We start from the raw sequence: 48,507 nt of genomic DNA on the forward strand, positions 1-48,507 counted from the left end.
GCCTCGATTTCCAGGGCCTTGTGTTTCATGTCCATTGGTCTGCGTCGTAGTGGCGACGCAGGCAGTGTAGTTGGCGAATATGACAATGTTGTTACACGCGGTCTTGCGATTGACTTTTAAGCATCGTTAAAGGCTGAGCGCGTATAACGTTCTCATCGTCATCATAACAAGAGGAGGGATGCGAGATGAAAGCGTTCGTGCGCGCCAACAAGGGTTTCCTGCTGTTCATGCTTTTGTTCGGCGTCTTCCGCACCGCGGTGGCCGACTGGAACCCGATTCCCTCCGGATCCATGCGGCCCAACCTGCTGGAAGGCGACGTCGTGTTCGTCAACCGCCTGGCCTATCACGTCAAGGTGCCGCTGACCGATGTCGTGATCGCGCGCACCGGCGAGCCCCAACGCGGCGACGTCGTCACCTTCTCGTCGCCGATGGACGGCACCCGCCTGATCAAGCGCGTGCTGGCGCTGCCGGGCGACCGGGTCGAAATGCGCAATGAGCGCCTGGTCATCAACGGCGTCGAGTCGCAGTATTCGGTCGAGGAAGTGGTTCAGGAGGCGACCGCCGAGGGAAGCATGGAAGCGCTCAGGATGGATGAAGTCGTCGATGGCCGCCGCCACCGCATCCAGGTCCTGCCGCAGCGCCTGATCGCGCGCGATTTCGGCCTGGTATCGGTGCCGCAGGATGCCTACCTGATGCTGGGCGACAACCGCGATAACAGCGCCGACTCGCGCGCCATCGGCTTCGTGCCGCGCCACCTCCTGATCGGGCGCGCCGAACGCATCCTGGTCTCGGCCGACTACCAGGGCAACTGGATGCCGCGCACCGAGCGTTTCGGACAGTCGCTGCGCTGAACGGCGGGCCGCCGGACGGTCTCCCGCTGTCGAGGGGCCGTCAGAATTGTTTCACAGAAACCAGTACAATTGCGTCCCCCCGGACGCTCGCCATTCGCAGTGCCGGTATTTTTTCACCAGGCACTGCCATGCAACGACTCCTCACCACCATCCTCGCCTGCCTCGGCATGATCGGGGCCCTCGCGATCGACACGTACTTGCCCTCGATGCCGGCCATCGGCACCGAATTCGGGGTCGGGCCGGTCGCGGTCCAGCAGACCCTGAGCGTCTTCTTGTTTACGTTCGCGCTGATGATGCTGTTCTACGGGACGCTGTCGGACTCCTTCGGGCGCCGCCCGGTGATCCTGGGGGCGCTCGCGGTGTACACGCTGGCCTCGGTGGGCGCCGCTCTTGCTCCGACCTTCGGCTGGCTGCTGGTGTTCCGGGCGCTGCAGGGCCTGTCGGCCGGCGCCGGTTCGGTCATCGGCCAGGCCATCGTGCAGGACCGCTTCTCCGGCGCCCAGGCGCAGAAGATGATGTCGCACATCATGATGGTGTTCGGCCTGGCGCCGGCCATCGCGCCGGTGCTGGGCGGTTGGCTGCACGTGACCTTCGGCTGGCGCTCGACCTTCATCTTCCTGGCGATCTTCGGCGCCGCCATGATCCTGCTGGTGACGCGCTTGCTGCCGGAAAGCCTGCCGGTTGAAAAGCGTCAGGTCTTCCACCCGGTGACCATCTCGCGCAACTACCTGATGGTGCTGCGCAACCCGCAGTTCGTGATGCTGTCGCTGGCGCTCGGCCTGGTGTTCGGAGGTCTGTCGCTGTACATCGGCGCGGCCGCGAACTTCGTGATGGAGATCCTGGGCCTGCCGGAGACCGCCTTCGCCTGGATGTTCATCCCCCTGATCGGCGGCATGGTAGCGGGCTCGGCCTGGGGCGGCAAGCGTGCCCACAAGGCCCCGCCAGGACGCCTGCTGTGGACCGGCTATGCCGTGATGGCCCTTGCCTCGGTGCTGAACGTCGGCTACAACACCATGTTCCCGGCCGTCGTGCCCTGGGCGGTGCTGCCGCTGGCGGTGTTCACCTTCGGCCTGGCCGTGGCCATGCCGGGTATCCAGCTCTCGGCCATGGGCCTGTTCCCGGACAACCGCGGCCTGGCGGCCTCGATGGTCGGTTTCATCCAGATGATGTCCTTCGCGCTGGTGTCCGGCCTGGTGGCCCCGCTGTTGTTCGGCAGCGCGCTCAAGCTGGCCTGCGGCGCGGCCGTGAGTGTCCTGCTGAGTTTCCTGGTATGGCGCCTGAGCCGGCGCTTCGCACCACCGGCGGCGTAAGAGGGAAGGGTGCGGGCTGCGGCAGTGCCCGCGCCGCGCGCGATCAGCGGCGGTGCACCTTCATTGCCGCCGCGACTTCGCGCTTGGCGTCGCGGTCCTTCTCGGTGGCGCGCTTGTCGTGCTGCTTCTTGCCCTTGGCCAGGCCGATCTCGCACTTCACGCGGCCGGCCTTGAAGTGCAGGTTCAGCGGCACCAGCGTATACCCGGAACGCTCGACCTTGCCGACCAGCTTGTCCAGCTCGGCGCGGTGCAGCAGCAGCTTGCGGGTGCGCAGGGCTTCCGGATGGCTGAAACTCGATGTCGTGTTCAGCGCGCTGATATGGGCGCCGAACAGGAACAGTTCGCCGTTACGCACGACGACATAGGCCTCCTTGATCTGTACCTTGCCGGCGCGGATGGCCTTGACTTCCCATCCTTCCAGCACGATGCCGGCTTCGTACCGGTCCTCGATGAAGTAGTCAAAAAATGCTTTTTTATTGTCAACAATACTCATGAAATAGCGAAAATCCGCGTCTCGGTTAAACTACTGCTGTGGCGCCAATGCAAAGATTGCATGGCGCAAAATGCAACTCGTCCAACATCATAACAAACGGTTGACCAATGGCAGTAGTGCACAAATCAGTTTTTCTCGGCTATAGCACCGAGCAAATGTTCGACCTCGTGGCCAAGGTCGAAGACTATCCGAAATTCCTCCCCTGGTGCGGCGGCGTGAAAGTGATTGAGCGAAGCGAGGACAAGCTGGTGGCCAGCCTGCAAATCAATTTCCACGGTGTGAAGCAGAGCTTCACGACCGCGAACCACAACAACCGGCCCACGCAAATGAAGATGCACCTGGTCGACGGTCCTTTCAAGATGCTGGAAGGCACCTGGACCTTCAAGCCGCTGCGCGCCGACGCCTGCAAGGTCGAACTCGACATGCACTACGAGTTCTCGAGCATCATCCTGGAGCAGATCATCGGCCCCGTGTTCGGCATGATCGCCAACACCATGGTGGATTCCTTCAGCAAGCGCGCCGAGGCGATCTATGGATGAGGGTGTGCAGGTGTATGTGTGCTACGCGACCGCGCGCGAGGAATTCCTGCGTCCGATGAAAGTCGCGTCCGGCACCACGATCGGCCAGGCCATCGAGATGAGCGGCGTGCTGGAAGCCTACCCGGACATCAACCTGGCAACGCAAGCGGTGGGCATTTATGCAAAGAAGAAAACGCTCGACACCGTGCTGCGCGAGCGCGACCGCATTGAGATCTACCGGCCGCTGGTGGCCGATCCCAAGGATTCGCGCCGCAAGCGCGCGGCCAAGAAGACCGGTGGAGCGGCGCCGGCAAGCGCCTGAGGCTGGTCGGTTTGCTCAGTTGTAAAATTCCGACCGAGCAAATTCTCCAGTGTTCTTCGGGGTATCATAGCGTTCGCTTCGACGCTCCCCTCCGTTGCCCGCCCCGCCCATGCTGATTACCGTAAGCCTGCTGTTGGTCACCACCGCGATGTCGGCGGTCATGTTGCTTGTCCTGACGTCGCTTGCTGACAGCAAGGTGGCAGGCATCCGCGAGTGGGGAACGGCCAATGGTGTGGCGGTCGTCGCACTGCTGCTGTTCGCGGCCCGCGGCGTGTTGCCTGACCTGCTCAGCATCGAAGTCGCGAATGCGCTCCTGCTCATTACAGCCAGCCTGATGCTGGCCGGTTATCGGCGCTACGTGGGCCAGCCTGTGCCGTGGCGCCTGCTCGCGGCCGGCGGTCTCGCAGCTTTCGCCGGCGTTGTGGTATTCCATCATCTCCACGATTCGCTGGCGCTGCGTGTCGTCGCGATGTCGGCCTTCCATGTGGGTATCTGCTTCGGCATCTATGCCAGCCTGCCGAAGGTGGCGGACGGCCGCCTGCGCTATCCGAATGCCTTCAGCCGCATGGCGGCCTTGCTGCTCGGGGTAGGCCACCTCTGCCGCGGCGCATTCTATGCATTTGATGCCTACCAGCCGGCTTCGCTGCTGGAGCCAGTCATTGCCAACCTGATCTTCTTCGCTATCGGCACGCTGGCCCTGCCGGCGCTCAGCCTGGGTGGCGTGATGCTGGCCAATGCACGCGTGCTGGAAGAGACCGCCTATGCCGCCGAACACGACCACCTGACCGGCGCTCCCTCGCGCCGAGCCTTTTTCGACATGGCGGAACGCGAATTGGCGCGCGCCCGGCGGCACGGCAATGGATTGGGACTGCTGTTGCTGGATGCCGACCATTTCAAGCGCATCAACGATACCTATGGCCACGGTGTCGGCGACGAGGTCCTGCGCGACCTGGTCAGGCGCACCCGCGAGGAAATCCGCAAGATCGACTATTTCGCCCGCCTCGGCGGCGAAGAGTTCGGGGTGCTGTTGCCTGACGCTCCCTTGGAAGCCGCCCGCGACGTTGCTGAACGGCTGCGCGCCGCGCTCGACCGTTCGTCACAGAGCGTGCCGACAGCGCCTGGCGTCGCCTATACGGTCAGCATCGGCCTCGCGATGCTGGAAAAGGGAGAAGATTTTGCCGGCCTGATGCGCCGTGCGGATGCGGCCCTGTATGCGGCCAAGGAAGGCGGGCGCAACCGGGTAGAGTGCGCGCCGCGGATCGGCGCCGAACCGCCGAACCAGTCGGCCGGCGCCCAGGTGATCCGCCTGCGGCCCTAAGCCTTAGCGGCACTGCGCCAGTGCCTTGTCGACGCGGGCCAGCTGGGCCGCCCGTTCCTCGTCCGTCATGAAGCTGCGTTCGCCTTTCGTATCGAACTTGGCGATGCGCACGCCCGATTGCATTTGCGCCCGCATCTCGCGTGCGTCCCGGCAGTGCTGGGCCAGGTCGCGCCGGCGTTGGGTCTCGGCGGCGTCCTTCCTGTCCTGTTCTTCGCGCATCTTCGTCCGTGCGCGGTATTCCTCTTCACGCTGCGCCAGCGTCTTCGGGCCCTTGGCCGGTGCGGGTGCGTCTACAGATGGCCCCGGTTCCACAGGGGCGGTCTGCACCGGCGGCGCGGCCCGTCCCGGCGCCTCGAGGATCTTGTGCGGTGGCGTCGCTGGCGGGGGAGGGCGGTCGGAAAAATGGCGCACGCCGTTCGCGTCGGTCCAGGAATACTGTGCATGGGCCAGGCTGCTTCCCAGCACCAGGGCGAAGGCGGCAATCAGGCGGAGGGAAGCGCTGTAGCGAGGCATAAAGTTTTCCTTGAGTAACAAACGGATTTCGCCACGCTTCGCAGATGCTGTCAATCGTAGGGGGGCGGAACCGCGGTTTCAGGGGGAAATTTAGGCATGGCTGCGACAGTTTTTCGCCGTTTCTGTATAATTCACTTTTGCGCCTATAGGAAAACACTATGCGTCTCCTCCAAAAAGCACTCACCTTCGATGACGTGCTGCTCGTCCCGGCCTACTCCAATGTTCTTCCGGCCGAAACTTCCCTTCGCACCAAACTGACTCGGAATATCACGCTGAATATCCCGCTGCTGTCGGCGGCGATGGACACCGTGACCGAAGCACGCCTGGCGATTGCGATGGCACAGGAGGGGGGCATCGGCATCATCCACAAGAACCTGCGCCCGGCCGACCAGGCGCGCGAGGTGGCGCGCGTCAAGCGCTACGAATCGGGCGTGCTGCGCGACCCGATCACGATTCCTCCCACCATGAAGATCCGCGAAGTGCTGGCGCTGTCGCAACAGCACGGCATCAGCGGCTTCCCGGTGGTCGAAGGCAAGCAGGTGGTGGGCATCATCACCAACCGCGACCTGCGTTTCGAGGAAGACCTGGACGCGGAAGCGCGCGCCAAGATGACCCCGCGCGAAAAACTCGTCTACGTCAAGGAGGACGCCAATACCGAAGAAGCCAAGCGCCTGATGAACAAGCACCGCCTCGAGCGCGTGCTGGTCGTCAACGACGACTTCGAACTGCGCGGCCTCATCACCGTCAAGGACATCCAGAAGTCGCACGAGCACCCGCTCGCCTCGAAAGATTCGCAGGGCAAGCTGCTGGTCGGCGCGGCTGTCGGCGTGGGCGCACGCGACGAAGAGCGCATCGAACTGCTGGTGCAGGCCGGCGTGGACGTGCTGGTGGTCGACACCGCGCACGGCCACTCGCAAGGCATCCTGGACCGCGTGAAGTGGATCAAGGAGCGCTTCCCGCACGTGGACGTCATCGGCGGCAACATCGCTACCGCAGCCGCAGCAAAGGCGCTGGTGGAGTACGGCGCGGACGCGGTCAAGGTCGGCATCGGTCCCGGCTCGATCTGCACCACCCGCATCGTGGCAGGCGTGGGCGTGCCCCAGATCACCGCGATCTCGAACGTGGCCAAGGCCCTGGAAGGCACCGGCGTGCCCTGCATCGCCGACGGCGGCATCCGCTTCTCGGGCGACATCTCGAAGGCGCTGGCGGCAGGCGCGCACACCGTCATGATGGGCAGCATGTTCGCGGGCACCGATGAAGCACCTGGCGAAACCATCCTGTACCAGGGCCGCAGCTACAAGTCCTACCGCGGCATGGGCAGCCTGGGCGCGATGGCAGAGGGCTCGGCCGACCGCTACTTCCAGGAAGCGTCGAGCAAGGCCGACAAGTTCGTCCCGGAAGGCATCGAAGGCCGCGTCGCCTACAAGGGCAGCGTGCTGGCGATCATCTTCCAGCTGGTCGGCGGCGTGCGCCAGTCGATGGGCTACTGCGGCTGCGCCACCATCGAAGAACTGCGCGAGAAAGCCGAGTTCGTCGAGATCACCTCGGCCGGCATGCGCGAATCGCACGTGCACGACGTGCAGATCACCAAGGAAGCGCCGAACTACCGTTCGGAATAAACATCTACGAAACGCGGCCCTTGTACGGCCGCGTTTTTGTAGGGTGGTCGGCTCTGCCGACCGCGCGTTCGACCAGGGCATGCCTTACCGCAGCGCTGCCGGGAGTTGGACGCGCGCACGGCAGCGCCGTGCACCCTACGGTCCCGATTCATCCTCTATCGTTGCCTTCTACATGCACTCCAAAATCCTCATCCTCGATTTCGGTTCCCAGGTTACCCAGCTGATCGCGCGCCGCGTGCGCGATGCCGGCGTGTTTTCCGAAGTCTTCCCGTATGACGTCAGCGACGAGTTCGTGCGCAACTACGGCGCCAGCGGCATCATCCTGTCGGGCAGCCACAACTCCACGCTCGAAGGCGATTCGCCGCGCGCCCCGCAGGCCGTGTTCGAAGCCGGCGTACCGGTGCTGGGCATCTGCTACGGCATGCAGACCATGGCCGCCCAGCTCGGCGGCAAGGTCGAGAACGGCAAGGTGCGCGAGTTCGGCTACGCCGAGGTGCGCGCGCGCGGCCATACCGCGCTGCTGAACGGCATCAACGACTTCGTGACGGGCGAGGGCCACGGCATGCTGCGCGTCTGGATGAGCCACGGCGACAAGGTGCTGGACATGCCGCCGGGCTTCAAGCTGATGGGTTCGACCGACAGCTGCCCGATCGCCGCGATGGCCGACGAGGACCGCCGCTTCTACGCGCTGCAGTTCCACCCGGAAGTGACCCACACCACGCAAGGCGAGGCCATCATCGGCCGCTTCGTGCACGAGATCTGCGGCTGCAAGTCGGACTGGAACATGCCGGACTACATCGGCGAAGCGGTCCAGAAGATCCGCGAGCAGGTCGGCACCGACGAAGTCATCCTCGGCCTGTCCGGCGGCGTCGACTCGAGCGTCGCCGCAGCCCTGATCCACCGCGCCATCGGCGACCAGCTGACCTGCGTGTTCGTCGACCACGGCCTGCTGCGCAAGGACGAGGGCAAGATGGTCATGGACATGTTCTCGAAAAACCTCGGCGTGAAGGTGCTGCGCATCGATGCCGAGGACCAGTTCATGGGCCACCTGGCCGGCGTCACGGACCCGGAACAGAAGCGCAAGATCATCGGCCGCGAGTTCGTCGAGGTGTTCCAGGAACAAGCCAAGCAGCTGACCAACGCGAAATGGCTGGCGCAGGGCACGATCTATCCGGACGTCATCGAATCGGCCGGCAAAGGCAAAAAAGGCCAGACCATCAAGAGCCACCACAACGTGGGCGGCCTGCCGGAAACCCTGAACCTCAAATTGCTCGAGCCGCTGCGCGAGCTGTTCAAGGACGAGGTGCGCAAGCTCGGCGTCGCCCTCGGCCTGCCGCACGACATGGTGTATCGCCACCCCTTCCCGGGTCCGGGCCTGGGCGTGCGCATCCTGGGCGAGGTGAAGAAGGAATACGCCGACCTGCTGCGTGAAGCGGATGCGATCTTCATCGAAGAGCTGCGCAACACCCCGTTCGAGCTGCCGGCCGTCGCGGGCATCGATCCGGGCAAGGCGCCGACCAACTGGTACGAGGCGACCAGCCAGGCCTTCGCCGTGTTCCTGCCGGTGAAGTCGGTGGGGGTGATGGGCGACGGCCGTACTTATGAGTACGTTGTCGCGCTGCGGGCGGTGCAGACGCTGGACTTCATGACGGCGCAGTGGGCGCATTTGCCGCATTCGTTGCTGGGGAAGGTGTCTAACCGGATCATCAATGAAGTGCGCGGACTGAACCGCGTCGTGTATGACATTTCGGGAAAGCCGCCGGCGACCATTGAGTGGGAGTGACAGGAGTTCTCCAACTCACTGATTTGAAATGAAAACTGCAGAGCCGTTGATCATTCGGGAGAATGATCAACGGCTTTTTTTATTGCCTGAAGGGGCGAGTTGAATCGCCACAGCTCTTCTAGGCACTCGAGAGCCGCTGGAAATACTGCCTTTCATACTCGGCCGGCGACAAGTCATTAGTGAAGCTGTGCCGGCGCTTCGGATTGTAGAACATCTCGATATAGTCGAAGATGTCCTGCTTGGCTTCGTTTCGGGTAGCGTAGATTCGACGACGAACGCGCCCGTTTTAGTAACTGGAAAAAGCTCTCTGCGACAGCATTGTCGTGGCAGTTACCTCGTCGGCTCATGCTCTGTTCGAGGTTGTGCGCCTTCAGGAAATCGCGCCAGTCGTAGCTGCTGAACTGGCTTCCCTGATCCGAATGCACCATGACCGTTTGCTTAGGTTGACGACGCCAGACAGCCATCAGCAAGGCGTTCAAAGGCAGTTCACGATCCATTCTCGACCCCATCGACCATCCGATGACCTGACGTGAAAACAGGTCAAGCACCGCAGTTAGGTACAACCAACCCTCATGGGTACGGATGTAAGTGATGTCCGTGACCCAGACTTTGTTTGGCTCAGTCACATCGAACTGCCGCTGCAGATGATTCGGTGCTACCGAAGGAGGACCGCCGCGTTCGAAACGACGCTTGCCATAGCCTGTTTGAGAGCGCAGGCCGGCTGCACGCATGATTCGGTGAACGCGATTGATCCCGCATTGCTCGCCCAGGTCGCGCAGGTCGTCTGACACTTTCCTGTAGCCGTACACTGCTCCGCTTTCCAGCCAGGACTGCTTGATGTGTACAAGCAGGCGCCGATCTTCCTTGGCCCGATCGCTTTCCGGCTCGGCACACCAAGCATAAAAACCGCTGGGATGCACCGCCATCATTTTGCAAAGCCTCCGAATCGAATGCTCATGGCGAGCATCGCGAATGAAGGCGTACCTTACCCGGACATCTTGGCAAAATACGCGGCGGCCTTTTTTAGGATATCGCGCTCCTCGGTAACGCGTTTCAGCTCAGCCTTCAGGCGCTTCATTTCCGTCTGCTGGTCGTCGGCCTTTTGTCGCTCGGCTGGCGGTGCGCTGTAGCGTTTGACCCACTGGTACAGGCTGTGCGAACTCACGCCCAGCCGTGCTGCAACCACAGTGGCCGGGTGACCGCGCTCCGTCACCTGCTTGACTGCTTCGATCTTGAATTCTTCGTGTACCGCTTGCCGCTCGTAACTTCTCCTTGAACCTACAATTATGGGCTCAGGAGTATCTAGTGAACTCGTGGCGATTCATAATCGATTCATGTCGGCTTCGTGGCGTCAGGCGACAACTGGCGTCGCAAGCCATGGACCCGTGGGTAGTCGGACAAGATCCGTTCATGTATCATTATTTTCCCTATTGCAATAATTGCGAGCTACTCAATGGTATCCCCGGCAGAATACTGGCAACAGAATGATCTCATCAACGCGCAGATTTTTCGGCAGGGGCCCGCATTGTTCAAAGCAGTCAAGCAGGCTGTCCTCGACAAGGCAACGGTTCCCCTGGGCGCATATGACGCGGCGGCCCACCGGGCCAACCAGTCCGTCCTTCTCGCGACCGTCGACAGCGTGTGCGCTCACGGTCACTGGCGACCGGAAATCGACGCCGCAGCCTTCTGGGGGCTGGCGTGGGGGCGCATTGCTTACCAGGGCACGCGCGCCGACAAAGCGTCGAAGGAAATCGACCTGATGTCCGAGCAGATCCCGCTGTTCGCGGACTTCCGGGCTTATGATCGAGAAGCGTACCAGTTCGACAAGAACGAGTGGAAGCACTTCTCCGGGCACTGGAAACGCCGCTTCGCCTGGTTCAAGCTGGTGCGTCGTCACCGTGCCCGGCTGGCCCCCGATATCGGGTCTGCAGACCTTGATCTGCTGACCAGCATGGCCCCGGACGAGTTGGTGAAGGGAATGGATGCCGTCTTGTGGGGGGAGGGCGCCGAGGACTGGCTGGCCTTGACCCGGAGGTGGGCCGACAGCCGTGCCGGGTTCACCGATTGGCTCTCGTTTGCCAAGGCCCAGCACGAACTGTGGGAACAAAGCCTTGCCCTGTTCGCGCATCCCCGATCCGAAGCGCTCGCGATCATGACCAAGAGCGGACGCTACGAAGGCATCAGCTTTTCGGCGCATCACGAGAAGATGGTGAAGTACCTTGCGGTTGCAGATTTTCTGAAGCACTTCAAGGGCCGGCATGTGCTCGAGTACTATACCGGAGCCGATTACGAGCATATGCCTGCGCATCAGAGCGGCGAGTCCTACCTGCTGGAGCGCACCCGCTTCCAGCAGGTGCATGCGCGCTTTGCAGAGCATTTCGGGAAGATCACGTCGCTGCATCTGATGATGGACCTCGGCTTCAAGACCGTGAAGCCGGACCGCGTCCTGACCTATCTGTTCTCCCGGTTGGGCTGGCTGATGACCTTGCCTGCCGATGCGTCGCAGAAGCAGGTCCTCGAGGTGTATACCGATAGCGCAGTGGTCAGCGAGGTACTCTACCGTGCCGACGTCCTCGCTGCGGCGATCGCGCCTCATGTCTCCGTGCCCTCCGTCCACCGTCTGCTCGACATCTGGCTCGTCAAGTTCGGACAGGAACCCGAAGAGAAGTTCGGCATCACCATCAAGCTCGAAGGCGAGGACGGCGAAGGACTCAAGGAGATCTACGAAGCGGTGAAAGAGCGTCTCGGCGACCAGGCGGTTCCGGCACGGAGCGAGGCGGAGTCTTTCGAGCGTCGCTGGCCGGCAGTGGAAGTCTGGACGGCACGGCTTCGCATGCCGCGCGGGGAAGCGCCGGCCAAGCGCAGGCCGCCCAGGACTGGCGCCGGGCGTACGCCGACATCGAGGTACAGCCGCGAAGAGGCCGAAAAGATCTTTGTGGCGACGTGGCGAGCGGACCTGTCCGCGGTTCCGCGCCGTTACCCGGACCGTATCGACAACGCGCCGAAGGATGCCATCATTCGTCTCATCCAACGCGGCGTCGATCCGGACGCGGCGTTTTCCGCGGGCTTGACTGAACCGGGACGCGTATGAACGATCGATTCGATGTCCGTCATCGTAATGTACAGTGGCTGGCGTGGAACCGGAGCTTCGATCCGGCGCAGCAGTTGGCCGTGTGCGCGTCGCAGCTCGAGATGCTGCGCACCACCTTGGGGCCGAATTGGCCGCTCCTCGATAAGCCAAGGGCGAGGCAGGCCGGCCTGGCCGAAGTGAAGTTTCTTGCCAAGCATCTGATTCGCGTAGCCAGCGAGTCGGTCGATTTCTACGCGACCGTCGACTTCATCACCAATGACGCATACGAGCGGCTCGACGGCATGCGCCGCGCGAGCGGGGATCGTTCGCTGATCGGGCACCTGAAGAACTGGGACGAGCTGACTCACGAACATATGGTGCCAGGCACCGCGGTCTTGCACGCGGTTTGCGGGCTGAAGCCGGACGCGCCGGTCCTGCCGGTGCTCGACGCCCTCAGCTTTCGCGCGCTTGTTTCCGGGACCAAGCGCAAAAGCACCGGCAACAACGCGACCGATGCCTACCTGCTGGACGTCGAGTATGGGCTGAAGAGCAAGCTCCCGTCTGTCCTTCCATCGAGGTTGCTCAACCAGGGCCTTCGGGAGTGGAACCAGGTGCCTTTCCGTTTCTGGCCTCTGATGCGCTATGAGGCAGCTGGCTTGCTTCCGACACTGATCCCGGTGACCGAGCGTGCCCGGACGCTGCTGGATGCGTACGAGAGGGCGCGGCCGGATTGAGACGATCCGTCCAGGTCGACCATCCGCATGTTTGGATGCCGGTGTTGGTTCTGGCACGTCAAGTCTGTGTCACGCCGCTTGCCACGCCGCCCCGGCACGAAGCCGCTGAACCACGCCGCCGGCGCCGCGCCGTCGACGTCGAGCTGGTCCCTGGTGACGGTCGACATGGTCAGACGGGATTTTCGCCGAGCACGGCGCCGATCGCGGCCAGCGTCGCCAGCGCGCCGCCGGCGATGCCGATTCCCGGCAGCTCGCCGATCTGCGGTTCGCGCGGATTGATCCGGATGAGCGCGCCGCCGTGCCGCAGTACGACCCGACGGGCGAAATGGCGCACCGTCGGGATGTTCAGCCCGGCGCCGACCTCGATCACCACCGGACGGCGTACCTGTTCCAGCCAGCCCCTGCAGCGTGCCGCCTGCAGCGCGCGTCGTTCCTCGATCCAGCCATCATCGTCGAACATGAGAATGTTCGGCCGTGCGAGAGCGCCGCAGTGCGGGCAGGTAGGCAGGGGGCCGCGTAGCGCACAGCGCGCCTCGTCGACCGCCGGCTGCAGGCCGGAGCCCGGCCACAGCAGGGGTGAGCACGGTACCAGGCACTGCATGCGATAGGTCGAACCGTGGCATTCGTCGATGCGCAACGGGTCGAAGCCGGCCTTCTGGAAGTGGCCGTCGACATTACTCGTGAACACGAAATAGCCCTTGCGCTTCGCTTCGCCCCATTGCCGCAGGAGCCGGTAGCCATCATGCGGCAGGCTGCGGCGGTACAGGGCGAGCCGGTGCCCGTAGAACCCCCAGGCGCGGCGCGGATCGGCGTGGAAGGCCGTCGGGCTGGCGATGTCCATGAAGGCAGTCCCTTCGACGGCAAGCGCCGGGTAGGCCTTCCAGAAACCGGCGTTGCCGCGAAAGTCGGGCAGGCCGGAATCGACGCCCATCCCTGCGCCGGCTGCAATGACCAGTGCATCGGCGGCGGCGATTAGCGCAGCGGCGCGCTCGATGGCCTGTGCGTAAGGTGCGGCCACGCTCATGCCGGTACCTCCGGCGCCGGAAGCGCCAGGCGTGCAAAACGGGTCCCGTCCTCGGTGAAGCCGATCACCCATTCTCCGCGTCGCGCCAGGGCCTGCGCGAGCGCGCAGCTGCGGGAGTAGCCGACCCTGAACTGGCGCTGCAGGCGCGATACGGGGTAGAGGAGGATTTCTTCGCCGGCGCAGCGGAGCTGCCCGATCCAAGCACAGGCCTGCGCCAGCAAGGGGTCCACCGCGCCAATCCCGGCGCCGGATGATTCGGTATGCATGCTGTTTCCTTTTCACGACAATGCGCGCGCAGTGCCCTGCGCGACGGCGTCATGATAGGTGGCATGGCGACAAGGGGCGTCGCAGGCGGCGCCGTGGCGCCGCGCGGCTGTTCAGTCCTCGGGACGGGCCTCGTCCTTCACCTGGTCGAGCCAGGCGATGAACTCCTCGGCAGACATCGGTTCGCCCGGGTCCTGCGCCGACTCGAGGATGCGCTGTACCAGTTCGCCGTTCTGCAGGATGCTCCGCTCCAGGTCGCATGGTTCCTCCGTTCCCGTGAAGAATTCCCACAGCCGCACCATGGCCAGCGTATCGAGATGGCAGTAGGCGCGCAGCTGGCCTTCGGTCTGCCGCTTGCGCCCGGCGTCCGTATGCGGAGCGATCGCTTCCATGAAGGCGTGCATCGCGCCGCCGCCGTCCTGGACACCGTCGAGCCCATCGTAGCGCAGGTCGGGCGCGATCGCCGGCAGCACCCGCTTGATGCTCCAGCTACCCTGCTGCCCGGGATGGTAGTAGCGCTGCCGGGCTACCGGCAGCAGGTCCACCACCCGCTCCTTGATTGCGAGCAGGGCCGGGGCCAGGTCGGCGAAGCGCGACGCCAGTTCGGCGATGCGCGCCGTCTCGAAACCGGCGTTGTACACGAAGACCGGACCTGGCCCGTGACAGGCATCGATCAGCGCTTCGGCGAAGGGGCGCGAGGGATCGTTGCCGGACAGGTCGAGGAAGTCGCGGTGCTCCAGCTTGCCCGCCTCGTCCAGGCGGTGCACGCTGAACTGGAACGGGACCATCTGGAACGGACGGGTACCTGCCCAGATCGGCACAGCGAATGCGATGGTCTCGAAGTCGATGAAACAGGCCGGCGGCGGGTAGGGCGCGAGGTCGGCTGCGGCGCCCCCGGCATCGAAGTAGATCGCGCCGGAGAGGGTGTGGCGCTTGACGCGCAACTGGATCGGGTTGAGGAGCTCGTCCGGTACGTCGCGCATGTCGGCGGCGCCCTCCTCGATGCACTTCTTGAGGGCGCTGCTGGCGATTCTCGGCAGCCAGCGTACCGGATACTCCGCGTGCGGCAGGCCGGCACCGCAGTGCGTCGTGAAGCCGCAAGCATGGGGACTGCTGCAGTGGTCCCCGGGCCGGATGTCGGGCTCGTTCTCTTGCGCCGCCACCGCTTGCGCGCGGGCGATCCAGGACGCGACCTCGGCCTGTCGTCCGAACGCCTCGGCGCTCAGGTCTTCTTCGACGAGCAGGCCACGATAATGGCCGTTCCCGGGATACACCCAGGTGCTGTCGATGCGGGCCAGCGCGATGCGATCGAGCGCGACACCGGCCGCGCGCGCGACGAAGGCCTGGATGGCCGCGTCCTCCCGGTGGTAGTCCTTGAGCCTGGTGGCGGATTTGACTTCGACCATGCGCCAGCGCCGCGCTTCAGGATCGACCGGCAGCAGGATGTCGGCGAAGGCCAACGCGCCGCCTGCGCCGAAACCGGCTTCGAAGACCGGCTGCGCGGTGGCGAGCAGGCTCCGGCTGCGCGCCAGCGTCGCCTCGATGCCGTCGGCCATGGGGTCGAGCAGGACGCCATACCGGTCGGGGTCGTACAGCCGGCGAGCCAGGTCGCCGACTTGGTGCCCGGCCGAAAACGCAGCCAGGCTGGCGTCGTCATCCTGGCGCAGGCCCGGACGGTGCAGTTCGAGCCAGAGACGGCGTTCGCACTGGCGGAAGGCCAGCAGCTTGGACTTGGACAGGCAGAGCATGGTCACGAGCCTAACAATGAGAAAGATTATTTCAATATTATTGCCTTTTTGAAATAAAATGTCATCATGCCAATTCGCCGGCTTTCACACCAGGAAGCCGATGGCAGCCTGCCGGCCTTGCTTGAGTGCGCATTCCTCGCCGGGGGGCGCCACCAGCCCGGCACCGCCGCTGAAGGGCGTGACGGTGGCGGCGCGCGAGCGCTGCGAAGTCGCCCGGCGTCGGCCTGGCCAGCCGCCGCACGCGGTCCAAGTCCCCAGGTAGCGGCGCACCGAGGCCCAGGCAGGCGCACTGGCGGGCAAGCATCAGCGCGGCCTGGTCCGGTTCCAAGTCGTCGAAGCGGATCTTCAGGTGAAGCGCCGCAACGCGGCAGGGTCGATGTCACCCATCAGGTTGGCCATGCCTTGCGCGGCTGCGCCGTGCTGCGCGAGCCGAACGGACTGCTGCTGTTCGAAGATGTCTTCGACCTCTTCGAACAGCAGCAGCGCATGGCGGCGGTCGAAGAAGCTCTGCGCGGCCCGACATGGCGGTTGCCGGCCACCGCCTGGGCCAGGTAGGGACGCAGGATCGCAAGGGCTTCGTTCAGGTGGTGAAAGTCGGCCAGTTGCAGGCGCGGCGGCGTGCTTGGGACGACGGGATCGCGCAGCAGCGCGATCGGGTCGGTCTCTGAACCCAGGATCGATTCGGCGAACTGCCTGGACAGCAGGGCGAGCTTGGCGGCGAGCAGCGCCGTGCCGCTGCGGTCCACGTTCAACAGGCCGAAGCGCGCAAGCACGCCGTGCCCGAGGAGCGCGCGACGGACCTCGTGCGCCGGAAGGTCCAGCAGCAGCGCCAGCACGTCCGCGATCGCTCCCGACGAGAGCACGCCGAGCGTATCGGCCGTCTTGTCGCAGAGGATCCCGGGACAGCGGCTCAAGTGCTTTCCGTGCAACGCGACAGGAAAGCGCCGAACAGCTCGCACAGCAGGGGAATACGGGCGTTGAGGCGGTGGTCGCCCGGCACCAGGTGCAGGGTGCAGCCGCGCAGCCGCGCAAAGCGGATCGAATGCTCGCAAGGGATGACCTCGTCGTCCCAGCCGTGCACGATTTCGGCCTGGTAAGCCAAGATCGCCGGGGCCGGCGTTGGATAGTCCGGCATGTACAGGGCGGGGGCGAGCAGGAACACGCCGTAGGCATCGACCCTTACCGATGCTTCCGCCGCGACCCAGCCTCCCATGCTCGACCCCACCAGCAGCAGGGTCTGATCCAGGTCCTGGCAAGCCTGCCTCAACTGTTCCAGCCGGATTGCCGGATCGACCGTATGCGAGTAGTCGAGGCTGGCGACGTCCCAGCCGTGCTGCCGCGCCACCTGCGCCAGCGCGGCGATCTTGCTGCCATTCGGGCCGCTTTCCTTCCCGTGCACGAAATGCACCAGTCCTTTGCTCATTGTCGTGCTCCTTTCAGGATGAGGCGATCAGTGATGCCAGCAGGTTGCCGCGGCCGACCGTGTGAAGGCGGGCATCGCGCGTCATGTCAGCCTGCGGATCGTAGTAGCCGACGACATGCAGGCACGCGTCCCTGGCGGTCTGCCTGCCGTCGGCGGCGGTGTCGATGTAGCCGATGGTATGGTAGCGTGCATCGGTAAGTCGCTGTCTTTTCATGCGCTCTCCTTGGCGTTGATCCGGCAGCCAGTGTAGGGACTCTGGCGACAGGCGGTGTCGCAGCGCTCATGCGACAATCCTTGTCGCGGCCCGTGGCTAGACTGGCGCTTCGTCGAATCGATACGGAGGATGGATGATTGAAGTGTTCGTGCCCGGCCCCGGCTTCATGCTGATGGCCGGCGGGCAGACGGGCGCCGACCGGGCGGCGCTCGACTGGGCGATCGCGCAGGGTGTGCGCCACGGCGGCTGGTGCCCGCGCGGGCGCAAGACCGAGGACGGCGTGCTGCCGGACTGCTACCTGCTGCGGGAAACCCCAACCGCGGGCTACCTGCAGCGCACCGAGTGGAACGTGCGCGATAGCGACGCGACCCTGATCTTCACCCTTGACGACCGGCTCGACGGGGGCTCGAAACGCACCGCCGCATTCGCGGACAGCCTGGGCAAGCCCTGGCTCCATGTGCGTCCCGGCGTGCATTCGAAATACGTGGCGCGTTTTCTGGCGCGCCACGGCGTCACGACCCTGAACGTGGCCGGCAAGCGCGAGTCCTCGGCGCCCGGCATTGGAGAGTTGGTGCGGCAGGTACTGTCGCAGGCCGTGCAGCCGGATCCTGTCGCCGGCCGGTCCCACAAACCTTGAACGAAGGAGGCGCAGATGGTGCACATCGTATTGCTCGGGGATTCGATCTTCGATAACGCAGCGTATGTCCCGGCCGGGACCGAAGTCCAGGCCTGCCTGCAATCGCTGCCGGGCCGGCCGCACCGCGTATCGCTGCTGGCGCGCGACGGCGACGTGCTCGCGGACATGGCGGCGCAGGTGGCGCGCCTGCGCGCGCTGCCCGCTCCGGCCGACTGGCTGGTGGTGAGCTGCGGCGGCAACGACGTGCTGGGGCTGGTCGGCGCGATGCATTCGCCGGTAGGCACGGTCATCGAGGCGGCCGAACTGCTGGCGGCGTGGCAGGCCGGCTTCCGGCGTGCCTACCGCGATATGCTGGACCTGCTGCTGGCGCAGGGCACTCCGGTGGCCGTGGCGACCATCTACGACGCCGTGCCCGGCCTCTCGCCCGGCCTGCGCACCGCGCTGGCGCCGTTCAACGACGTGATCCTGCGCGAGGCGGTGCAGCGGCGCCTGCCTGTGCTCGACCTGCGGGTGGTGTGCGCAGACGCGGGTGATTACGCGTCCTCGTCGCCGATCGAGCCGTCCGCGCAGGGCGGAAAGAAAATCGCCGCTGCGATCGGGGAACTGGTGCATGCGCAGTCCCCTGCGGCGGCGCACACGCTCGTCTACGGCAGCGCACCGCCGCGAACAGATTCCGGCGATATTTCTTGTTGGCAATATCTTTGCTAAGATGACATTTTGATTCGATTTCCGTGGCCACCCGCCGGCGGCCCCCACGCACATGCCTGTACTGATCCAGCACATCGACGCGATCGCGCGCAAGAAGGGACGCGACGTCCTCTACCTCGAGTTCCACCCGCAGCCCTTCAGCGAGTGGCGCGAATACCGGTTCGAAGACGACCCGGTGCGCGCCGAGGTGCTGTCCTGGCTCGACGCGCACGGCGTGCCCTGGACCCGCTGCGGGCCGTTCGCCGATCCTGCGCGGATGCTTCCCTATCTCGGCCAGGTCTACCTGGACGTCGCCTACGACGAGGCCTTGCCCGGGTACTGCGTGTTGCGCGACTACCTGGAGCATCCGGATGGCACGATGCGCCATGCCGGCGTACGTTTCTACGTCATGCCGCTTGATTACGCAATGGAAAATGCTTCGCATGACGAACCCGGTTTCTGGGAACGCTGGGCGGAGGACTTCTGATGGCCACCAACCAGCAGTCGCTCCTGCGCCAGTGGCACATGCTGCGCATGGTCCCGCGCGCGCCGGGCAAGGTAACCGCCAGGGAGCTGTGCGAGCGCCTGTGCGCGGCCGGCTTCGACGTGACCAAGCGGACGGTCGAGCGCGACCTGAAGGAACTGTCGGCGGTGTTCCCGATCGTGGTCGACAGCCGCGACAAGCCGTTCGGATGGAGCTGGCTGCGCGATGCGTCGAGTTTCGACCTGCCCGGGCTGACCCTGCCCGAGGCCTTGACGCTGACCTTGGTCGAGCAGCACCTGCAGCACCACCTGCCGCCGAACGCGGTCGATGCGCTGCGCCCGCACTTCCAGTCGGCGGCGCGCACCTTGTCGGCGGTGGACGACACGGCGCCGTCGCGGGCCTGGCTGGACAAGGTGCGCAGCGTGCCGCCGCAGCAGCCGCTGCTCCCGCCGCGCATGGACGAGGAATGCCAGCGCATCGTCTACATGGCGCTGATGCAGGACCGCCAGCTCCGGCTGCACTACCGCAAGCGCGACACGGACGCCCCGACGGTTTATCCGGCGGTCCACCCGCTGGCCGTGGTGCAGCGCGGCGGCCTGGTCTACCTGGTGTGCATGTTTGGCGCCTACGACGACGTCCGCACCATCGCCCTGCACCGCGTGCAGCAGGCCGAGGCCTTGTACGAACCCGCGCGCCGCAAGCCCGGTTTCGACGTCGACGCCTACATCGCTTCCGGCCAGTTCGGCGTGATCGCGGGCGCGCCGATCACCCTGCGCGCCGTGTTCAGCCGCGCCGCCGGCGAACACCTGTTCGAGACGCCGCTGAGTAGCGACCAGCTACTGGCGCTCGATGAGGCGGGACGCCTGCACCTGGCGGCCACGGTCCCGCATACCCGCTCGCTGGTGTGGTGGCTGCTCGGTTTCGGGGACGGGGTCGTGGTCCAGGAGCCGGCAACCCTGCGCGATGAACTGGCGGGCATCGCGCAGCGCATGAGCAGGGCCTATGCATGAGGCAAGCGGCGTGTGTTCAAAAACAACACTTGATGCCATAATGCAATATGGTCTACAGTTGTACCCATCAATAGAACAAATCCGCGTACCGGCGAGCGTTGTAAAACCCAGCCCGCGATTATCCATCACTGACCAGGGCTGAACGGCCCGCACAACCCATGAATTTCAAAAAGCTCGGCATCGTCCTCGCGGGAGGCGGCGGCAAAGGTGCGTACCAGATCGGCGTCTGGAACGCGTTGCGGGAAACTGGCCTCGACAGGCATATCGCGGCAGTCGCCGGCACCTCGGTCGGCGGGCTGAACGGCGCAATGATGGCGCAGGGGAAGTACGAGCTTGCCGAAAAAATGTGGCTCAATGTTGAGCGCCACAACCTGCTCACGCTGGAAGGCGTCGCCGGATTGGCCGAGGCGCTGGCGCAAAAATCGCCGCCTGGCCGCCTACTGAACCGCGTGCTCGATTCCGCGGCCAGCAAGGGCCTGTTCAAGCGCGAAGGCTTACAATCGATGATTGCCGAAGGCGTGGATACGGCGCTGCTGGCCGGCTCGGCGATACCGCTGACGGTCGCCTGGCACCATGACGACGGCAACCGTGTGGTTTACCGGACCCTGCGCGACCCGGCCATCGTCGCGGACGGCCTGCTGGCAACGGCTGCGCTGCCCCTGATCTTCGACGCCGTGCGCATCGAGGACGAGCTGTACAGCGACGGCGGTTTCTATTGGGAGCTCCCCGGTCGCCGGCTGGACAACGTGCCGGTACGCGCGCTGCAGGAAGCCGGCTGCGATACCGTGATCGTGGTCTGCCTGTCGCAGACCGACCTGACCATCAGCCCGCAGCAATTCCCTGGCATGCGGGTGATCCCGATCGTCCCGCGTCACGCGCTGGGCAGCGTGATGGCGACGCTCGACTTCTCGAACAAGGGAGCGGCGGCGCGCATGGAACTGGGTTACGCCGACGCCAAGGCCGTCCTGCGCCAGCTCGAGATGTACCTCGACACCGGCGAGCGCTACCAGCAGTTGTGGGACGAGGTGGCGCGCAACGCCGCCCGCGAAGCGCAGACCGACAGCGCCATCGGCGGCGTCGAGGCAGCGCACGGAAAGACCATCGGCAAGATCGCCGATTTCGATAGAATCGTCGCGGACGACCGTTTCGATCGTCCGCTCGGCGTCGCGGGAGAAGCGGAAAACGCGGCAGAAGCAGATACTTCGCCACGGTCGGCCTTCGCGCTCGCCGGCGAAGCCCTGCTGTCCCAGCTCGACCGCGAGCGCATCCATACTGCCGTCGACCAGTTCCTGGCCCGCTGCGGGAAGGACCGCAAGGCAGTGGAAGAGGGCGTGATGGATGCCATTGCGGCGCTCGCTCCGGTCGCCGGCCGCGCCGGCGCCTTGCGCGACGAAGGCATGCTGTCGCGCCTGGTCGGGGCCCTGACCGGGCGTACCCAGAAGCTCTCGGCCGACAACGAGCTGGCCCTGGCGGAGGGGCAGTATGCACTCTTGCGCCTGGTGAACGCGGTGCAGAAGCAGGGCGCCTTGAGCCTGGAGTTCAGCTGCGTGTTGCAGAACCGGGTGCAGGATGCGCTGCAGGAGATGGCCCGGCAGGGCCAGCGCCAAAACGAGGACCTGGAACGGGTCTATCGTTCGATGGCGCAGGTGTATGGAAAACTGCGCGACCGCCTGATGCAGGTGGACGAGCGCGTGGAGCGCCTGGAGCGCCAGGGACGCCTGCTGAGCTGGCTGGCGCATACCAGCGTGCCGCGCTACCGGGGACGCCGTCTCGCCCAGCTTCCCGTGACGCTGCGGCTGGTGACGCTGGCGAACGACTTCTTCCATCGCACGGAAGGCGCGTGGACCCTGGACGAGCTCATGAGCGCACACGAGATGTGCTATCGCGCCGAACTGGGCGAAGCGACGCTGAGGGTCGGCAGCTTCTTCCAGGACCTGCTGGAAGACCGCGAGAGCGCAGGCACCTTGACGACCGGCCTGGTGACCGGGCCGTCGGCCGCGCACCCCCGCGGTGCAGCTGCCTGGCTGCTCGACCTGCGCAACCAACGCACGGCTGGCGGCGTGGAGCATGCCGTGGCATGCTGGGACTATGGTCCCGATACCAAACTGAAGGCGTGGGACCTGCTGGTCGAAATGCTGTACCACATGCGCGCGGCGGGACTGGCTCCGGTCAAGCATGGCAGCGAGATGACGGCACTGAAGGCGGCATGGGCCCGCCAGTTCGACGTGCTGGAAGACCTGGTCAAGGACGGCCTGTTGCCGCCGGCCTTCCGGCGCGAGATGGCGCCGGTACGTTCGGCGATCGAGGGCTTCCGCCTGAAGGTGCCCCTGGTCGGCAAGTTCAGTGCAGGCAAATCCAGCCTCATCAACAGCTGGCTCGACCGCGAAGTGCAGGAGATCGACCTCGGCGCCTGCACCTCGGCGCCGGTCGAATTCCACCGCGCGGCGCCGAACCAGGAAAAGCTGGTCGTGTGCTGGGCAGCGGTGGCGCCGGAATCGGTGCCGGCGCGCGAGGAATTCCCCGACCCCTACATGGCCGAAAGCCGCCTTGCCGCATTTGCGCATGGTCGCCGCATTCTGCATGTCGAACGCCACCTCGACATGCCGGCACTGGAGCGCTATCCCGACCTCGTCGTGGTCGACACGCCCGGCATCGGTTCGGTCAACATCGACCACGATGCGGCCCTGGCCCATTACCTCGGCGACGGCGTGTTGTTCATCCTGTGCGCCAACCGCGGACAGATCGGCAACGAAGAGCGCGCGTTCGTCGAGCGCCAGAAGCAGCTGGGACAGGCGTTTTCCCTGCTGGTGTGCCAGGAGGACCTGAACAACGCGAGCGAGCGTGAAGCGCTGCAGCGCAGCCTGGCCGAGCAAGCCGGGCTGGCCAAGGACCAGCTGGTGCGCGGGTGCTCGGCCAAGGAGCGCAGGCTCGCCGGCTTCGACGACCTGCTTGCCCACGTCGACCGCAGCAAGGCGGGACTGTTCGTGCGCCGCCACGGCCCGCTGGTCGAGGCGCTGGTGCAGCGCGCCCGGCAACTGCTGGCCCAGACCCTCGCCGCGTCGGACGACGCCGCGCTGCGCGAGCGCATGGCGCAGATCGGTGCCGCCATGGAAAGCCTGGACAGCCGTTTCCGCCGCGAGGAACAGGCATTCCTGGCGGACTGCACCGGTATCGTCGCACGCGCCGTCGTGGCCGACGTGCGCAGTTCCATGCGCAATCGCCGCTCGGCCTACGCGGAGCGTATCGCCGCCGAGCAGGAATTCCGCAGCCTGGTGCTGGCCGATGCACAAAATGCCTTCGAGCTTGCCACGGGCACCCATTTCACGGCGCGCCTCGAGCGCCTCGCACGTGTGCTCGCGCACGACGTCGACATCGGGCAGATCGGTACGCTCGAACTCGGCGCCGGCGCGGACGGCGAGCACAAGTCCGGATTGTCGGACCTGGCCGCGGGCGTCGCCAGAGCGGGCGCCGGTGCAACCGCCGGGGCCTTGCTGGGCGCGGCGGCGCCGGTCGCCGGCATCGGCGGTTCGGCCGCACTGTTCGGCGCGGCGGCAGGATCGCTGTTGCCGGGCCTCGGTACCCTGATCGGTGCAGCGCTCGGCGGCCTGCTGGGTCACTTCCTGATCGGCAAGGGACAACGCGTGTCGGCCGAGGACCATGCAGCCGAAGCGATCGAGCTGATCTGCGGGCAGGTCGACATGCAGGCTGCCGCCCTGCTCGACGCACAGGCGCGCACGGCGCTCGATAGCCTGCACGGGCAGCTCCGGGCACGACTCGATTCCGAGCGCGAGCAGGTGGGGCGCATCGAAGCCTTGCTGCAGGAGCACGCGGCGAAGAAGGACGACCTGCAGGCGCGCGCTACGGCGGCGCTCGACCGGCTGGGCGACGTCGCCGCCGGCGCGGGAACGGAGGCATGATGAACCTGCACGACATTGTCATTCCCGACGATCTGCTCGACGAAGTGGAAGCCGCGGACACCAATCCCTATCTTGCCGATCCGGCCGCTGCGATGGGGCTGATTGCGCGCCTGCTGGCCGCGCCCCTCGTTGCCTCGGCTGCATCTGGCCCGCTGGCGCAGCTGCGCAAGCTGGTGCTGGACGATTTCGCCTCGGTGGCCCCGGACCGTGGCCCGGCGGCGATGGCGGGAGGGCGCGAACTGGCAGAGATCGTCGACTCGGTCGAGGAACTGGCGCTGTTTCCCGACCTGGCCAACAAGATCACGGTGGGCATCGGCGGCGGCTTCAGCGCAGGCAAGTCGCGTTTCCTGAATACCCTGCTGGGCATGTCGATGCTGCCCGAGGGCCTGGGCCCGACGACCGCGATTCCCACCTGCCTGGCCGATGGCGGCCCGGCGGTGCGGGCGCGCAACATGATGAACCGGATGGTGCCGGTCAACGAGGAGGAGCTGCAGGCGCTGGCGCACGGCTTCGACCGCCAGTACAGGGCAGGCGACGGCGACACCTTTGGACTGGCGCACCTGATCAAGCTCCTCGTCATCCAGCAACCCGCGATGCGCTGGAATAACCTGGTGCTGATGGATACGCCGGGCTACGACAAGCCCGAGGGCGAGACGCACTCCCTGACCGACGAGGAGATCGCGCGCCAGCACTTGCGGCAGGCCGACCATGTCGTCTGGCTGGTCAATGCCGGAAACGGCACGCTGCGCAGCGACGACATCCGCTTCCTGCGTTCACTGCAGCACCGGCGCCCGGTGTACTTCGTCTTGACACAGTCCGACCTGCAGGCGGCGTCCGCACTGCCGGGCCTAATGCGCGCCGTGGAAAGCGCGGCCATCAACGCCGGCATCGCCTGTGCCGGGGTGATGGCATGGGCGGCGCCGCAGGGCTGCGGCCAGGGCCGGATCGCGGGCGGGTCGGATATCAGCCATTGGCTCGATGCGCTCGACCTGCAGCCGCGCCTGACGGACAAGCGGCGCACTGCCGCCCGGGTCATGGACAGGCTGCGCGAGGACCTGCAGGAACAGGTGGCCGCGGGACGCGAGGAACTGGTCCTGCTCAACGCGTTCTGGCCGGTTGCCCAGCAGCTGTCCGCAGACACCAATGCCGGCATCCAGCGCCTGCTTGGGGCGCGCCGCGCAAGCCAGCGCGCACTGGCTGCCCGCATCGACAGCCTGGATGCATTCGCGCGTTCGCTCGACACCGCCCTGGCGGCGGCGCTGGACGCCATTTCGCTGGCCGACGCCCGCTCCGAGGCCGTTATCGAGCAGCAGTACCAGGACGCGGTGCGGGCGCTGCGTGGCCGCCTGGGCCGCGGCCAGCATGCTGCCGCTTTCTCGCAGTTGCTCGATGCCGCCTGCCACGAGCACGTACAGGCGCAGTTCGCGATCGCCGAATGCTACCGGCTGGGGACCGGAGCTGCTCCCAACCCGGTACTGGCGTTCAGCTGGTGTCGTAAGGCAGCCGGCCATGGCCTGGCCGAGGCCCAGTACGTGCTCGGCAACAGCTACCTGGAGGGCCATGGCGTGGCCGCCGATCCGGACGCCGCGCTGCGCTGGTACCAGGCCGCTGCCGAACAGGAACACGTGCGTGCGCAGATGAAGCTGTACGCCGGCCACGCAGCGGAGCTGGCGGGACGGCTCGACTTGGCGCAAGCGATCGCTTGGCTCAAGCGGGCGGCCCAGGCGGGCGACGCCGAGGCGCAGTACGAGCTGGGCGTCTGCCATATCGAAGGGCGCGGGGTGGCGAAGAACCGCCGCACCGCCAGCGAGTGGCAGCTGCGGGCTGCCCAGCAGGGCTACGCGGCGGCCCAGCATGCCATCGGCCTGGCCTATCTGCACGGCTCGGAAGGAGCGGAAGACGATGCGATGGCGGTGCAGTGGTTCCGGCTGGCGGCGCAGCAGGACTATCCCGAGGCGCAGACCGACCTCGGCCACTGTTACCTGAATGGGCGCGGCGTGTCGGTGAACCGCGCGCATACGGCGAGCTGGTTCCGCAAGGCCGAGCGGCTCGGCCACGTGCCGGCCGTCACCGGCCTGGGATATTGCCACTACCAGGCCGACGAACCCGAGCTGGCTGCGCAGTGCTTCCGCAAGGCCGCCGAGCAGGGCGACGCCGAGGCCCGCTACCGCCTGGGCGAGTGCTACCTGTCGGGCGATGGCGTGCGCAAGAACAGGAACCTCGCGCAGCACATGATGGAACTGGCGGAAGAACAGGGCTTCGTCGCCGAGTGCGACCTTGGCGACCGCGTGTTTGCATGAATTCAGTCATTTACCAGTACAACAATTACACAGCAAGCCAATGAAAGAACTCCAGCAGATACTGAACCTGCTCGACCCGCATGCCGAGGTCATCGAAGCCGAAGCACTCACCGAGCTGCAAGGCATGGAAGAGAAGTTCAGCAAGGACCTGGCGTCGGCCCGGGAAGAAGGGCGCAATCTCAGGATTGCAGTGATCGGGCAAATGAAGTCCGGTAAGTCGTCCTTCCTGAACGCCGCGCTGTTCAACCAGGTCGTGCTGCCCAAGGCCGAGACCCCGATGACGGCGGCGCTGACCAGCATTGTGTATGGCAGCCAGTCGCGCGCCGAAGTGCAGTTCTACAGCCGCGAGGACTGGGCCGGGATCCAGGCCAGGGCCGACGAGTACGCGGCGCGCTATGTCCAGGAAGAAGAACGCTTGCGCAGAGCGCAAGGCCCGTTCGCGGCGCCGGTCGCGCCCACGCCCGCGGAAATCGAGAGCCACATCGACCCGGCCTTGACCGCCTGCGCGGAGCTAGTCCGCAAGGCACGCGAGAAGGGGCTCGACCCCGACGCCTACTTCGGCCAGACCAGGATCATCGACAGCATGCAGGACGTCGGCGAGCTCGCGCACGCGCTGCAGGACTACGTCGGCGCCGGAGGGCACTACACCCCGATCACCAAAATGACCACGCTGCACCTGAACGACGAGCGGCTGAAAGGGCTGGAAGTGATCGACACGCCGGGTTTCAACGACCCGGTGGTGTCGCGCGGCGCCATCACGCGCTCCTACCTGGCCCGGTGCGACGTGATTTTCCTGCTGTCCCAGCTCGGCCAGTTCCTTGGCGCCAGCGACATGCAGGTGTTCCGGGAACAGCTCCCCGAAGCGGGGCTCGGGGAAAAAGCGGTATTCCTGGTCGGTACCCAGCGTGACCTCACCTTGCGCCAGGACGGCAAGCTGCCGGGACAGGCGGCGCGCATTGCCGAGCGTTATCCGCCGGAAGCGCGCGAGAACGCCACGCTCCAGGCCATGCTGCAGTTGCTGGACCGGAAGATGTCGGGGCTTGCCGAAGAGGCGTTCGCGCGCCAGGTGCAGGGCGTACGCGGCGAGCCGCGCAGCCTGCGACTGCTGGAAGAGCTCAAGAACAGGAGCCCACGCTTCATCTCCTCGTGGGCGTGGCTGGTGGCCCAGGATCCCGACAACCTGTCCCCGGACGACCGCAACCACTATGCGGACTTGTGCCGCTCGACCGGCATCAGCTTCGACGTCGAGCGCTTGACAGCCTTGTCCAACATTCCTTTGCTGGCCAACGAGATCGTGGCGCAGGGGGAGCGCAAGCGCGAGCTGCTGGCAGCCAAGGAACGGCAGCTGGCCGACAGCCTGCACACGGCGGTGAAGCGCTGCCTGGAAGACGCACGGCGCGCCCTGGCAGACCAGCGTCGCCAGATCCAGGGCGGCACCATCGCCGAACTCGAACGCCTGGAGCAGCAGGCGGTGTCGCGCCTGGAGAAGGGCAGGCTGAAGCTGGAGGATGTATTCGACGAACAGGCTGTCGCGGCAAAGAAGAAGTTCGCCATGCTCAAGAACGAGCTGGCCGGCCTGTCGCGCGATTACGCCCAGATCGAATCGGTGAAAGGCACCAGACGCGAATCCTACAAGGAAGACACCTCGATCTTCGGAGGGTTCTTCGGGCACACATGGGAAACGCGCTACCGCGACGTCGACACCGTGTATGCGAGCGTGCAGGATGCGATTGAGAAGATCGACCGCTATGCCCACGAATGCATGGCCCGCTTCCAGGAGCGGATCCTTGGCTCCTTAGACCTGGAGCAGCTGCGCCGGAACCTCAGCGCGGCTGCGATGGCGCTGTTTGACACCGGCAGCGCCGACTTCGATGGCGAGCTGATGCTCAGCGGGATCAACAAGAGCCTGCGCCGCATCACGATTCCCTCGGTCGATTTCGGCAAAACCGATTTCACCGCCAACATCGTCAAGGAATTCGGGACCGGACAGGTGTCCGATGACGCGATCAACGGTCTGAAACAAGCACATCGGGCCGCCATCATGAGCGTGGCGAAGGAGATCGGCCGGCAGGTCGATTCTAAGACCACGGAGATCGAAGCCAGCCTTCAGCGCTCGGCGGAACGCTTCGTCACCGACATGAGCCGCGATATCCAGGCGGGGCTGCAGAATCTGCGCGAGCAGCGGGCGGACCGCGAGGCGGCCCTCCAGCGCATCGACGCGGCTGCGCGGGCCGTCGAGCGCGCCCTGGCCCTGATGTAGCCGGTCTGCCGCCAGTGCCCTGTAGAACCTCATCGAACTTGCAATCATTGAAAGAGCAGTACATGACCAAACGACACGCCCACCGTGCCATCCTGGTACTCGAGTCCCCCTGGGGGCTGGACGACGCCGACGCCAACCGCAGCAGCGTGCTGCCCTTCGTCGAAGGCGTGGCGAAGTTTGCAGGGGACACGGAAGTGTTCCATGTGAACTTCTATGACAAGAAGAGTTTCGAGCAGGCGCTCGAATGCCTGTGCAAGACCAGGTACAGCAACACCATCGTCTACATCGCAGCCCATGGCAGCAAACGCAAGATCGGCGGCGTCGACCTGCTGGAAGCGCTGGTCCACATCAATGCCATGTCGCGCGACTACAACATCACCGGCGTACTGCTTGGCGCCTGCTATACCGGTTCGGATACGGTCACGATGGAGGTCTGCATCGAGGGCGGCGCCATCCGCTGGTGTGCCGGCTATGCGTCGGCCGCTACGTGGCTCGAGGGTACGCTGATCGATTGCGCGATCCTGTCCGCCATGAGCGACCTGGACGAAGAAGATTATCGCGCCCCGGACTGCCTGACCGCTACGCTGAAGGAGGCGCTCTCACTGTTCGACGGCGACTTCACGATCGGCCACGACAAGAAGAAAAAGCCGGTGGCGCTGCGCCACTCGCTGACCGCGGTGATCCGGCCCGCTGGCCAGGGATACCGGCCGCGCGAGGTCAGCGACCAGTTGTTCTGAATCCGGCCAGTCCCGCTTCCTCCGTTACGGCGCTGCCCCATGCACAAGCAAGACTACCTGAACGACGAGCACGTCAAGCCCTTCCTCGCCTGGATGGGCCAACGGCTTCAGGCCGGTTCGCCGCGTCATGTGATGCGGCGGTGGAAGTGGTGCGCTGGGGCGGGCAACGCGTTCCCGAAAGCCTGAGGTTTCCCTGCATGCCGGCCAAGGAGGATGCCGAGGCCGCGCGGCGCAAGCTGCGCAACCCGTAGACCGGCACCACCGGTTTCCCCACGCTGGGAAGCCGCCCCCATGCCCACGCCAGGTGGAACCTGCGGGCCAGCTGGATCGTCCGTGCATTGCTGGAAGCCCACCCGGCACCGTATTTGGCTCGTGCACTGCCGCAAGCCGCAGGCTGGAAGCGGCGCTCTTCATGTGGTGCTATGACCTGACGGCCCCGGCCCCCGGCGACGAGGCGCCGCAGCTGTTGCAGGCGGCCTAGCCGAGGACGTCAGCCAGGCAGCGCTCCGCCCGGGTCGACAGGACCAGTTCTATCGCCATCTGGGCCCGGGTCAGGGCGACGAACAGGCGGCGCCGCGCCGCGTCGTCGAGTTCGGCGAAGTCCATCTCGGTCACGACCACGGCCGGGGCGCTCTGGCCCTTGTACCGGTAGACCGATTCGAGCAGCAGTTCGCCCTTGCTCCAGCGCGGCTCGCCGGCGGCATCGTATTCGCCGGTAAAGCGGCGGGTGGCATGCGACCCGATCGTGACCCGGTTCAGCAATGCCGACTTTTCACGGCCGCGTCCGCTGACGACGGCGATATCGGCGAGGGCGAAGCCGCGTGCGCGCAGCGCCGCTACTGCGGCCTCGGTCTGTGCCAGCAGTTCCTGCTCGGATGCGTAGGTGCGGATGCCGGGCAGTTCGCCGCGGTAGGGGTTCAGGGCCCGCACCGGCGGCCGCACCAGGGCGAGCGCATTGATCAGGTCGCAGATCACACGGGGGCTGCGGAAATTGTCGCTGCACTGCACGGTCACCGCGTCGCCCAGCTCGAAGCCTTCTTGCTGGTACAGGCGCTGCGCATCGTCCTCGAGCACGTACAGCCTGCCGTCCGGCTTGAGACGGTTACACAAGCTTTCCACCCAGGCTGCGTCGAAATCCTGCGCCTCGTCGATGACCAGCAGGTCGAGGTTCTGCGCGAATTCCGTGCTGGCGGCGACGTAGGCGTCGGCCATGTGCTCGAATGCCTGTGGCGAGAACGCCGGGTCGCCATGCCTGCGCCGGTGATGCTCGACGCATAGTTCATGGAAGTTCACCACCTCCACCTTCGGCGAGGCCAGGCGGCGCACATGATCGGCCAGGCTGCGATTGAAGCAGACGTAGTACGCGTCCAGGCCCGTGCCGGCGGCCGAGTCGAGCAATTGCAGGGCCAGCTGGGTCTTGCCCGAGCCGGCGGTAGCCTGGATGCGGTAGACGCCGGTTGGGGATCCCATGCGCGGAACCCAGGTGGCTAGTCCATCCGCCAGGCGCCGCACCGCGCCAAACAACTGGTCGCGCATCACTTCCAGATTGGGCGTGACCTCGAACTGGTTGAGCAGCAGGCGGCGCAGGGCAGTGTGGTCGGCCTTGCCGTGCAGGGGGCGCAACCACTCCTGGACGGTCGACACCATGTTGCCGTAGCGGGTCGCATCGATAATGCGCTCGCGCGGGATCGAGATCACCTGGCTGTCGCCAAGTTCGTAATCGGGCAGGACCAGGCAGCTCAGCACGACCGTCTCGAGGCCCGCTTCCTGCAGGCGATTCTGCATCGCGACGCGTTGCAGGCGGCCCTGGCGCGCTACGTCGCATTCGCCGTCGCCGTAGACCTTGAAGATATCGCCATTGCGCAGCAGGACCGGGCCGGCCTTCACTTCGATCAGCAGCACGCAGCCCTCGGGCGACAGTACCGCGACATCGATTTCGCCGTAGCGGTCGCGGTCGCCCTGGAGGGTATGGAGCGGAATGTTGTGGAAGACTTCAAAGCCCTCTGGCAGGTAGTCGCGCAGGCGCTCGAGGACTTCGAGCTCGCGGTAGCGGCCCGCATCCATGCGTAGCGGGGGAAGGAGTTGTGGAGAGAGGCTGGCCATGGCAACGGAATGATAGTTGGAGCAAGACGCGAGATTGCCTATTATCAACAATTGTGGCCGCACCGTACAGGTCCATCATTCCCGGATGGCGGCATCTCAGCGCTGTATGGTGGTTGCCATTGAGCGCCAAACCCGGCCTGCGCTGGCTGTTGGGCGCAGTTCCATGGCTTGCTGCCTCAATGTCGACTGGACTGTCGTAAGCGGTTCAAGGACGCCAACACATAATGATGACAGCACCTGATGCTTACAGCTTTCGTGTTGGCGGCCAGTGTATGCAGTGGAACTCGAGAGCAGTTGATCATTCGGATTAATGATCAACAGTTTTTTTTATTGATGTTGTCGTGGCGCGCCGGCAGCGGCGTGCGAACGAAGGGATCAACTCACATCGCGCTAGTCACGCAGGCGCGCCGGCCACAGGAACGCAGGGAGCGACAGGCGCAGTTCGTCGTCGGTCTGGTCCGGCACCGCACGCAGGTCCAGTACCCACTCGCGCACCACTTGTCCGGCGGCGATTTCCAGTACGATTTCGTCATTTGAAAATTTCCGCGCCCGATAGCCGTTGTAGCGCCTGTCTCCATGCCAGCCGTGGATGATCCCGCTGAACCACGTGGCCGCGACCGGTCCGGGATGGTCCGCAAACAGCCGTGCGAACGGTTCGGTGCTGACGGCCGTCAAATACAAGGTCCCTTCATGGATCGTCCAGCTCGCGACATACCCGTGCTGGCAGAACGGCGTGATTTGTGTGGCAGGCCGCGTTGGCAAGGTGGCCAAGTACGATTCGAGCGGCCACGCATCGATCGTGTAGGCCATACCACCGGCCTGCAGGCGCTCCATGATGACGTTGCTCATGCGCTGGGACCGGCCGGCGAAAGCAGCTGGCCATCGCGCGCGATGCGCCGCAGAAAGACGGCCATGCCGGCGCGCTTTTCCTCCAGATCCGCCTCGGCCGAATAGAGGTCGTAGGGCTTGGCCTCCTGCGCGGCGCGGTAGGCGCGCGCGGCCCCTGCACGCAGGTCGGCGCCGGCCGCGAGCACGGTCTCGACCATGGTCTCGTCCAGCGTCTCCACCGCTGCGGCCAGCACCGCCTCGCCATCGGCGTGGATGTCGGCGCCGTGCGCGAGCAGCCACGCGAAGGCGCCAAAGGCCATGCTGCGCGCGGCTACCGCCAGCGCGCGGTCGCGGCCGGCCTGAACCTGCACACCTAGCGCACCGTGCGCCAGCAGGAAGTCGAGCATGGCGGTGTTGTCGACCGAAGCCGCAGCCGGCAGCGCCACCGCGGCCAGCCGGTCTACGGCAATTCCGCCGTCGAGTAGCTGCAGCAGGATCCGCTGGAAATCGCGGTTGGCAAGCTGCGGAGCCCACTCGGCGGACGTGTCGATGCCGTGCGCATGGGCGCCGCGGGCAGTAATGGCCAGCGCCTCGTGGCCGTCGGCGCCCGGGTCGGCACCTTGGCGCAAGGCCAGCGCTACCCCTTCGATCCAGGCATGGCGGCAGGCCATTCGCAGGAACGCGCTCCAGAACGCGGCCCGCCAGTTCTCGAGGCGGGTGCCGTCGTGCGACATGGTTCCCCTCACGCCCGCCAGACGGCCGGCGACGAAAGCAGCGAGCCATGGGTCAGCGCTTTCCACCCGCAGTGCGCAGCCGTTGTCCAGTACCGCGGCGACCACGGAGTCCGGCCAGGGCGCTTCGTCCAGCATGATCTCCTCGTCGAGCGCGCCAAGCGCCAGGCGCAGGTCGAAGTCGAAGGACGAGCCGAGCGCCAGCACGGCCGCCAGCCTGAGTCGGGCCGGCAGGCGGCAGGCGCCGACGAAGGCAAGCATGGCGTCGGAATAGCGCGGCGGTTCGTACGATGGCCCCATGCCATGCAGTTCCAGCAGCGCCCGCCATTGCGCGCGGATATCGTCGAGGGTGACGCAGACTTCGAGCGGAAGATACCAGTAGGGAGTGATCATTGTTCTCCAGACGTCGGGTGGATGAGCCCGTTTCGGGTCAGCACAAGATACAGTGTCGGACGACAAGGAGTGTCGCATGTAAGCCGCGCACCTTGCATGCCAAGATCGTGAGGCAATCTTTGTTGTCGGATGCTATAGAGTTCCGGTTTCCATTGCGAAGCCCGTCCTCCATATCCGCAAGGCGCAATATGAACCGTCCCGGCTTTCGTGGGGGCTGGTTAGTGTGAGTCTGGCCAGTAGCAGATCGTTCCCGATACCATGCAAGTCGGGCTCAACGGCGGAGAGGGTGTTTGCGGTAGGGGCAAAATCGAGATGATCCCCCTTGTTGCCGGTACGCGGATCGATGAGCTTGGCATGGTATCGCGAATGGTACTGGGCCAGGTGTGCCATTAAATTGCTAAGCAATTCATAGGCTTACCTCAGCCATTGATCATCGAGTGGGAATGACCTTCCCTTCCGAAATTATATGGAGTGTTTGAAAAGCTCGTTTCGGCGAGCTTTTCTTTTTCTCGTACCGGGAAATAGCCATATGCGCCCCAGCTCTGTGAAAGTCTCGCTGCATGATAATGGTGGTCCGGGGTACGGAATTACTATACTCCTCGTCGTTCGATTCTGAAAAATCGACGCGCCGGCCTCGGACTTTTCACTGATGCTTTTAAATCTATCCTCAACCTCTAACGCTGTTTTAAAAAGGCCCTGCACAAGCGGACTTAATGCTGGTGCGTCTGGGATAGTGACAGGGTTGAACATGCTTCACCGAATATGCCATTAGATTTGCGATCACTGGTATGTAAAAAAGCCCACTCATTCGTCCCATCCTATCGTCGCACGCTACTACTAACTACAGAGGCTGGCTAGTCATATCGAATTATAGGCGTCTTGAACGATTGCCCGAATGCGTCCATGTACCGTACGATGTATGCGCAACCGCATTCAGGAAAAACGATGTCAACGATACGCGATAACCTCGCTTCGGACAATACAGCGAACAGCCAGCGCTCGTGGCTCGACGCGGGGTTCCGTCCGTTCTATCTGATGGGTTCGGGCTTTGCGGTTGTTGCACCATTATTGTGGGCGGCAATTTTTGGCTGTGGCTCGTGAAATCAGGGATCGTGAGAGAAAGTGCGGCTCCGCACCTTATTATTCTTGCGCTGGAATGCGGTCCTGTTAAAGATGCTGACGAGTATCGTATCTAGCGAGACCGATCGATCAGCGGTGTCGGCGAAGGGGAAGCTTACGATACTCACGTTAGTACAGGCTGCGTTGTAGGGATATTTCTCCGCGTCAGTCATGCCGGTGTTTAACACGCAGTTGGCGATACTCTCAGCCGCTCTCTTAGGCGCCGGGTTTTCTGTCTACTTGATGCTTTATCTGCCATATTTTCCATCTTCGGGCTTAGGAGTTGCGATATGATCGGGGAGTCTGAATCAGCCAAGCTATCTGCGAGGCATTCTTCTCGACTCTACAACCGATCGTGGCTCCATAATTTATTGCTGAACTACATTGGGGGAACCCGTAATATGAACCACCGTGATGAGACTGATGAGCTTTCCGACTCGCCCCTGACCCATTTTGATCCTGTCGGACAGGCGCATATGGTCGACGTCGGTGCGAAAGCCGATACTCACCGGATTGCGCTGGCTGAAGGCACAATTCGCATGAAGCCGGAAACGCTTGCACTCGTGGAGCAGGGGTCTGCAAAAAAGGGAGACGTTATCGGAATTGCCCGCATCGCTGCAATCATGGGGGCGAAGCGCACGGGTGATCTGATTCCCTTATGCCACCCGCTAGCCTTGACCAGAGTGACTGTCGATTTTGATATCGATCGTGCAGCTCACAGTATTAACTGTCGAGCGCGGGTTGAAACTCATGGCAAGACTGGCGTGGAAATGGAAGCGTTGACGGCTGTACAAATTGGGCTATTGACCATTTACGACATGTGCAAGGCAGCCGACCGCGGCATGGTGATGACAAACGTAAGGGTGCTGGAAAAACATGGCGGAAAATCCGGAGACTGGACCGCAGCGCCGTAGGCGATGACCGATGAGAGTAGTGGAAATTCCTGTCTAAGACAGCAATGCTACGTGCTGCATCTGCACCCACACCTGTCGGCCTGGCCCGATACCGAACTCTCGTAACAGTCGGGCTTTGATTCTCGCCAGGAATGGTGTCGGCCCGACTCGCAACTGCACCAGTACCTCATCCGTAGAGGACTCTGCAGCAGCTACTGCCGTAATCTCTGCTGGAAGGGAATTGGCACTGCCGGGCGATTGCGGACCGGTCAGCGACAGACCGATGTCGCGCGCATCGATGCGGCATCGAAGGCGGCTCCCGATCGATTCTGCGCGACGCCCAACCGTCAGTGTCCCCCCCGGGAAGGCCAGACAGGACAGGTCTCCAGTTTCGTGTCCGGTTAGCACAGCATCGAATACGGCGCCGATCTCGGGGCCCACATTGGGCGGCAGGTCGACTCGCGCAAGTGTCTCTCCTAATGGGCCACATGCCAGTACTTTCCCTTCGTCGAGGAGTACCAGATGGTCGGCCAGTCGCGCTACCTCATCCGGCGCATGACTGACATAGACGATCGGAATCGACAACTCATCGCGTAAGCGTTCCAGATAAGGAAGAATCTCACGCTTGCGCCTGAAGTCGAGGGCGGCCAAAGGCTCGTCCATCAGGAGGATGCGCGGCGATGCCAGCAGGGCGCGTGCAATGGCGACCCGCTGACGTTCTCCGCCGGACAAGCGTGCGGGACGCTGCTCCAGTAGCGCAGCGATGCCGAGCAGTTCTGCAACCGCTTCAGGCGTGAAGCGCCGCTCGTGCACGGGAACCCGCTTCAGCCCGAATTCGAGATTGCCGCGCACCGTCAGGTGGTCGAACAGGCTGGCTTCCTGGAACACATAGCCGAGTGCACGCTTGTGTACCGGGACGAACACACCGCGCCCGTCATCCTGCCAGACTTCGTCACCGAAGGACACGCGGGCGCCGGCGATACGCTCGAGGCCAGCAATCACACGCAGGCAGGTCGTCTTGCCCGATCCGGAATGCCCGAACAAGGCGGTAATACCGGCCTGCGGCAGATCGAGGTCGACATCGAGCGCAAAGCCGTCCGGCTCCGCGGCTGCGCGTGTACGTAGCGCAACATTAAACTGTACGCGTAAGCCTTTCATGAGCGCGGACTCCGTATCGACTGGGGATAGAGCGTGTAAAGGGCGAACAGGACCATGAAGCTGAACACGAGCATACCTCCAGCAAGCCAGTGTGCTTGTGTATAGGCCATGGCTTCGACATGGTCATAAATTTGGACGGAGACTACTCGCGTCTTGTCCGGAATATTTCCTCCGATCATCAACACCACGCCGAATTCCCCGACAGTATGGGCAAAGCCCAGAACTGCCGCGGAAAGGAATCCCGGACGCGCCAGTGGCATGACGACTGTCCAGAAACTATCCCAAGGGCCCGCGCGCAGCGTCGCTGCCACCTCGAGGGGGCGTCTGCCAATCGCTTCGAACGCATTCTGCAGGGGTTGTACAGCAAACGGCATGGAATACAGAACCGAGGCCAGCACCAGCGCCTCGAAAGTGAAGGGGTGGATGCCCATCCCGAGCGTCGCACTGATACGTCCGAGCGGGCCCTCCGGACCAAGCGCAAGCAACATGTAGAAGCCGAGCACAGTGGGCGGGAGGACGATCGGTAGTGCAACCAGGGCCCCGACGACCGGCTTCAGGCGCGATTGGGTCCGCGCAAGCCACCATGCAAGCGGCGTGGCTATCAGCAGCAGAAGGAAGGTGACCACTGTCGCGAGTTTTACGGTCAGCCAGACGGCGGCGATGTCACCGGCAAATCGGTCGATGTTTTCCATGCGTCATCGCTCGTAGCCGTAGAAGCGGATGATCTGGCGCACTTCGTCGGATTGCAGATACGCCGCCAGTTCCCGGGCTGCCGGGTTGCTGGCGCCTCTGGCAAGGACGACAGCGTCCTGACGGATCGGCGCATGGAGATCGGCGGGCACGACCCAGGCCGATCCACCGACAAATTTGCCTCCGCGGTAGACGTCGGACATCGCAACGAATCCCAGCGCCGCGTTGCCGGTCTTGACGAATTGGTAGGTCTGGGCGATGTTTTCCCCCTGAACCAGCTTGTTCTTCAAACCGCCGAGAAGCCGGAGTTTTTCAAGTGCGCCAACGGCCGCTGCACCGTATGGCGCCGTCCTTGGATTGGCAATGGCGAGATGCGCAAACGCACCGTTCCTGAGCACGGCGCCCTGCCCATCGACGAATGAGCTCTGGGCCGACCATAACACCAGCCGTCCGGTAGCATAGGTAAACGCGGTGCCGGGCACAGCGAGGCCTTCCGACACGAGTCTGGCGGGGGTCGCAGCGTCAGCCGACACCAGGAGCCCGTACGGTGCGCCATTCCTGACCTGTGCGTAGAACTTTCCGGTAGCACCGAAGGCAAGGATTGTCTTGTGCCCGCTCTTTTTCTCGAATGCGGCAGCAATCTCCTTCATGGGCGCGGAGAAATTCGAAGCGACCGCCACGTGCACCTCAGCGGCGCAAGCGGGGGTAGCCATGGTGACGCATGCCTGTGCCAACAGCAGCGTTGCAAATATGTTTTTCATCGGTTCCTCTTGGTGACAGCTGCACCATGCTCTTGTGGCAAGGCTAAGCGGTCGTGTGCCACTTCGCCAGGCTGGCCTCGTCGGAGGCCCGTGCTTCCACCCATTGCGCACCTCGCTCCGTCGTTTCCTTTTTCCAGAAAGGCGCCTTGGTCTTGAGGTAGTCCATCACGAACTCGCACGCCGCAAACGCCTCGCCGCGGTGCCGTGCTGCAACGGCCGTGAGCACGATCTGGTCGCAAGCTTGCAAGCTGCCGATTCGATGGATGACCAGGATGTCGGTGATCGACCAGCGCTGGCTGGCTTCAATGGCAATGGCCTTGAGTGCCGCCTCTGTCATGCCTGGATAGTGCTCGAGCTCCATGTGCGACACAGCGCCCGCGCCGTTCATTTCGCGTACCGTGCCGACGAACGCAAGCACGGCCCCGATGTCCCGCTGGCCCGCCCGCAACTCCGCGATTTCGGTAGACAGATCAAAGTCCTCGCGCTGTACGCGTACCTGCATGCTAGCCTCCCGTCACAGGGGGGAAGAACGCAAGCTCTGCGCCATCGCGCACGGGGCTGTCGATGCTGCCCATGGTCTGGTCGACCGCTACGCGAAACGCGCTTGCGTCGGACAGGGCTTCGGCCCAGGCGCCGCCACGTGCACGCAGCGTCTGCAGCACGTCCTGGGCAGTACGGATGTTGTCTGGCAGCGTCAGGTTCTCGAAAGAGACCCCAAGTGTTTCGCGCAGGCCAGCGAAGAGTCGCAGTTTGATTTGCATGGTTGTCAGGTGAGAATCGAAGGAAATCGATGGAGCGGATTGATACTGTTTTGCCCCAGTCCTTGCGCTAGGTCGGCAGGAACGGAAGCGGGTTCTTCGTGGCGGCAACGGCGACGATGTAAACGAAGGTGAGTAGCGCCCCTGCCAACGCAATGGCGCGCACGCCGAGGGTTTTACCGCGCTTCAGGGCAATCGTGCCGAGCAGGACATAAGCGACAAGGGCACTCACTTTCGCTGTTACCCACGGTGCTTGACCCGGATATTGATGCGACCATGCAGCCAGGCCGAACGCCGAGGCGAGCAGGAAAGCATCGACGACATGCGGCAGTGTCTTCACCCAGCGGCGTTGCAGAAGGCCTGAGCCAGCCAGCATCCATGTGCCCCTGAGCAGGAAGAACCCTCCGGAGAGCGCCACGCAGGTCATGTGGAAATGTTTCAGCAGTAAATAGTCCATGAGCAGCACTTTCTGTCACAGCGAAATTCTAGTGGTCTCGCTGGCGCGTGGCTGTCGGCATGACGGCTTACTTCGGTCTAGTCATTCCGAGCTATGACCCAGGCCGAATGGTCGAGTTCGCACGTGATCGACGCGTGCGACAATGGGCATGCCGGCGTGGCGCATTGCCCGCATGGCGGCCACCACCCGGCCGAGCCCAGGCAACAGAGGTCATCATGGAAGTCTCAACTGATTTAGCGCTTCGATCGTTTACTGAGGAATTGTGGTCGGTTCTGGCAGCACGCCGCAACACCTCGCTGCGCCGCCTGGTGGCGCCCGGTCCCGACGAAGAGAGCTTGCTGCGCATTTGCGAAGCGGCCGGGCATGCGCCTGATCATGCGAAGCAGCGCTCGTGGCGCCTCATCATGATTCCGGCACATAAGCGCGGTGAACTGGGATCGGCGTTCGTGGACGCGCTCGCAGAGCGCGAACCTGCCGCCGACGAACCGGCCCGCAAGGTAGCCTACGACAAGGCGTTTCATGCACCCTGCCTGCTGGTCGCGATCCTGCGCGACGATCCGGTCCTGACGGATGTGCCGCCGGCGGAACGCCTGGTTTCACTGGGGTGCGCGCTCCAGAACATGCTGACCGCGGCCCAGGCGCTTGGCATTTCAAGCGGCTTGGCCAGCGGCGCGTCGCTGGCGGGTTCCAGCATGCGTCGCCTGCTGGGACTCGAGTCGGGCGAGCAGGCCGTGTGCTTCATTGGTTTCGGCACCGCCGAGCGGCTCAAGGCTCCGCGCCCGCGGCCGCAGCCCGGACAATACCTGACGGTACTCTGAGTATGCGACAGGGTGCGGCAAGACGGTCTCTACACACCGCCGCACGACCCACAGCAGCCCCCGGACCGGGCGGGACGCCGCAGCAAGGGAAAACCGGAGCGCGAAATGGTGGTGTCGATTTCCTGGGGCGAGGTCAGGTCGTCATCGTAGCGCAGCTCGACCCGGCTGCTGCCCGCAGCGATTTCGACGGTGCGGATGCCAGGCATCGTCCGTAGCACGCCGAGCATTTTGTCGACGCTGGATTGGTCGAGTACTGCGTTCAGTTGAAGAGAATGTTCCATGTTTGCTCCTTGGGATTGATATCAGGTGTATTCCATCGTATCCGTGCCGTGCGACGGCTTCCTTAAAGCAGTTCACGTTTTGCGCATTGCGCTCCTCCGTCGTCAGCCGCAGCCGCCGATGTAATGGCACTCGGCGCAGCGTGCGCAGCCGTCGACCTTCTGCAAGGCACGTGCGCCGCACTCGGGGCATTTTTCAGCCGGACGCGCAGGTGCGGCGGCCATGCCGGTTGCCGTGGCAAGCACCCCCTCCGGGCTGGCGTGTCCGGCACTGCGCAGCCTCAGCAGGCGGTCCAGTTCCAGGACCGGCACCTGGTTGCCGTAGCCGTCAAGGAAGCCACGCCCGATCAGGATCCGCTGCAGCATGAAGGCGATCGCGGCCACCTCCGAATCGTGGTACACCGGCACCTGGACACCATCCTCGCGTGTGAGGAAGCCGCAGCGCACGGGTCCTTTTTCCCATACCACCTCGCGCATGTCGCCGAGCGCCTTCGCAATCGAACTTCCGGCCCGCGCTGCCATCGACAGCAGGCGCATGGTCGAAGTGATCCATTGCTGGCCGTCGCTGCGCTGGTTGGCCGGCATGAAGAACTCGAAGGGGCGTTCGATCCTCACCTCGCGCCCGTCGAGCACCCCGTCGACACGGATGAAGCTGATCGTGAGGTAGACCGCTTTCTTGCCTTCCTGGGTGCTGTACTCCACCTTGGAAGTGACCGAATCGAGCTCGCCGATCGGGCGGCTTTCGAAGCGCCTGCGCAGCGGATCCGTCTCGGCCGGGTTGGGCGGGACGGAGGAGGGGGCGGGAGCGGAGGGCCCCGGCGCGACGCTCAGGACGCTGCCGGTGACGCTATTCGGCCGGTAGGTGGCCAGGCCCTTGAGGCCGGCCCGCCAGGCTTCGGTGTACAGGTCCTTGAATTCGGCGTATGGATAATCGGCCGGCACGTTGACGGTCTTGGAAATCGCGGTGTCGATATAGGGCTGCACCGCCTCCATCATGCGCAGATGGTCGTGCGCAGACATCTCCAGCGCCGTCACGAACTGCCGTGGCAAAAAGCCTTCGCCGACATCGTGGCCCAGGTGGCGGTAAAGGCGCCAGGCATGGTCCGCGACCTCGTACGTGCGGGTCGTGTCGTCCGGCATGCGCTTCTTGCGGTGGTAGACCCACGAAAAGGCCGGCTCGATACCGTTCGAGGCATTGTCGGCGAAGGCCAGGGAGATCGTTCCTGTCGGCGCGATCGACAGCAGGTGCGAGTTGCGGATCCCGTGGAGGGCGATCTCTGCGCGCAAGGCATCAGGCAGGCGTTGCACGAATTGCCCGCCCAGGTAGCGCTGCGCATCGAACAGGGGGAACGGGCCCTTTTCCTGGGCCAGCGCGATCGACGCGGCATAGGCTGCGTCGCGCAGCTCGCGGGCGATACGGGCCGCCATCTCGCGGCCGTCGTCGCTGTCGTAGCGTATCCCGAGCATGACCAGTGCGCTGCCCAGTCCCATGAATCCCAGCCCCACCCGCCGCTTGTCACGGCCCTCGGCGGCCTGTTGCGGCAGCGGCCACTGGGTTGCATCGAGCGCCAGGTCGAGCATGCGCACGCCGATCGCGGCGACCTCGCGCATGGTATCGAAGTCGAAGCGCGCATCGGGGGAGAATGGGTGGCACACATACCGTGTCAGGTTCAGCGAGCCGAGGTCGCAGCATCCGTAGGGCGGCAAGGGCTGCTCGCCGCATGGATTGGTGGCCGCCAGGCGTTCGAGGTAGTACAGGTTGTTCTCCGCGTTCATGCGGTCGATGAACAGGACGCCCGGCTCCGCATGATCGTAGGTCGAGCGCATTACCTTGTCCCACAGGTCGCGGGCGCGCACCCGTCGGTACACCCACAGGCCGTCGTCGCGCTGGCAGGCGCCGTCGGCCATCGCGTCGGGGCCGGGTTCGGCCTGGTGGCGCAGTTCGATCTCGCCGTCGCCGAGGACCGCCGCCATGAATTCGTCCGTCACGCCGACGGACAGGTTGAAATTGCTGAACGCGCCGCCGTCCTTGGCGGCGATGAAGCGTTCGACGTCGGGATGGTCGATGCGCAGCACGCCCATCTGGGCACCGCGCCGTGCGCCCGCCGACTCGACGGTGCGGCATGAGGCGTCGAACACCTCCATGTACGAGACCGGTCCGGAAGCGCGGGAACGGGTGCCGCGCACGACGCTGCCGGCCGGACGGATCGGGCTGAAGTCGTAGCCGACACCGCCGCCGCGCCGCATGGTTTCGGCCGCTTCCGCCACGGCGGTGTAGATGCCGGGCAAGCCGTCGTGGCTGCCGGTGATCGAGTCCCCCACCGGCTGCACGAAGCAGTTCATCAGCGTGGCCTTGATCCCCAGGCCCGCCGCCGAATTGATGCGGCCAGCAGGGACGAAACCATGCTGCTGGGCCCAGAGGAAGCGCTGTTCCATCTCCTCGCGCAAGGACTCGGCCTCGTGGCCTGCCAGCGCACGCGCAACACGCGCGCGCACCTCGTCGATGCTGGTTTCGGGTCCTTTTGCGTACTTCTCGCGCAGTACGTCGACCGACACCTCCTGGGGAGGCATGGTTGCTGCGAACATGTGGTCATTGGCGTTCATGGTTCTCGGGATAGAGGGATCCGCATGGGATCCGGTTGGTTGATCTAGAACGCCGTCAACTATCCGCGCAAAGCCACGAGGCTGCCTTAAACTGGTTTAAGAAAGGGCGGGAGCCCGGGCGCCGCTATCAGCCCCGGCTGCGCACACCGGTGCAGCGGCGGGGGCGGGACCGCGCTTGCGGTCCAGTTTTTCCAGTTCTCCCGCAACGCGGGCTACCATCGCTTCAGCCTGTTCCGGATCGAAGCCGGCGTGGTAACGCTTCCTGACGCCGTGCTCGCCCAGCTGCCAGTGCATGTCGGGATCGACACCGTGGCGCGCCAGGCAGCTTCTTGCGCAAAGCAGTGGGCAGCCGTCGATCACCGCCACCGGCCGCCCGGACCTGGCGAGCCTCACCAGCGATGGCACGTCGCCACCGACTCCGGCGATACACGACATCTCGGCCGTTCCGAGGCGGTCGAGTGCAAGGGCAATGTGATTGGCCATCTGTGCGGCGCTGGAACAGCCCGAGCATGAATACACGAGCGGGAACGTGGACTTATCCTTGGGCATGCGTGTCTCCCCGGGGTGACGGACGGACTGGGACCGGGCGGCGCGGCAACAGACCGTCCAGCGAAAACAGCGGCTGCTCGATCGCGTCGAGGGTGTTCTTCACCAGCAGGCCCAGTTCGGTATCGCCTTCCATGAGGAGCCGGCGGCTGAAGAACAGCGTATCGGGATCTTCCCTGCGTGCGGCAAGCAATGCGAAGTCGCGCATGCTGGCGCTGATGCTGAGGTCGGCAATTTCGGATCGTCTCGTGGCCGAGAAGGCTCGCCCGTTCCAGCGGAAGTCGAAGGCAATCCCCGCGTCCAGTGCGCGCAGGCGCAGGCGCTTGCCGGTGAGTCCGGTGCGCACGTCGTCCGGCAAGTGCCGGGCCAATACCCGGTTGAGCGCCGCCGCGAACAGGTATGAACCCGGATACGCGGGCAGCAGGGACAGCAAGCGGCCGGCAGGCGCCGGCAGGTGTCGTGGTGAATGGTGCATGGATATCCTCGTCGTTCCGGCCGCGCTCATGCGGCCTGTTTGTCAAGCCCGGGCCTGCCGTGCCAGAAGCCGTCGCAGGCCGCCGCCGGCATCAGGCGTGCCATGTGCGCCGCAGCGGCGCTCCCGCTCAGGCTGCCTTCCAGTACTGCACGCGACAGGGCGACGACATCGATCATGTGCGCTGACTGGGGACTCAGGCGCACCACGTCCACGCCCATGGCGCGCATGGCGTCGAACTGGTCGAGCAGGTTGTAGACCAGGGCCGACTGGGTCTGGATTCCGTTCAGGATCAGGAAGGGCTGTTTCTCGCGCGTTTCCATGAGCAGGCCGTCGGGATGCTCGATGCAGCTGAAGCGGCAGTCGTCCTTGGGAAGGTTGCGGTGGCGCGCCGTGAAGCAGCGCGCCGAGAACGCCAGCGGCAGGCGGCCGTAGGCGAATACTTCCGTTTGCAATGCAGGTGGTTTCTCTCCAAGCAGGGCCGCCAGGCCGGCGCGCGACATCTCCAGGGGCATGACCCAGCGGATGGCGCCGGCCTTGGCCAGGATCGCCAGCGACGGCGCGCTGTACAGGTTCAGGTGAGGTCCGGCGACGAAGGGAAGTCCGTTCATGCAATGCACGGCGCCGAAGTCGTTCGCTTCGACCAGGTAGCGGCCATTGCCGGCGATCCGGCGCAGAGTGCCGAGGTCCGAGCTCGATTCGATCAGGACCTGGGTCGACAGCACGACCTGCTTGCCGGCCTGCTCCAGCATGGCGGCCAGCGCCAGCCAGTCGCTCAGGCGTAGTTCGTGCCGGCGCGAGCAGACGGCTTCACCGAGATAAACGATGTCGACCGGAGCTGCCGCCATCGCCTCGTAGAAGGCGAAGACGGTGTCGCGCGGCCAGTAGTATTGGATGGGACCGAGGGAAATCTTCATGGGGACTCCGGATGATTCATTTCCAGGGACGGTGATAGGCACCCAGCGTGTGCTGCTGGCCCTCCGCCACCTTGTCGAGTTCGGCCATCCAGGCCGGCCGAACGGAATAGCGCTGTCGTTCGGACGTACACAGGTCGATGGCGTCGCGCCAGACGCGCGTCACCTGCGCAACGTAGGCCGGGCTGCGCTGCCGGCCCTCGATCTTGATGGCGCGCGCGCCCAGCTTGATCAGCTTCGGCAGGATCTCCAGGGTATTCAGGCTGGTCGGTTCCTCGACCGCATAGTAAATATCGCCGCCCACGTCGAAGCGGCCCTTGCACAGCGTCGGGTAGCCGGCGTGCTCGGACGGGTCGTAGCGGTCGATCAGTACCTCGTTCAGACGGGCCTCGAGGCCGGCCGGCGTAGGCTGCCAGCGTACCGCCTTGGCAGGCGAGCACACCCCGTGGGTATTCGGCGACTCCCCGGTCGCGTAGGACGACAACTGGCAGCGCCCCTCCACCATGACGCACAGGCTGCCGAAGCCGAACACTTCGATCTCGACCGGGGTGTTGCCGATCACCTGTTCTACCTGCGCGAGCGAGAGCACACGCGGCAGCACTGCGCGTGCGATTCCGAAATGGCGGTGATAAAAATTGATCGCTTCCACGTTCGTGGCCGAGCCCTGTACCGACAGGTGCAGGCGCAGTTCAGGATGCACGCGGGCCGCATATTCCATCAGCCCGGGGTCGGCCAGGATCACGGCATCGATTCCTGCCAGTGCCGCACGGTCGATGGCCTGGCGCCAGGTATCCCAGGCGCCGGCCTGCGGGTAGGTGTTCAGTGCCAGGAAAACCTTGCGGCCGCGCCGGTGGGCATACTGGATGCCATCGGCGATGGACGCATCGCCGAAGTTCAGGCCCGCGAAGTTGCGCGCATTGGTGGCGTCGCGAAAGCCGAGGTAGACGCAATCGGCACCATTGTCCACTGCGGCCTTGAGCGCGGGGAGGCTGCCGGCAGGACAGACGAGTTCGACCGGCGCGCGCGCCGATGCCGCGCGGCTTTCATCGGATAGGGTAAATGACATGGATAGCGAGACGAGTAATGCCGGCCAGGGGCCGTGCTGTCGATCGGTGCCGGCATCGCGCCGGCGCTCCGGGAAAACGTCCGTCTTCCCATGTCACGACTATAGCGAGGGGGTACCTCGCCGTCCTTAAACTGGTTTAAGTACCGGGCAAGGAGCTGCTAGAGAAAACGCACCGGCTGCCCGTCCGGATCGAAAGCCACGAAGCGATCGATGGCGCCACGGTGCACGGCGTCGATCATCATCTTCAAGGCGCGTTCGACATCCTGGCCGGCCGGCGGCTGGCCGTCGCGGCCCGGCAGGGCCGCCACGAACACCATGTCCCATGGCTGGCCCGTGCGGCGCGACTCCTCGGCCAGGGACGCGAAGCTGGCCAGCTCGGCAGGCGTCTTGTCGACGCACATCACGGGTGTCAGCGCACCGCCGCGGCCGGCATCGAAGCGTTTCTTCTGCCCGGGAGAATGCGTTTGCGGCAGCTCGGCCGCAGCGAACACGAACAGCAGCTGCTGCGGCTCGTCCTGCGCGCGGGCTGCAGCAAGGAAATCGGAAAAGTCGTTGAGTTGCATGATATGAGATCGTAAAAAACACCAGTCTGCCATGCCGGGCCGGATCAATGCGCGAGATAGCGCCCGGGACGGTGGTTGATCGCCAGTGTCAGGTTGAGCACCGCGGTGCCAGCCAGCGAAAGCAGCCAGGCCGATGGGGGGAGCAGTGCGAGCGAGGCCAGCAGGATGAGCGCGTCGATTGCGAGCTGCACCAGGCCGGCCCGCCAGCCGAAGCGCTCCTGCAAGTAAATGCAGAGGATGTTGAAGCCGCCCAGACTGGCGCGATGGCGGAACAGCATCAAGAGGCCCACCCCGACCAGGATACCGCCCATCAGGGCGGCGTAGAGAGGATGCACCCGGGCCAGCTGCAGAGCGCCCGGCAGCATCTCGGTGCTCAGCGAGAACAGCAGCACCGCGCCAAGCGTCTTGAGGGTGAAACGCCAGCCCAGCTTGCGCAGGGCGAACGCATAGAAGGGCAGGCTCAGCACAAAGAAGATCTTGCCGAAGGCGATGCCGGTGGCGTAGTGGAGCAGCAGGCACAGTCCGGCGACGCCGCCGGTGACCAGGCCTGCGCTGCTCATCAGGGTGACGCCGAGCGAGACCAGCATGGTGCCGCCGACCAGTGCCTGCAGGTCGTCCAGCACCGAGTGCGGGACGCTGCCCGCGCCGATGGGCTGTCCTGTGCCGGCCATCGCCTTACTGCACCAGCGGCGTGTCGGCACCTTCCAGCGTCACGCCGGTGATGTCGGCCCGCCCCACCAGCAGTTGCAGGTACTGGTGCACCCCGCGTTGCCAGGCCGAGGTCGCGAGGTAGTCGGCGATCTGGGCGCGCACCGCCTCGAAGGGAAGCAGGCGGCCTTCCACCTTGCGCAGTACCTGGACGATATGCAGGCCGAAGCGGGTCTCGAGCAGGCGTTCGGCCAACTGGCCCTCGCCGAGGCGGAACAGGAGCTTGTCGAACTCGGGCACGCATTTGCCGCGCGACAGCTGGCCGAGGTTGCCGCCGACCGCGCCGGACGGGCAGTTCGAGTACTGGCGCGCCAGTTCGTCGAAACGCTCGGGCGCGGCGCGCAAGGCATCGAGTATCCCTTCCGCCGTGTCGCGCACCAGTTCCAGCGGCACGCTCTGCGTGACCTGGAACAGGATGTGGCGCGCCTCGGCCATCTCGCCGTTCGTGAAGCGCTGCGGATGGTTGCGGTAGAACTGGGCGCAGGCAGCTTCGTTGGCTTCCGGCACCCGCACTTCGCGCGCCAGGAGGGCTTCGACGCGCTCGTCATCATCCGTGCCCTCGATGTTCAGGCGCGCGGCTTCCTGCAGCAGCAGGGTGCGCAGCACGACCTCGTGCACCGCTTCCTTGAGCGGATTGGCCGCGTGCTGGTGGTGCGGCAGTTCGCGTTCGATGACGCTGTCGTCGATGTCGACGCCGTTGACGGAGAGTCCCATGATGCTTCCTTTAGCGAGGACGGACCAGCTGGAATGCGCGGCCCAGGTAAGTGACGGCGCCGAAGCCGCTCCACACGTGCACCAGGCGGGTGAACGGGAAGATGACGAACAGCGAGATGCCCATGAACAGGTGCAGCTTGAACACCAGCGGCGCATCGATGATGAAGCCGGCGGCGTCGCCACGGAAGGTGACGATGTGCTGGGCCCAGGTCATCAGGAGCACCATCATGTGGCCGTCCATGTGGCCGGCAGAGACAAAAATCGACGACAGGCCCAGCAGCAGGGTGCCGAGGATCCACAGCAGGACGATCTTGTCCTTGAAGGTGGTGGCGCGGCGCAGGCGGTCGTTGGCGATGCGGCGTGCCAGCAGCATCAGGATGCCGACCAGGCACAGGGTGCCCATGATGCCGCCCGCGACCATCGCGAACAGCTGCTTGGCGCCGTGCGGCACGCCGAGGGTGTCCCAGACCCAGACGGGAGTCAGCAGGCCGACTGCGTGGCCGAAGAACAGGCCGATGATACCGACGTGGAACAGGGGGCTGCCCCAGCGCAGGCTGCCGCGGTGCAGCACCTGGGTGGACTCGGACTTCCAGGTGTAGTGCTCGCGGTCGACGCGGGTCAGGATGCCGAGGAGGAAGATGGCGAGCGCGATGTAGGGATAGATCCCGAAGGTGAATTGGTGCAGGTAGTTCATGAT

At 64.7% G+C, this 48,507-nt stretch carries 49 protein-coding genes and 1 pseudogene (1 of these 50 running past the window's edge); 20 read left to right on the forward strand and 30 right to left on the reverse strand.

The features are described 5' to 3' along the window. A protein-coding gene (ppk1, locus tag MA09_RS05610) for a polyphosphate kinase 1 (RefSeq protein ID WP_036246077.1) crosses the window boundary here: on the reverse strand, window positions 1-35 show its 5' portion. Its footprint begins 2,122 nt before the window's first position; 35 of the gene's 2,157 nt are visible here — the first part of the coding sequence; its start codon is at window positions 33-35; the stop codon falls past the left edge of the window. 150 nt (window positions 36-185) lie between these two features. Here ppk1 and lepB point away from each other — a divergent pair, with 150 nt between their 5' ends. Continuing rightward, window positions 186-851: a signal peptidase I gene (gene lepB, locus MA09_RS05615; RefSeq protein WP_036246078.1), complete on the forward strand. Its 666-nt coding sequence runs from the start codon at window positions 186-188 to the stop codon at window positions 849-851. Between the two features lie 128 nt (window positions 852-979). Continuing rightward, window positions 980-2,161 carry a multidrug effflux MFS transporter gene (locus tag MA09_RS05620; protein ID WP_036246079.1) on the forward strand — a complete coding sequence of 394 codons (1,182 nt, stop codon included), beginning with the start codon at window positions 980-982 and terminating at the stop codon, window positions 2,159-2,161. 43 nt (window positions 2,162-2,204) lie between these two features. Here MA09_RS05620 and smpB read toward each other — a convergent pair whose 3' ends face one another. Next, on the reverse strand, window positions 2,205-2,654 hold the full coding sequence (gene smpB, locus MA09_RS05625) for an SsrA-binding protein SmpB (protein WP_036246080.1): 450 nt from the start codon (window positions 2,652-2,654) through the stop codon (window positions 2,205-2,207). Between the two features lie 107 nt (window positions 2,655-2,761). On the opposite strand from smpB, the gene MA09_RS05630 reads away from it, so the two are divergent. From MA09_RS05630 to MA09_RS05640, 3 genes are all read left to right on the forward strand, one after another. Next, entirely contained in the window at window positions 2,762-3,193 is a 432-nt protein-coding gene (locus MA09_RS05630; protein ID WP_036246081.1) for a type II toxin-antitoxin system RatA family toxin, read from the forward strand. After that, on the forward strand, window positions 3,186-3,494 hold the full coding sequence (locus tag MA09_RS05635) for an RnfH family protein (protein ID WP_036246082.1): 309 nt from the start codon (window positions 3,186-3,188) through the stop codon (window positions 3,492-3,494). The genes MA09_RS05630 and MA09_RS05635 overlap by 8 nt, the downstream gene beginning before the upstream one ends. A 109-nt stretch (window positions 3,495-3,603) precedes the next feature. Further along, a complete protein-coding gene (locus MA09_RS05640; protein ID WP_051933199.1) occupies window positions 3,604-4,812 on the forward strand; it encodes a GGDEF domain-containing protein in 1,209 nt (402 codons plus the stop codon). Window positions 4,813-4,815: 3 nt separating this feature from the next. Here the strand turns inward: MA09_RS05640 and MA09_RS05645 are convergent, their stop codons facing one another. Continuing rightward, on the reverse strand, window positions 4,816-5,325 hold the full coding sequence (locus tag MA09_RS05645; protein WP_036246083.1) for a DUF4124 domain-containing protein: 510 nt from the start codon (window positions 5,323-5,325) through the stop codon (window positions 4,816-4,818). A gap of 158 nt (window positions 5,326-5,483) precedes the next feature. On the opposite strand from MA09_RS05645, the gene guaB reads away from it, so the two are divergent. Then, window positions 5,484-6,944, forward strand: coding sequence for an IMP dehydrogenase (guaB, locus tag MA09_RS05650; RefSeq protein WP_036246084.1), 1,461 nt, complete (start codon window positions 5,484-5,486; stop codon window positions 6,942-6,944). A 172-nt stretch (window positions 6,945-7,116) separates the two neighbouring features. After that, the gene (guaA, locus tag MA09_RS05655; RefSeq protein WP_036246085.1) at window positions 7,117-8,727 is read left to right on the forward strand and encodes a glutamine-hydrolyzing GMP synthase; all 1,611 of its coding nucleotides are present in this window, start codon (window positions 7,117-7,119) and stop codon (window positions 8,725-8,727) included. A gap of 118 nt (window positions 8,728-8,845) precedes the next feature. Here guaA and MA09_RS24010 read toward each other — a convergent pair. Further along, window positions 8,846-10,012 (reverse strand): annotated as a pseudogene (locus MA09_RS24010) (IS3 family transposase). A gap of 168 nt (window positions 10,013-10,180) precedes the next feature. Between MA09_RS24010 and MA09_RS05670 the strand changes: the two are divergent. Continuing rightward, window positions 10,181-11,818 (forward strand): hypothetical protein, encoded by a 1,638-nt coding sequence (locus MA09_RS05670; protein ID WP_036246088.1) that lies wholly within the window; start codon window positions 10,181-10,183, stop codon window positions 11,816-11,818. Then, a complete protein-coding gene (locus tag MA09_RS05675) occupies window positions 11,815-12,531 on the forward strand; it encodes a hypothetical protein (RefSeq protein WP_036246090.1) in 717 nt (238 codons plus the stop codon). Before MA09_RS05670 ends, MA09_RS05675 begins: the two co-directional genes overlap by 4 nt. A 169-nt stretch (window positions 12,532-12,700) precedes the next feature. Here the strand turns inward: MA09_RS05675 and MA09_RS05680 are convergent, their stop codons facing one another. The 7 genes from MA09_RS05680 to MA09_RS05710 form a co-directional block, all read right to left on the reverse strand. After that, window positions 12,701-13,555 carry a Sir2 family NAD-dependent protein deacetylase gene (locus MA09_RS05680; RefSeq protein WP_036246091.1) on the reverse strand — a complete coding sequence of 285 codons (855 nt, stop codon included), beginning with the start codon at window positions 13,553-13,555 and terminating at the stop codon, window positions 12,701-12,703. After that, complete coding sequence (locus MA09_RS05685; protein ID WP_036246093.1) at window positions 13,552-13,821, reverse strand: hypothetical protein; 270 nt, start codon at window positions 13,819-13,821, stop codon at window positions 13,552-13,554. Before MA09_RS05685 ends, MA09_RS05680 begins: the two co-directional genes overlap by 4 nt. Before the next feature lie 111 nt (window positions 13,822-13,932). Beyond that, window positions 13,933-15,567, reverse strand: coding sequence for a DUF2779 domain-containing protein (locus MA09_RS05690; protein ID WP_036246094.1), 1,635 nt, complete (start codon window positions 15,565-15,567; stop codon window positions 13,933-13,935). 84 nt (window positions 15,568-15,651) lie between these two features. Next, on the reverse strand, window positions 15,652-15,867 hold the full coding sequence (locus MA09_RS05695) for a hypothetical protein (protein ID WP_036246097.1): 216 nt from the start codon (window positions 15,865-15,867) through the stop codon (window positions 15,652-15,654). A gap of 86 nt (window positions 15,868-15,953) precedes the next feature. Next, window positions 15,954-16,481: a hypothetical protein gene (locus tag MA09_RS05700; RefSeq protein WP_036246098.1), complete on the reverse strand. Its 528-nt coding sequence runs from the start codon at window positions 16,479-16,481 to the stop codon at window positions 15,954-15,956. Beyond that, window positions 16,478-16,990, reverse strand: coding sequence for an alpha/beta hydrolase (locus MA09_RS05705; RefSeq protein WP_036246099.1), 513 nt, complete (start codon window positions 16,988-16,990; stop codon window positions 16,478-16,480). Before MA09_RS05705 ends, MA09_RS05700 begins: the two co-directional genes overlap by 4 nt. 13 nt (window positions 16,991-17,003) lie before the next feature. Continuing rightward, window positions 17,004-17,204, reverse strand: a complete 201-nt coding sequence (locus MA09_RS05710) for a hypothetical protein (RefSeq protein ID WP_036246101.1) — start codon at window positions 17,202-17,204, stop codon at window positions 17,004-17,006. A gap of 133 nt (window positions 17,205-17,337) precedes the next feature. Between MA09_RS05710 and MA09_RS05715 the strand changes: the two genes are divergently transcribed. From MA09_RS05715 to MA09_RS24795, 9 genes are all read left to right on the forward strand, one after another. Beyond that, window positions 17,338-17,841: a putative molybdenum carrier protein gene (locus MA09_RS05715; RefSeq protein ID WP_036246103.1), complete on the forward strand. Its 504-nt coding sequence runs from the start codon at window positions 17,338-17,340 to the stop codon at window positions 17,839-17,841. Between the two features lie 15 nt (window positions 17,842-17,856). Continuing rightward, on the forward strand, window positions 17,857-18,549 hold the full coding sequence (locus tag MA09_RS05720; protein ID WP_081897434.1) for an SGNH/GDSL hydrolase family protein: 693 nt from the start codon (window positions 17,857-17,859) through the stop codon (window positions 18,547-18,549). A gap of 52 nt (window positions 18,550-18,601) precedes the next feature. Next, complete coding sequence (locus MA09_RS05725) at window positions 18,602-19,015, forward strand: hypothetical protein (RefSeq protein WP_036246105.1); 414 nt, start codon at window positions 18,602-18,604, stop codon at window positions 19,013-19,015. Further along, complete coding sequence (locus tag MA09_RS05730) at window positions 19,015-20,022, forward strand: YafY family protein (RefSeq protein WP_036246106.1); 1,008 nt, start codon at window positions 19,015-19,017, stop codon at window positions 20,020-20,022. The genes MA09_RS05725 and MA09_RS05730 overlap by 1 nt, the downstream gene beginning before the upstream one ends. A gap of 158 nt (window positions 20,023-20,180) precedes the next feature. After that, window positions 20,181-23,939 carry a patatin-like phospholipase family protein gene (locus tag MA09_RS05735; protein ID WP_036246108.1) on the forward strand — a complete coding sequence of 1,253 codons (3,759 nt, stop codon included), beginning with the start codon at window positions 20,181-20,183 and terminating at the stop codon, window positions 23,937-23,939. Next, window positions 23,936-26,239 carry a dynamin family protein gene (locus tag MA09_RS23605; RefSeq protein ID WP_152594571.1) on the forward strand — a complete coding sequence of 768 codons (2,304 nt, stop codon included), beginning with the start codon at window positions 23,936-23,938 and terminating at the stop codon, window positions 26,237-26,239. The genes MA09_RS05735 and MA09_RS23605 overlap by 4 nt, the downstream gene beginning before the upstream one ends. A gap of 40 nt (window positions 26,240-26,279) precedes the next feature. After that, window positions 26,280-28,499 carry a dynamin family protein gene (locus MA09_RS05745; RefSeq protein WP_036246110.1) on the forward strand — a complete coding sequence of 740 codons (2,220 nt, stop codon included), beginning with the start codon at window positions 26,280-26,282 and terminating at the stop codon, window positions 28,497-28,499. Window positions 28,500-28,561: 62 nt separating this feature from the next. Further along, on the forward strand, window positions 28,562-29,236 hold the full coding sequence (locus MA09_RS05750) for a hypothetical protein (RefSeq protein ID WP_036246113.1): 675 nt from the start codon (window positions 28,562-28,564) through the stop codon (window positions 29,234-29,236). Between the two features lie 39 nt (window positions 29,237-29,275). Beyond that, window positions 29,276-29,422: a hypothetical protein gene (locus tag MA09_RS24795; protein WP_161783197.1), complete on the forward strand. Its 147-nt coding sequence runs from the start codon at window positions 29,276-29,278 to the stop codon at window positions 29,420-29,422. 291 nt (window positions 29,423-29,713) lie between these two features. Here the strand turns inward: MA09_RS24795 and MA09_RS05755 are convergent, their stop codons facing one another. The 3 genes from MA09_RS05755 to MA09_RS23610 form a co-directional block, all read right to left on the reverse strand. After that, window positions 29,714-31,339, reverse strand: a complete 1,626-nt coding sequence (locus MA09_RS05755; protein ID WP_036246114.1) for a nuclease-related domain-containing DEAD/DEAH box helicase — start codon at window positions 31,337-31,339, stop codon at window positions 29,714-29,716. 390 nt (window positions 31,340-31,729) lie between these two features. Continuing rightward, on the reverse strand, window positions 31,730-32,188 hold the full coding sequence (locus tag MA09_RS05760; RefSeq protein ID WP_036246116.1) for a hypothetical protein: 459 nt from the start codon (window positions 32,186-32,188) through the stop codon (window positions 31,730-31,732). Next, the gene (locus tag MA09_RS23610) at window positions 32,185-33,291 is read right to left on the reverse strand and encodes a hypothetical protein (protein ID WP_051933202.1); all 1,107 of its coding nucleotides are present in this window, start codon (window positions 33,289-33,291) and stop codon (window positions 32,185-32,187) included. Before MA09_RS23610 ends, MA09_RS05760 begins: the two co-directional genes overlap by 4 nt. A gap of 1,520 nt (window positions 33,292-34,811) precedes the next feature. Here MA09_RS23610 and moaC point away from each other — a divergent pair. Next, window positions 34,812-35,324: a cyclic pyranopterin monophosphate synthase MoaC gene (gene moaC / locus MA09_RS05775; RefSeq protein ID WP_036246120.1), complete on the forward strand. Its 513-nt coding sequence runs from the start codon at window positions 34,812-34,814 to the stop codon at window positions 35,322-35,324. 33 nt (window positions 35,325-35,357) lie between these two features. On the opposite strand, the gene modC is transcribed toward moaC, so the two are convergent. From modC to MA09_RS05805, 6 genes are all read right to left on the reverse strand, one after another. Further along, window positions 35,358-36,461: a molybdenum ABC transporter ATP-binding protein gene (modC, locus tag MA09_RS05780; protein WP_036246121.1), complete on the reverse strand. Its 1,104-nt coding sequence runs from the start codon at window positions 36,459-36,461 to the stop codon at window positions 35,358-35,360. Beyond that, on the reverse strand, window positions 36,458-37,153 hold the full coding sequence (gene modB / locus MA09_RS05785) for a molybdate ABC transporter permease subunit (RefSeq protein WP_036246122.1): 696 nt from the start codon (window positions 37,151-37,153) through the stop codon (window positions 36,458-36,460). The genes modC and modB overlap by 4 nt, the downstream gene beginning before the upstream one ends. Window positions 37,154-37,156: 3 nt before the next feature. Then, window positions 37,157-37,912 (reverse strand): molybdate ABC transporter substrate-binding protein, encoded by a 756-nt coding sequence (modA, locus tag MA09_RS05790; protein ID WP_036246124.1) that lies wholly within the window; start codon window positions 37,910-37,912, stop codon window positions 37,157-37,159. A gap of 43 nt (window positions 37,913-37,955) precedes the next feature. Beyond that, the gene (locus MA09_RS05795) at window positions 37,956-38,414 is read right to left on the reverse strand and encodes a molybdenum cofactor biosynthesis protein MoaE (RefSeq protein WP_036246125.1); all 459 of its coding nucleotides are present in this window, start codon (window positions 38,412-38,414) and stop codon (window positions 37,956-37,958) included. Window position 38,415: 1 nt separating this feature from the next. Beyond that, on the reverse strand, window positions 38,416-38,673 hold the full coding sequence (gene moaD / locus MA09_RS05800; RefSeq protein WP_036246127.1) for a molybdopterin converting factor subunit 1: 258 nt from the start codon (window positions 38,671-38,673) through the stop codon (window positions 38,416-38,418). A gap of 67 nt (window positions 38,674-38,740) precedes the next feature. Then, complete coding sequence (locus MA09_RS05805) at window positions 38,741-39,127, reverse strand: SirB2 family protein (protein ID WP_036246128.1); 387 nt, start codon at window positions 39,125-39,127, stop codon at window positions 38,741-38,743. A gap of 215 nt (window positions 39,128-39,342) precedes the next feature. On the opposite strand from MA09_RS05805, the gene MA09_RS05810 reads away from it, so the two are divergent. Then, window positions 39,343-39,945 (forward strand): nitroreductase family protein, encoded by a 603-nt coding sequence (locus tag MA09_RS05810; RefSeq protein ID WP_036246130.1) that lies wholly within the window; start codon window positions 39,343-39,345, stop codon window positions 39,943-39,945. Window positions 39,946-39,974: 29 nt separating this feature from the next. Here the strand turns inward: MA09_RS05810 and MA09_RS05815 are convergent, their stop codons facing one another. From MA09_RS05815 to narI, 10 genes are all read right to left on the reverse strand, one after another. Next, a complete protein-coding gene (locus MA09_RS05815) occupies window positions 39,975-40,226 on the reverse strand; it encodes a cation transporter (RefSeq protein WP_036246131.1) in 252 nt (83 codons plus the stop codon). 102 nt (window positions 40,227-40,328) lie between these two features. Then, window positions 40,329-42,827: an adenosylcobalamin-dependent ribonucleoside-diphosphate reductase gene (locus MA09_RS05820; RefSeq protein ID WP_051933203.1), complete on the reverse strand. Its 2,499-nt coding sequence runs from the start codon at window positions 42,825-42,827 to the stop codon at window positions 40,329-40,331. A 96-nt stretch (window positions 42,828-42,923) separates the two neighbouring features. Next, window positions 42,924-43,376 (reverse strand): putative zinc-binding protein, encoded by a 453-nt coding sequence (locus MA09_RS05825; protein WP_036246133.1) that lies wholly within the window; start codon window positions 43,374-43,376, stop codon window positions 42,924-42,926. Further along, the gene (locus MA09_RS05830) at window positions 43,363-43,848 is read right to left on the reverse strand and encodes an SCP2 domain-containing protein (RefSeq protein ID WP_051933204.1); all 486 of its coding nucleotides are present in this window, start codon (window positions 43,846-43,848) and stop codon (window positions 43,363-43,365) included. Before MA09_RS05830 ends, MA09_RS05825 begins: the two co-directional genes overlap by 14 nt. A 26-nt stretch (window positions 43,849-43,874) precedes the next feature. Continuing rightward, window positions 43,875-44,762, reverse strand: coding sequence for a U32 family peptidase (locus MA09_RS05835; protein ID WP_036246135.1), 888 nt, complete (start codon window positions 44,760-44,762; stop codon window positions 43,875-43,877). A gap of 16 nt (window positions 44,763-44,778) precedes the next feature. Continuing rightward, on the reverse strand, window positions 44,779-45,825 hold the full coding sequence (locus MA09_RS05840) for a peptidase U32 family protein (protein ID WP_036246138.1): 1,047 nt from the start codon (window positions 45,823-45,825) through the stop codon (window positions 44,779-44,781). 158 nt (window positions 45,826-45,983) lie between these two features. Then, window positions 45,984-46,388, reverse strand: a complete 405-nt coding sequence (locus MA09_RS05845; RefSeq protein ID WP_036246140.1) for a hypothetical protein — start codon at window positions 46,386-46,388, stop codon at window positions 45,984-45,986. Window positions 46,389-46,432: 44 nt separating this feature from the next. Then, window positions 46,433-47,059, reverse strand: a complete 627-nt coding sequence (locus MA09_RS05850; protein ID WP_036246143.1) for a YitT family protein — start codon at window positions 47,057-47,059, stop codon at window positions 46,433-46,435. Between the two features lie 4 nt (window positions 47,060-47,063). Then, window positions 47,064-47,810 carry a peptidylprolyl isomerase gene (locus MA09_RS05855; protein WP_036246145.1) on the reverse strand — a complete coding sequence of 249 codons (747 nt, stop codon included), beginning with the start codon at window positions 47,808-47,810 and terminating at the stop codon, window positions 47,064-47,066. Window positions 47,811-47,820: 10 nt separating this feature from the next. Then, window positions 47,821-48,504, reverse strand: coding sequence for a respiratory nitrate reductase subunit gamma (narI, locus tag MA09_RS05860; protein ID WP_036246147.1), 684 nt, complete (start codon window positions 48,502-48,504; stop codon window positions 47,821-47,823). Window positions 48,505-48,507: the final 3 nt, after the last annotated feature.

It is taken from the genome of Massilia sp. BSC265 (assembly GCF_000740675.1).
GTDB lineage: Bacteria > Pseudomonadota > Gammaproteobacteria > Burkholderiales > Burkholderiaceae_D > Telluria.

Coding starts and splice junctions, on each gene's coding strand:
- lepB (WP_036246078.1), top strand. CDS start 186: ATGAAAGCGTTCGTGCGCGCCAACAAGGGTTTCCTGCTGTTCATGCTT.
- MA09_RS05620 (WP_036246079.1), top strand. CDS start 980: ATGCAACGACTCCTCACCACCATCCTCGCCTGCCTCGGCATGATCGGG.
- smpB (WP_036246080.1), bottom strand. CDS start 2,654: ATGAGTATTGTTGACAATAAAAAAGCATTTTTTGACTACTTCATCGAG.
- MA09_RS05630 (WP_036246081.1), top strand. CDS start 2,762: ATGGCAGTAGTGCACAAATCAGTTTTTCTCGGCTATAGCACCGAGCAA.
- MA09_RS05635 (WP_036246082.1), top strand. CDS start 3,186: ATGGATGAGGGTGTGCAGGTGTATGTGTGCTACGCGACCGCGCGCGAG.
- MA09_RS05640 (WP_051933199.1), top strand. CDS start 3,604: ATGCTGATTACCGTAAGCCTGCTGTTGGTCACCACCGCGATGTCGGCG.
- MA09_RS05645 (WP_036246083.1), bottom strand. CDS start 5,325: ATGCCTCGCTACAGCGCTTCCCTCCGCCTGATTGCCGCCTTCGCCCTG.
- guaB (WP_036246084.1), top strand. CDS start 5,484: ATGCGTCTCCTCCAAAAAGCACTCACCTTCGATGACGTGCTGCTCGTC.
- guaA (WP_036246085.1), top strand. CDS start 7,117: ATGCACTCCAAAATCCTCATCCTCGATTTCGGTTCCCAGGTTACCCAG.
- MA09_RS05670 (WP_036246088.1), top strand. CDS start 10,181: ATGGTATCCCCGGCAGAATACTGGCAACAGAATGATCTCATCAACGCG.
- MA09_RS05675 (WP_036246090.1), top strand. CDS start 11,815: ATGAACGATCGATTCGATGTCCGTCATCGTAATGTACAGTGGCTGGCG.
- MA09_RS05680 (WP_036246091.1), bottom strand. CDS start 13,555: ATGAGCGTGGCCGCACCTTACGCACAGGCCATCGAGCGCGCCGCTGCG.
- MA09_RS05685 (WP_036246093.1), bottom strand. CDS start 13,821: ATGCATACCGAATCATCCGGCGCCGGGATTGGCGCGGTGGACCCCTTG.
- MA09_RS05690 (WP_036246094.1), bottom strand. CDS start 15,567: ATGCTCTGCCTGTCCAAGTCCAAGCTGCTGGCCTTCCGCCAGTGCGAA.
- MA09_RS05705 (WP_036246099.1), bottom strand. CDS start 16,990: ATGAGCAAAGGACTGGTGCATTTCGTGCACGGGAAGGAAAGCGGCCCG.
- MA09_RS05710 (WP_036246101.1), bottom strand. CDS start 17,204: ATGAAAAGACAGCGACTTACCGATGCACGCTACCATACCATCGGCTAC.
- MA09_RS05715 (WP_036246103.1), top strand. CDS start 17,338: ATGATTGAAGTGTTCGTGCCCGGCCCCGGCTTCATGCTGATGGCCGGC.
- MA09_RS05720 (WP_081897434.1), top strand. CDS start 17,857: ATGGTGCACATCGTATTGCTCGGGGATTCGATCTTCGATAACGCAGCG.
- MA09_RS05725 (WP_036246105.1), top strand. CDS start 18,602: ATGCCTGTACTGATCCAGCACATCGACGCGATCGCGCGCAAGAAGGGA.
- MA09_RS05730 (WP_036246106.1), top strand. CDS start 19,015: ATGGCCACCAACCAGCAGTCGCTCCTGCGCCAGTGGCACATGCTGCGC.
- MA09_RS05735 (WP_036246108.1), top strand. CDS start 20,181: ATGAATTTCAAAAAGCTCGGCATCGTCCTCGCGGGAGGCGGCGGCAAA.
- MA09_RS23605 (WP_152594571.1), top strand. CDS start 23,936: ATGATGAACCTGCACGACATTGTCATTCCCGACGATCTGCTCGACGAA.
- MA09_RS05745 (WP_036246110.1), top strand. CDS start 26,280: ATGAAAGAACTCCAGCAGATACTGAACCTGCTCGACCCGCATGCCGAG.
- MA09_RS05750 (WP_036246113.1), top strand. CDS start 28,562: ATGACCAAACGACACGCCCACCGTGCCATCCTGGTACTCGAGTCCCCC.
- MA09_RS24795 (WP_161783197.1), top strand. CDS start 29,276: ATGCACAAGCAAGACTACCTGAACGACGAGCACGTCAAGCCCTTCCTC.
- MA09_RS05755 (WP_036246114.1), bottom strand. CDS start 31,339: ATGGCCAGCCTCTCTCCACAACTCCTTCCCCCGCTACGCATGGATGCG.
- MA09_RS05760 (WP_036246116.1), bottom strand. CDS start 32,188: ATGAGCAACGTCATCATGGAGCGCCTGCAGGCCGGTGGTATGGCCTAC.
- MA09_RS23610 (WP_051933202.1), bottom strand. CDS start 33,291: ATGATCACTCCCTACTGGTATCTTCCGCTCGAAGTCTGCGTCACCCTC.
- moaC (WP_036246120.1), top strand. CDS start 34,812: ATGAACCACCGTGATGAGACTGATGAGCTTTCCGACTCGCCCCTGACC.
- modC (WP_036246121.1), bottom strand. CDS start 36,461: ATGAAAGGCTTACGCGTACAGTTTAATGTTGCGCTACGTACACGCGCA.
- modB (WP_036246122.1), bottom strand. CDS start 37,153: ATGGAAAACATCGACCGATTTGCCGGTGACATCGCCGCCGTCTGGCTG.
- modA (WP_036246124.1), bottom strand. CDS start 37,912: ATGAAAAACATATTTGCAACGCTGCTGTTGGCACAGGCATGCGTCACC.
- MA09_RS05795 (WP_036246125.1), bottom strand. CDS start 38,414: ATGCAGGTACGCGTACAGCGCGAGGACTTTGATCTGTCTACCGAAATC.
- moaD (WP_036246127.1), bottom strand. CDS start 38,673: ATGCAAATCAAACTGCGACTCTTCGCTGGCCTGCGCGAAACACTTGGG.
- MA09_RS05805 (WP_036246128.1), bottom strand. CDS start 39,127: ATGGACTATTTACTGCTGAAACATTTCCACATGACCTGCGTGGCGCTC.
- MA09_RS05810 (WP_036246130.1), top strand. CDS start 39,343: ATGGAAGTCTCAACTGATTTAGCGCTTCGATCGTTTACTGAGGAATTG.
- MA09_RS05815 (WP_036246131.1), bottom strand. CDS start 40,226: ATGGAACATTCTCTTCAACTGAACGCAGTACTCGACCAATCCAGCGTC.
- MA09_RS05820 (WP_051933203.1), bottom strand. CDS start 42,827: ATGAACGCCAATGACCACATGTTCGCAGCAACCATGCCTCCCCAGGAG.
- MA09_RS05825 (WP_036246133.1), bottom strand. CDS start 43,376: ATGCCCAAGGATAAGTCCACGTTCCCGCTCGTGTATTCATGCTCGGGC.
- MA09_RS05830 (WP_051933204.1), bottom strand. CDS start 43,848: ATGCACCATTCACCACGACACCTGCCGGCGCCTGCCGGCCGCTTGCTG.
- MA09_RS05835 (WP_036246135.1), bottom strand. CDS start 44,762: ATGAAGATTTCCCTCGGTCCCATCCAATACTACTGGCCGCGCGACACC.
- MA09_RS05840 (WP_036246138.1), bottom strand. CDS start 45,825: ATGTCATTTACCCTATCCGATGAAAGCCGCGCGGCATCGGCGCGCGCG.
- MA09_RS05845 (WP_036246140.1), bottom strand. CDS start 46,388: ATGCAACTCAACGACTTTTCCGATTTCCTTGCTGCAGCCCGCGCGCAG.
- MA09_RS05850 (WP_036246143.1), bottom strand. CDS start 47,059: ATGGCCGGCACAGGACAGCCCATCGGCGCGGGCAGCGTCCCGCACTCG.
- MA09_RS05855 (WP_036246145.1), bottom strand. CDS start 47,810: ATGGGACTCTCCGTCAACGGCGTCGACATCGACGACAGCGTCATCGAA.
- narI (WP_036246147.1), bottom strand. CDS start 48,504: ATGAACTACCTGCACCAATTCACCTTCGGGATCTATCCCTACATCGCG.